Raw genomic sequence first — 57671 nt, 5'->3', positions numbered from 1 at the left:
TCGACACCGCCAGATCGTTTCAGGTAGAGCCCACCGTTTTTTGGAACGCCCGTGAGCGCGTCACGGCGCGGGGTGACGCGCTCACGGGCCGGGGCCGCTTCGGGGGAGCGGCCCCTGGGTTCGCGCAGGTCGCGAGTCGACTCCTCTGCAAGCCACCGGCGCGAACCGCCGGGGTGGTCAGTCCCAGATCTTGAGGGCGCGGATCACGAACGGTCCCTGGGGTACGTAGGTGCCGCCACCCGGATAGGTGATGAAATCTCCTTCGGTCGTGCACTCTTCGCTCTGGTAAATGGTCACGTCGCGGCTCAGGCGGTTGACGAACGAATGCCCGTCGAAGCCCGCGGGCAAGGGAATGCATTCCTCGGGATTGGAAGTGCGCAGGTCGAATTTCTGTACCGTGCCGCCGAAGGATTCTTCGCCCCATACGCAGAACTCGCCCTTCTGACAGGAGGGTTCAGGCGGCGCGGTGGTGGCGCTCGCGACTCCGGTGCTGGTCAGCAGGCCGAACATGGCCAGCAGGAGCACGTGCGGGAGGCGTGCGCGCAGGTTCGTCAAACGTCGTCGCATGGCTGGGTTCTCCCCCGTGAATCGGCGGCTCGATCGTCGCCGGTGGATGTGTGATTCCACGATGACCCGAGGGGAAGGGTTTGTCTGCCCGCATTTCTACTGCTGTGGATAAGTAGATGTGCGCCGCTCGATCGGGGTGAGTTGTCCACAGATCGCCGGACGGTCTTGTGTTCGCCGGAAATCGCCGTTACGCGGGCCCGGTGGACTCCCGGACGACCAGTTCGGCGGGGACCTCGGCGGGTGCGGGCGCCTTCTCCCCGCGCAGCAGGCGCAGCACCAGATCGCCGGCCGCCCGGCCCTTCGCGGCGAGATCCTGCCGGACCGTCGTCAGTGGTGGTTCGGACCACTGGGCAGGCGGGACGTCGTCGAAACCCACGACGGAAAGATCACCCGGGACCGACAGCCCGAGGTGTCTCGCCGCCGAGATCGCCGCCAGCGCCAGCAGATCCGACATGCACAGCAGCGCTGTCGGCCGTGGATGCCGGTCGAGCAGGCCGAACGCGCTCGGCAGGGCACCCTCGACCGAAAGCCCGGACGCCTCCCAGATCGGCACGTCCTCCAGGGCGATACCCGCCCCGGCCAGCGTCTCCAGGTAACCGGCCATCCGCTCGCGGTTGTCGTGGAACCGGCTCTGCCCGGCCTCCGCCGCGCTCAGTTCGCCACCGCGCGGCGCCGAAAGGCACTGCGCCGAGAAGATCCCGATCCGCCGGTGCCCGAGTTCGAGCAGATGCCGGGCCGCCGCGGCCGCGCCTGCCCGGTCCGCCACCCCGATCCTGGCCGAACCGCGGAGATGCGGCTGGTCGATCACCACCAGCGGCATGCCCCGGTCGCGGACCGCGTTCAGCGCGGGCGCGCCGTCCGCCAGCGAATACGCCACCGCGATGTCGGCTTGGGCGGTCAGGATCCGTTCCGCGCGCGGGCCGCCGCTCTCGCCGTCGCCGGGGAGCAGCAGCAGGGCGTGGCCCTCGGGGTCGACGACGGTCGAAAGCGCGTCGAGGGTGAGCGAAAGCGCGGGATCCGAGAACGCCGTCGAAAGATTCGTGTCGAGCAGCACGGCGATCGCGCCGGTGCGGCTGGTGGCGAGGCTGCGCGCGGTCGGGTTCGGCCCCGCGTACCCGATCTTCTTGGCCGCGCGCAACACCTCTTCGCGCAGCTGGACGGACAGCTGATCGGGCCGGTTGTAGGCGTTGGAAACGGTCGCCCGCGACACCCCGACGGCGTCGGCGACATCGTCCAACGTCGGCCTTCGCCGTCGCGTGCTGGTCACCGCCGCAGTCTAGACCGAGCGTCGGCGCCTAGACTTTCTGAAGCGCTTAAGTCATTCTGGGGAAACAGGAATCGGAAGGAGACTGGGGTCTATGCGTGACCGTACGGCCGTTTTCGTCGTGTTCGCGCTCAACGGGGTCGCGCTCGGCTCTTGGGCGCCGCGGACACCGGCGCTGTCGGAAAGGGTGAGCGCCTCACCCGGTGTTCTCGGCCTCGCGCTGCTGGGGGCCAGCGTCGGCATGCTGCTCGCGGCGTCGGTGTCGGGGCGGCTGATCGAGCGGCACGGCGCCCGTGCGGTGGTCGCCGGCAGCGCCATCATCGCCTGCGCTTCGTTGCCGATGATCGGCTTCTCGACGTCGGTGCCCTTGCTGGCCGGGGCGCTGTTCGTGCTCGGGGTGAGCAATGGCGCGCTGGACGTCGCGATGAACGTCGCGGGCGTCGAGGTGGAGCGTCGCACCGGGCGCGCCATCATGCCCACTCTGCACGCCGGGTTCAGTTTCGGCGCGCTGGCGGGCTCCGTCGCCGCCGGCCTCGCCGCTTCACATCAGTGGTCGCCGGGAAGGCATCTGACCGTCGCCGCCCTGGTGGCGCTGGTCGTGCTCGCCTTCGTCATCGCGGCCGTGCCCGGCGCCCGGCCCGTGCGCGCCGAGATCGTCGAGAAGCCGCGGGTGGCGCCGGTCAAACGTCCCGTGCTCTGGCTGCTGGCCGCCATCGCGCTGTTCTCGGCGATCGCGGAAGGCGCGAGTTCGGACTGGTCCGCGTTGCTGATGACGTCCGTGCACGGCGTCGGCGAAGGCGCCGCCGCCTTCGCGTACGCCGGGTTCGCCCTGGCCATGGCGCTCGCCAGGCTCGCGGGTGCCTGGCTTCAGAACCGTTTCGGCCCGACCCGCGCACTGGCGGTGGGGGCCGGGTTCGCCGCGGCCGGGCTCGTGCTCGCCGCGCTGGCCCCGCTGCCGGTGTACGGATTCGTCGGCTTCGCGCTGGCGGGTGCCGGGCTGGCCGCCGCCTTCCCGATCGCGCTGAGCCTCGCGGGGGCGGCGGGCAAACGCGCCGACGGCACCGGAGGCGAGCGGGAACTGGCGTTCGTCACCGCGATCGCCTACACCGGTTTCCTCGCCGGACCGCCGCTGGTGGGCGGAATCGCGCAGGTGACGTCGCTTTCGGTGTCGTTCCTGTTCGTCGGCCTGACCGCCGCGCTGATCGTCCCCTCCGCGCTGGCCGCGGCGCGGGCCCGGAAACGCGAGGAGGTCTCGGAACCCGTCGCCCGTTGACATCCTCGCCACGCCGCGGGCAAGCTGACTGCTCGTAAACTGAAATGAATGCGACTCGCTCGCTGTTTCAGGAAGGCTGATCCGGGGAGGAGCGGCGTGAGGATGCTGATGCTCGGAGGCGTGGGGCTCCTGACCGGTCGTCACCAGGTCCCCGGGATCCCGGCCCGGCTGGTGCAGACCACCTTGCCCCGGCTCGTGCTGGTCCCGGTGGTGTTCCGGCTGGCGATGCTGGTGCAGGCGCTCTGGTCGGCCGGGCTCGGCGAGCCGTCGGTGCTGTGGACGATCGCGGTGCTGCATCTGGTGCCGAACGTCGCCGAAGCCGTCTGGATCTTCCGCTGGTCCGCTCGCGATGCCGCCGTCACGCGGCTCGTCCCGGTCGCCGACGCCGGATTCGCGGTGCTCCTGACGCTGGTGACCGCGCTCCTCGTGGCACCGGCGCAGGACAGCGCGATCGCGTCGATCACCTGGACCCATCTGATGGGCACGGTGATGATCTGGACCCTGCTGCGTGGCGCGGTGGCCGGCACGCTGGTCATCGGGGGCGCGGTGGTGCTGCACTTCACGCTGGACCCGGTCTCCCCGCTCGGTCTCTTCCTCACGCTCGGAACGGCGCTGGTGGCCTCGCTCGTGGTCGTCGGCCTGGTCGGCGCTTCGATGCGGTTCGCGCTCGGCTTCGGGGAACAGCAGGGCAGGGCGGCGGAACGCGAACGGCACCGCCGCGACGTCCACGACACCGTCCTGCAGGTGATGGAGTCGTTCGCGATCCCCGCGCCCGCCGACGAACTCGACCCGGCCGCCAGCCTCGACCGGGTCCGCCGCACCGCCCGTGCCCAGGCGATGCGCATCAGGATCAGCCTCGAACACGAACCCTCGGGTCCGGTCGGACTGCATCAGCGGCTCCGGCTGCTCGCCGCCGAGATGGCCGCGGAAGGACTGCGGGCCGAGGTCGTCATCCAGGACGACTGTGGTTCGGACCTCTCGGAGGAGGCGGCCGTCGCCCTGCACGACGCGACGCGGGAAGCCCTGCGCAACACCCTGAAACACTCCGGGACCAGGCGGGCCGTCGTCAGCGTCGAGGAGATCGGTGGCGGGATCTCCTTGACCGTGCGGGATCACGGCGCCGGTTTCGACGTCGGCGACCGGCGGCGTGGCTTCGGTCTCGAGAACTCGATCGTCGCGCGGATGGCGGAGGTCGGCGGCTTCGCCCGGATCGAATCCAGCCCCGGGCTGGGGACGCGGGTGGTGCTCCTCGCGCCTTCAGTCCTGAGTCTCCCCGTCGGGTGAGGCCCGCCACTGGCGGAACGGGCGGTCCAGCTTCCACTTGTCGCCTTCGCGCTCGACGACGCGGTATTCACAGGTCGTCGGATTGGACAGGGACTCGAACAGCTCGATGCTCCAGCTGAAGAGACGGCGGCACAGCAACCGGATGGTGAGGCCGTGTGAGACGACCAGCACGGTTTCGGGGTGATCTTCGCCGCAGGCCGCCAGCTCGCTGAGGAACGCCGCGACCCTGTCGTCGACGTCCGCCCCGGACTCGCCGAAGGGAAGCCGGTAGAAGAAGTGCCCGAACTCGTGACGGCGCTGCTTCTGGACCTCCTGCTCCAGCGGATCCTGGAGGTTGCCCCAGTCCTGTTCCCGCAGTCTCGGCTCCGGCACGACCCGCTCGCACGCGTCCTGGATGTCCAGTAGCCGCAACGTTTCCCGCGTCCGCAGATACGGGCTGACGTAGACCGCCGCCCGTTGGCCGCCGAGGAGTTCCCGGATACCCGGGCCCGCCAGCTTCGCCTGCTCACGGCCGCTATCGGTGAGGGGGAGGGCGTGGTCGGGAATCCGTGTGTAGGCGAGTTCGTCGACGTTGCCGAGCGACTCGGCGTGCCTCAGCAGGATGATCCGCACGCCGCCATCTTGCCCCTTGCGCGCCCGGCATACCCTCGTGACGTGCCTTCAGACCCCGAGACGAAACCGGCCCCGTCCGCGCGGAAGGCCGGTGTCCTGCCGCTGGTGTCGATCGGTGCGCTGCTGGCCGCGGTGGTGGCCGTCGGCCTGGTCGCGCTGACCGGTGGCGCCGGTTACGTCATCGCGGGATTGCCGGATCCGGGGCTGGTGACGCGCTACGGCATCACCGTCGTCCGGGTGCTGGCCGAGGCGGCTTCGGTGCTGTGCGTGGGTTCGCTGCTGCTCGCCGCGTTCCTCGTCCCGCCGCAGAAGTCCGGCACGCTCGCGGCGGACGGCTACGCCGCCATCCGGGTCGCGGGCGTCGCCGCGTGGGTGTGGTTCTTCGCCGCCGCCGCGTCGATCTTCTTCTCCGCGGCCGACGGCGCGGGGCGCCCGTTCACCGAGGTGCTCTCGCCGCAGGTGCTGATCGACCTCGTGGACGCCATCGAGCAGCCCAAGGCCTGGTTGTTCACCGCGTTGATCGCGCTGCTGGTCGCGCTCGGCTGCCGTCTCGCGCTGACCTGGGGCTGGACGACGGTGGTCTTCTTCCTGTCCGTCGGCGGCCTGATCCCGGTGGCGGTCACCGGGCATTCCGCGAGCGGCGGCTCGCACGACATGGCGACCAACAGCCTGCTGTTCCACCTGGTCGCCGCCGCGCTGTGGGTCGGCGGGCTGGTGGCGCTGCTCGCGCTCGGCTGGCGCCGCGGCGAGAACCTGACGCTCGCCGCGACCCGGTTCTCCAAGCTGGCGCTGGTCTGCTGGATCGTGATGGCGGTCTCCGGCATCGTCAACGCGCTGGTGCGGATCAGGATCGCCGACCTGTTCACCACCGACTACGGCCTGCTCGTGCTCGCGAAGATCGTCGCGTTGCTGCTGCTCGGTGTCTTCGGGCACCAGCAACGGCAAAGGGGTGTCGCCGGGCTGGTGAACGGCGCGGGCGGCGGGCAGTTGCTGCGGCTCGCCGCGGTGGAAGTGCTGATCATGTTCGTCACGATCGGCATCGCCACCGGACTCGCGAAGACCCCGCCGCCGCAGGAATCGTTCACCCAGCCGTCCACGACGGAACTGTTGATCGGCTACGACCTTTCCGGTCCGCCGACCGTTTTCCGGCTGCTCACGGACTGGCGGTTCGACCTCGTCTACGGCACCCTCGCGCTCGTGCTCGCCGGGCTGTACCTCGCCGGTGTACGGCGGCTGCGGCGCCGCGGCGACACCTGGGCCACCGGCCGGATCGTCGCCTGGCTCGCGGGCTGTTTCGTGCTGCTGATCGCGACGTCGTCCGGTATCGGGCGGTACGCGCCCGCGATGTTCAGCGTGCACATGGGCAACCACATGCTGCTGTCCATGGTGGCGCCGGTGCTGTTCGTCCTCGGCGGGCCCGTGACGCTCGCCCTGCGCGCGCTGCCCGTGGCGGGCAAGGACGCCCCGCCCGGACCGCGCGAATGGGTCCTCGCCTTCGTGCATTCGCCGGTTTCGCGGTTCCTGACGCATCCGATCGTGGCGCTGTTGCTGTTCGTCGGTTCCTTCTACGGCCTGTACTTCTCGGGCCTGTTCGACGCCGCGCTGAACTACCACTGGGCGCATCTGGCGATGAACGCGCACTTCCTGCTCGCCGGGTACGTCTTCTACTGGCCGGTGATCGGCGTCGACCCGGCGCCGCGCCGGATCCCGCATCTGGGACGGCTGGGGATGATGTTCGCCGCCATGCCGTTCCACGCGTTCTTCGGGATCGCGCTGATGAGCATGCAGACCGTGCTCGGCCAGGACTTCTACCGTTCGCTGAAGCTGCCGTGGGTCACCGACCTGCTGACCGACCAGCGGCTCGGCGGCGGGATCGCGTGGGCGTCCGGGGAACTGCCGGTCCTGCTGGTGCTGGTCGCGCTGCTGGTGCAGTGGGCGCGTCAGGACGAGCGGGAGGCCCGCCGCCGGGACCGGCGCGAGGACGCTTCGGGCGACGCGGATTTGAACGCCTACAACGCGATGCTGAAGAAACTCGCCGATCAGGGCCGGGGCCCGGGCTCCGGTTCTTGACCGCGCTCTTTACCACATCCTCGTGTCCGCGCGGCTCTTCCGCGCCGAGTTGTCCACAGGTAGCCCCCATCGCCGGGAGTTGTCCACAGATCCGGTTCCCGCCCGTTTCCGGCCCTTGCCCCGAGGCAGTCTGGTGATCGAGGGAAACACCGGGAACGGCCCGGATCGAGGAGAAAGGCGAGTGTGATGGCGATGGGCGAGACGTGGGTGACCATGATCGGCAATCTGACCAGCGAACCGGTCCACCATCCGGAGCGGGTGCACGGGCACGACGTCGTGTCGTTCGGCTTGCGGAGTGTCGAACGCCGGTACGACAAGGAAAGAGGGGAGTGGGGCGAGGGGCGGCAGCTGGCGGTCAAGGTCACCTGCTGGCGGAAGCTGGCGATGGCGGCCTTTTCCTGCCTCAGCAAAGGGGATCCGGTGATCGTGGCCGGGCGGCTGCGGGGCGCCGAGACCGCGGAGGAGATCCCGGCACCTCTCGGTCTACCTGAGCTTGAGGCCTTCTCGATCGGTCCCAACCTCGCACGCTGCTCGGTCGAGATCCGGCGGCTCGGGCGTGACCGGCCCAGGGCGATCCCGCTGGCGCCGCCGCCCGCGGGGAATCCCATGGTCACCGCGCTGGAGGAGGCGTCCGTGGGCTGAGGATCCCGATGCTCCTCAGTGATGTGAGGCTGACTGTCGGTAGTTCGGTGGTGACCGCCGTCAAGGTCGCGATCGGCTCGCTCTACGATCGCTTGTATGGCCGAGTTCATCTACACCATGAAGAAGGTGCGCAAGACCGTCGGGGACAAGGTCATCCTCGACGACGTCAGCACCGCGTTCTACCCCGGCGCCAAGATCGGCGTGGTGGGGCCGAACGGCGCGGGTAAGTCCACCGTTCTGAAGATCATGGCGGGGATCGAGCAGGCCAGCAACGGCGAAGCCTTCCTCCAGCCTGGCGCCAGCGTCGGCATCCTCATGCAGGAGCCGGAGCTCAACGAGGAAAAGACCGTCCGCGAGAACGTCGAGGAGGGGTTGGGCGACATCAAGGTCAAGCTCAACCGCTTCAACGAGGTCGCCGAGCTCATGGCGACCGACTACAGCGACGAGCTGATGGAGGAGATGGGCAAGCTCCAGGAGGACCTCGACCACGCCGACGCGTGGGAGATCGACTCCGCGGTGGAGCAGGCGATGGACGCCCTGCGCTGCCCGCCGCCGGAAGAGCCGGTCACCCACCTCTCCGGTGGTGAGCGCCGCCGGGTCGCGCTGTGCAAGCTGCTCCTGTCCGCGCCCGACCTGCTGCTGCTCGACGAGCCCACCAACCATCTGGACGCCGAAAGCGTGCTGTGGCTGGAGCAGTTCCTCGCGAACTACGCCGGCGCCGTCCTCGCCGTCACCCACGACCGGTACTTCCTCGACAACGTCGCCGAGTGGATCATGGAGCTCGACCGCGGCCGCGTCGTCGGCTACGAGGGCAACTACTCGACGTACCTGGAGAAGAAGCGCGAGCGCCTCGAAGTCCAGGGCAAGAAGGACGCCAAGCTCGCCAAGCGGCTCAAGTCCGAACTCGAATGGGTCCGGTCCAACGCCAAGGCGCGCCAGACCAAGTCGCGGTCCCGGCTCGACCGTTACGAGGAGATGGCCGCGGAGGCGGACAAGCACCGCAAGCTCGACTTCGAAGAGATCCAGATCCCGCCGGGGCCCCGGCTGGGCAGCGTGGTCGTCGAGGTCGAGAAGCTGCGCAAGGGCTTCGACGACCGGGTGCTGATCGACGGGCTGTCGTTCGACCTGCCGCGCAACGGCATCGTCGGCGTGATCGGGCCGAACGGTGTCGGTAAGACGACCCTGTTCAAGACGATCGTCGGGCTCGAAGAGCCGGACGCGGGCCAGGTCAAGATCGGCGAGACGGTCAAACTGTCCTATGTGGACCAGAACCGCGGCGGGATCGACCCGAAGAAGACGGTATGGGAGGTGGTTTCGGACAAGCTGGACTACATCCACGTCGGGCAGACCGAAATGCCCTCGCGTGCCTACGTCAGCGCGTTCGGTTTCAAGGGCCCGGACCAGCAGAAGCCGGCGGGCGTGCTCTCCGGTGGTGAGCGCAACCGGCTGAACCTGGCGCTGACCCTCAAACAGGGCGGGAACCTGATCCTGCTCGACGAGCCGACGAACGACCTGGACGTCGAGACCCTGGGCTCGCTGGAGAACGCCCTCGAGCAGTTCCCCGGCTGCGCCGTGGTCATCTCGCACGACCGGTGGTTCCTCGACCGGGTCGCGACGCACATCCTCGCCTGGGAGGGCACCGACGAGAACCCCTCGCAATGGTTCTGGTTCGAAGGTAACTTCGAGGGCTACGAGAAGAACAAGGTCGAGCGTCTCGGTGCCGAGGCGGCTCGTCCGCACCGCGTCACCCATCGCAAGCTGACCCGCGACTGAGGGCCGGGGGTTCCCCGTGGAAGCCAGCAAGCGCCAACGGCCGGGCCCGCCCACCACCATGGTGGGTGGGCGGACGGCTGCCACCGGGGGAACCTTGTCCGCTGTCGGCAGGCTGATCGAACGAGCGGACGCCCTGCACCTGAGGGCGCCCGAACTCGCGCTGGTCCTCGGGGAGCGCGCGGCCGCGCTCGCCGAGGCGGCCGGTGCCGACGAGCAGTGGATCCGCGCGGAGAGCCTGGTGGTGACCGCCCGGGTCCGGCTCGGTGGCCGTCCCCGGACGGTCGGCCGGGCGGTGGCCGCCCTGCGCGCCGCCGAACACGCGGGCTACGGCGACATCGCCGCCCGGTTGAGGATCGACCTCGCGGTCTGCGCGCGCAGTGTCGGCATCCCGTTGACGGGGCTGGCCGCGCTGCGTCCGCTGCTGGCGGATCCGGCGGTCTCGCCGGTGCACCGGGCCGAGGCGCTGTGCCATCTCGTGGGCTGCCTGGCGCAGTTCGGCCGGAAGGCGGAACTGGACAGGGTGCTCGCCGAGGCGGACAAGCTCGTACTCGGTGACAGCTCGATGGCGGCGGATTCCCAGCTGCTGATCCGCGCGTTGCTGCGGGTCGGGGTGTCGGCGCACCGTCGACGGCACGGCGATCTGACGGCGGCGGCCGACGCCGCGCGGACCGGGCTGGGCATGCTCGAAAAGCTCGGGAACCCCGAAGACGACGGCGGTCTCGTCCGGATCCGGCTGATCCTGCAACTCGTCTGCACGTTGCTCGACCGCGGTGCCACGGAGATGGCGCTGGAGGTCGCGCAGCCGGTCCTCGATGCGCCCGTCCGGGCCGCCGGGATCTCGCCGGCCGCGTGGCTGCGGCTGGCGGTGGCCACCCGGGTCCTGCTGCCCGCGGGATCCGGGGAAGCCGCGGGCATGCTCGTGCGCGAAGCGGTCGCCGGGACCGAAGACCACGGCCTGCACGCCGTCACGGCACGGTTGTGGCTGGAACTCGCGCAGATCGAGGAAAGGCTCGGCCGTCCCGAGGAGGCCATCGGCTGCCTGCACCGTTCGCGGGCCGCCGAGCATCTGCACGCCCGTGCGCGACGGCAGGCGTGCAATGTCCTGCTCGGCGAGTTCGGCGCGGCCGAGAACACCGCGGTCGACCTCGACGACGTCCTGCGGGCCGTCGCCACGCGATCGGCCGCCACCGTGCCCACGCCGGCTCCGGCCGAAGTGACCGCGGTGATGGCGCCGATCGACGTGACGCCGCCGAAGCGGGCGGCCGCCGAGCCGCCGGTTCGGCGGGAACCGCCGCGGCCCGCACGGCAGAGCAGGGAGGCGGAGCCCGCGCCGGTGCGGGACATGCCCGCCGAGCCGCCGCGTCCCGTCGTGCCCGAGCCACCGGCGGAGCCTCCTGTCATGGAGACGAAGACCGAAGCGCCGGTGCTGAAGCCGCCGTCCCGTCCGGACCCCGCTCGGGAAGCCGCGGCGGCCGACAGCGACTGGCGCCGCCGGGTACCGAAGAAATCCCCGGAGCCCAAGCCGTCGATCAGGTTCGAACCCAAAGCCGAACCCGCCGCGCCGAAGCTGATGCCGCCGCCGAAACCGGCACCGCGACCGGGGCCCGAGCCCTCCCGGCGTGCTCGTCCGGAGGCGCCCGCGGCACGCGAGCGTGCCGTCCCGTCCTCTCCCGACTCGACTTCCGGTTCGACGGCCGGGCGGCACGAAACCCCGGCCCCGGCCGCACGGCGCCGCGCCGAGGAACCCGTCCGGTACGAGGAACCGGTGCCGCCGCCCGTCCAGGAACCCCTGGTCCCGGAACTGCTTCTCGCTCCTGAACCCGCCGCCGAACCCCGGCCGCGGATCGCGGCGGAGACGGAAACGCCGCGTCCGCCGGGGACCGCCGCCCCGTTGTGGGAGAGCGACGAATGGGCGGCCGAGGAACGCGCCCGCCGATCCACCGCCCCCGTCTCCCGCACCACCAGGCACGACGCCGAACACGGTTCCGTGGCGGCGAAGTCGGTGCTGGACCGGCTCGGGATCTCGAGCACCGGCGGGCACGGCGGTGGCCGCCGCCGCGCGGACGCCGGGCATCCCGATCCGGCCGCCGAGCACCACACCGAAGCCCCGTACTCCCGTCGGGAGCAGGCGCCGGTGGAGTACTCCGAGCCCGCCGTCCCGCTGGCGCCGCCGCCCCGGGAAGACCCGGCGCCGTCGTACGACACCGATTTCCAGGACAAGCCCCAGCAGAGCGCCACGGACGAGGTCGTGGATCCGTGGCTGCCGCGGTTGCGGATGCCGCCCGCGCTAGACCCGCTGACCGACACCGGTTCCTGGCGGCCGATCACGCCGTTCCCGGAGAGCTACGCCCGCGCGATCGCGGAGGACGAGCCGCCGCCGGACGCCGGTCTCGCCGACCTGCTCGCCCGTGCCCTCGCCGAGCACCAGGCGGGCACCGCGAGCGCCGCCGCGCTCGTGAAACAACTCGGTTCCCAGGACTCGGGAAAGCGTCCGGTCAACGGCCGCGACCGCCACCGCGCCAACGGGAGCGACTGACCCGGCGAGAGCAAAGGTCCCTTGCTCCACCTCGGTCGGAGCGGCGGCGGACTGGAACGATTCAGTCGACCGGGTGAGGCTCGCCGTCATCCCTCTGAACGGGAATGGGCGCTGGTCACCCCCGGTGCGGCGGGGTGCGCGAAGGTCCGGACAGACCGCCTATGTGACCGGCCGGTAGCTGAACCGATCACGGCGATTCCGCTATCTGAGCAGGGAAATCTTCGACGGACGGGAATGACCCGGCCTTGTGGGGGCGTCAGTCCGGAGCTGTAGGTTGGGGTCTGGGCCGGGACAATGTCGTGCCGGTCGCGGTGTCAATCTCGCACAGTGGAGAGTTGCCTCAAATGAGCTCGACGGGAGTCTCGTCCCCGCCCGGAAAAGATGTCGGCACCGAAGACGGCGCCCGGCGCCGGTCGGTGAACCCGGAGCAGATCCGGGACGACCTGATCGACGCCGCCGCGGCGTACGCCCCGGAGATCGGCGACCTGATCCGCCTGTACTACCGGCACATCCCGGCCGAAGAGATTCTCGGTGACGACCCGGTCGACCTCGTCGGCGCCGTCCGCTCGCATCTCCAGCTGGCGAAGGACCGGATGCCCGGCCGTCCCGCGGTGCGCCTGCTGAACCCCACCGGTCCCGAAGACGGCTGGACGCGGGAAGCCACCGTCGTGCAGGTCGTCACGGACGACATGCCCTATCTCGTGGATTCCGTCGCGGCCGAGTTCGCCCGTGACGGCGTGCAGGTGCAGCGCATCGTGCACCCGATCGTGGTGGTCAGCCGGGATCTGACCGGTGAGCTGCTGGCGGTCCACCCGGACGCCGACCCGGCCGAACCGCCGTCGAACTCGGCCGCCGAGTCGTGGATGTACATCGAGATCGATCTGGTGACGGATCCGAACCGCGCCCGTGAGCTGGACAACCGGCTCTCGTCGGTGCTGGGCGACGTGCGCGAGGTCGTCGAGGACACCGACAAGATGGCGGAGACCGCGCGCCGTCTCGCCGACGAGCTGGACGAGAACCCGCCGCGACTTTCCGAGCACGAGGTCGCCGAAGGTGCCCGGTTGTTGCGCTGGCTCGCCGACGGCCACTTCACCTTCCTCGGTTACCGCCGCTACGAGCTGATCGACAATCCGCACCCCGAGAGCGACGAGCCCGCCTTGCGCGCGGTGCTCGCGACCGGGCTGGGCGTGCTGCGCCAGGACAGCCTCGCCGCGCGCAGCCTCACCGCCGGGCCCGACACGGCGGTGTCCGCGCTCGCGCCGACGCTGCTGGTGCTGACCCAGGCGAGCGCGCCGTCCACGGTGCACCGCCCGGTCTATCCGTACTACGTCGGCGTGAAAACGTTCGACGACAACGGAAAAGTCACCGGCGAACACCGCTTCCTCGGCATGTTCACCACCACGGCGCTGCACGAGAACGTGCTGGACATCCCCGTGGTGTGCAACAGGGTTCGTGAGGTCATCCACCGCGCGGGCTTCCCGATGGAGTCCTTCTCCGGTCAGCGGATGCTCGAAGTGCTGCAGAACTGGCCGCGCGCGGACCTGTTCTCGGCCGACACCGATTCGCTGTACTCCACGACGACCGGCGCGATCACGTTGTCGGATCGCCGCCGGCTGCGGCTGTTCCTGCGCCGCGACCCGTACGGCCGCTTCTACTCCTGCCTCGTGTACCTCCCGCGCGACCGCTACACGACCCGTTCGCGGCTCGCGATGCAGGAGGTCCTGCTCGAAGAACTCGAAGGCACGCAACTGGAGTACAGCGCGCGCATCGGGGAGACCGTCCTCGCGCAGGTGCACTTCATCGTGCACACCGATCCCTCGCAGCGGTCCGAGCCGGACACCCTGCGCATCCAGGAACGGCTCAACGAAGCCGTCCGCAGCTGGGACGACCGGATGGTCGAGGCGATCCTCGCCGAGCGCCGCGAGCGCGCCGGGGACAGTGGCGTCGCGATCGGCCTGCTGGGCGAGGAGTCCGCCGGCGAGCAGGGGCAGCGGTTCGCCGCGGTGTTCCCCGAGGGCTACAAGGAGGACTTCACCGCGCTCGAAGCGCTCGCGGACCTCCGCGCCCTGGAGTCGCTGACCGACGAGGGCGACCTGTCGATGTCGTTCTACCTGCCCGCCGACGCCGAGGCGGGGGAGCGGCGCTTCAAGCTGTACCTGCGCGGCGAGGGCGTCACCCTTTCGCAGGTGCTGCCGGTCCTGCAGCGGATGGGCGTGGAGGTCGTCGACGAGCGGCCCTACGAACTGCGCCGCGAGGACGGTGGCCGCTCGTGGATCTACGACTTCGGCCTGCGGATCGACCCGCAGGTCCTCGACCACGCCGACCTGGACCTGCGTGTCCGCTTCCAGGACGCCTTCCACGCCGCCTGGCGCGGCGACTGCGAGGTCGACGGTTTCAACGGACTCGTCCTGCGCGCCGGGCTCACCTGGCGCCAGGCGGCCATCCTGCGGGCCTACTCGCGGTACCTGCGCCAGACGAAGATCCCGTTCTCGCAGGAGTACATCGAGAACACCGTCCTCGCGCACACCGACATCGCCACCGCGCTGGTGCGGTTGTTCGAGACCCGGTTCGACCTCTCGATCGGCGACGAGGCCCGCGCTTCGCAGGCCGAACAGCTCACCGCCGAGATCGGCAAGCTGGTCGACGAGGTGACCAGCCTCGACGAGGACCGGATCCTGCGGCGGCTGATGGCGGTCATCCTCGCCACGCTGCGCACGAACTACCACGTCACCGACGAGGACGGGAAGCCCCGGCAGTACCTGGCGCTCAAGCTCGACCCGAGCGCGGTGCCGGAACTGCCCGAGCCGCGGCCGAAGTACGAGATCTTCGTGTACTCGCCCCGGGTCGAGGGTGTGCACCTGCGCTTCGGCGACGTCGCCCGCGGTGGTCTGCGCTGGTCCGACCGCCGGGAGGACTTCCGCACCGAGATCCTCGGCCTGGTCAAGGCGCAGGCGGTCAAGAACGCCGTCATCGTGCCTGTCGGCGCGAAGGGCGGCTTCGTCGTGAAGCGGCCGCCGTCGCCGACCGGTGACCCCGGCCTGGACCGCGACGCCCAGACCAACGAGGGCATCGCCTGCTACCGGATGTTCATCTCCGGGCTGCTGGACATCACCGACAACCGTGTCGAGGGCAAGACCGTCCCGGCGCCGAACGTGGTCCGCCACGACGGTGACGACAGCTACCTCGTGGTCGCGGCGGACAAGGGCACCGCGAAGTTCTCCGACATCGCGAACGAGGTCTCGGCGAACTACGGGTTCTGGCTGGGCGACGCGTTCGCCTCCGGCGGCTCGGTCGGCTACGACCACAAGGCCATGGGCATCACCGCGAAGGGTGCCTGGGAGAGCGTCAAACGCCACTTCCGCGAGCTGGGCAAGGACACCCAGACCGAGGACTTCACCGTCGTCGGCATCGGCGACATGATGGGCGACGTCTTCGGAAACGGGATGCTGCTCTCGGAGCACATCCGGCTGGTGGCCGCCTTCAACCACCTGCACATCTTCCTCGACCCGAACCCCGACTCGGCGACCTCGTTCGCCGAGCGCCGCAGGCTGTTCGACCTGCCGCGTTCGTCGTGGGAGGACTACGACCGCTCGCTGATCAGCGAGGGCGGCGGCATCTATTCGCGGTCGGCGAAGACGATCCCGATCAGCCCGCAGGTCCGCGAGGCGCTCGGCCTCGGCGAGGACGTCACGAAGCTGGCGCCGAACGACCTCATGCAGGCGATCCTGCTCGCGCCGGTCGAGTTGCTGTGGAACGGCGGCATCGGCACCTACGTCAAGGCCGAGACCGAGACCCACGCCGACGCGGGCGACAAGGCCAACGACGCCTTGCGCGTCAACGGGAACCAGCTTCGCGTCAAGGTCGTCGGCGAGGGCGGGAACCTGGGCCTGACCCAGCTGGGCCGGATCGAGTTCTCCCGCGCGGGCGGCAAGATCAACACCGACGCGCTCGACAACTCCGCGGGCGTCGACTGCTCCGACCACGAGGTCAACATCAAGATCCTGCTGGACCACCTGGTCTCGACCGGATCGCTGGGCGCGGAGCAGCGCAACGAGCTGCTGGAGCAGATGACCGACGAGGTCGGCGAGCTGGTGCTGGCCGACAACTACCGACAGAACGCCGTGCTCGGCGTCAGCCGGGCCCACGCCGGGCCGATGGTCTCGGTGCACCAGCGGCTAGTCGCGGCGCTGGTCGCGAAGGGCGCCTTCGACCGCAAGCTCGAAGCCCTGCCGAGTTCGGCGGAGTTCCGCGCGCTGGAGAAGGCCGGCCACGGCCTGACGTCGCCGGAGCTGGCGACACTGCTCGCGCACGTCAAGCTCGACCTCAAGGACGAGTTGCTGGCGAGCGAGCTGCCGGACTCCGAGGTGTTCTCGCGCCGTCTGCCCGAGTACTTCCCGAAGCCGCTTCGCGAGCAGTTCGGTGAAGCGATCTTCCAGCACCCCCTGAAGCGCGAGATCATCACCACGATGGTGGCCAACGAGGTCGTCGACGGTGCCGGGATCTCTTACGTCTTCCGGCTGATGGAAGAGATGAACGCGACCGCGACCGACGCCGTCCGCGCGTACGCCGTGGTCACCCACGTGTACGACCTGCCCTCGCTGTGGGCCCAGATCGACGCGCTGGACAACGTCGTGCCCACCGAGGTCGCGGACGAGATGATGCTGGAGACCCGCAGGCTGCTCGACCGGGCCGCCCGCTGGTTCCTCACCAACCGGCCGCAGCCGCTGGCCCCGCTCGCCGAGATCAACCGGTTCGGCCGGGTCGTCGGCGAACTGGCCCCGCGGGCGCACGAGCTGCTCCGCGGCGTCGAGTGCGCGTCGGTCGACGCGAACACCGAGCGGCTGATCGACAAGGGCGTCCCGGCGGAGCTGGCCCAGCGCGTGGCGCTCCTGCTGCACACCTTCGGCCTCCTCGACATCACCGACGTTGCGGAGATGGCCGAACAGCAGGCCGGCATCGACGCGGTGCACACGCCGGCGGAGACCGCGGGCCTCTACTACGCGCTCTCCGATCACCTCGGCATCGACAAGATGCTGACGTCGATCAGCGGTCTCGAACGCGGCAACCGCTGGCACGCGCTCGCGCGGCTGGCCCTGCGGGACGACGTGTACGGTTCCCTGCGGACGATCACGCTGGACGCCTTGCGGCACAGCGATTCCGGTACCGATCCGGATGAGAAGATCGCCCACTGGGAGAAGACGAACGCCTCGCGGCTGCAGCGGGCCCGCGTCGCGCTGGACGAGATCAGCCAGTTCGGCAAGCTCGACCTGGCGACGCTGTCGGTCGCGGCGAGGCAGATCCGGAGCACGGTGAGGTAGTGAGCTACATTTCCCTGATCCGGCCGCGCTGGTCGGATATGGATGTCTACGGGCATGTCAACCACGCGAACCTGGTGACCCTGCTCGAAGAAGCCCGGATCCCGCTGCTGTTCGGGGACGCCGTCCGGGCCGGGCTCACCGAACTGCCCAAGGGCATCGTGGTGGTGAAGCTGGCCGTCCATTACCGTTCGCCGATCGTGGTGTCCGACCAGGACATCCGGGTGGAGATCTCGTTGAAGGACTTGAAGCACGCCAGCTTCACCCTCGGCTACAAGGTGCACAACGGGCCGGCCGAGGCCGACAAGGTCGCGGTCACCGCGGAGACCGTGCTCGCGCCGTTCGACACGGCGTCGGAGCGGCCGCGGCGGCTGACCGAGGACGAACGCGCCTTCCTGGAGAAGGGGTTCGCGGATGCCTGAGCTCTTCATCCCGGACGCGGGCGACCGCGAAACGCTCGGCGCGTTCGTGGCCAGGGCGGTCCGGCTCGACCAGAACACGCTGGTGCGGCTGCGTCAGCGCGGTGACGGCGTCGTGGAGGCGTGGAGCGCGACCCCGTTCGACGTCCTCGCCACCAGGGCCGTCGCGGGCGACATCACGCCTTCCGACATCACGGTGTCCGGGAACGAGTTGCTCGCCGCGCTGACCGTCGCCGGTGGCGAGCGCATGGATCCGGGCCCGGCCCGGGATCTGATGTGGCATTCGGAGCTGCCCGCCCCGGGGCGCTGGCAGCTGGTGGACGAACTCCCGGCGACGGTGATCTCGGAGCTGGCCGATCGCGGGGTGGCGCTCGCCCGCGACAACGTCGGCCCGCACGGCAACCCGCCCGCGTCGCTGATGGACCAGGCGGTGCTCACCGTCACCGGCGGTGAACTGGAGATCAAGGTCCAGATGCGGTGCCTGTTCGCGTTGTCCGGGATGGGGTTCCTGGACTCGTCGATCGCCGACGACGTCGTCCGCGTGACCGCGACGGAGTCGTGGATGCGTATCGACGCCCGCTACGGCGCCGTCCTCAAGCGCCGTCACGCGCTCCTGCCCCTGCTGTTCTGACGGGGTTCTTACCGCTGCGCACCGCGGGTGGCTTCCGGCCGCCCGCGGTGTCAGGCTGTCCCCATGAGTGACAGGGACCCTGGTGACACCGCCAAGGACGGGGAGGACCCGACCGCGGACTTCCTCGCCGAGGTCCGGCCGGAGGAGACCCCCTGGCGGACCGAGCGGCCGCCGGGTGAGCAGGCGCCGGAACGCGCCGAACGCCCGGAGAAGTGGGGCCGGGCCAAATCGGCCGGACGGGCCGCGGCGAAGGCGGCGCCCTATGTCCAGGCCGCGGCACTGGCCACCTGGATCGTCTCGGGCACCCTCGACGACTCCGGCGACTCCGGCTCGGACTCCGGCTTCGGCGACATGGGCTCCTCCGGCGACGCCTGACCCCCCGGGAAAAGGGGCGGGGAGTGGGGGGTCAGAGTTTCGCGCGCATGGTCTTCATGCGTTCGATCTCGGCGGACTGGCCGGTGATGACCTCCTGCGCCATCTCCTGCGCCTTGATCTCCACGCCCTTGCCGAGCTGGGCTTCGGCCATGGTGAGCGCGCCCTGATGATGCGCGATCATCAGGTCGAGGAACAGCTTCTCGAACGCCGTGCCGGAGGCCGCGCGCAGATCAGCCAGCTGGGCCTCCGTCGCCATCCCCGGCATGAGCGTGTGGTCGTGGTGACCCCCGTGCCCGTCGTGCCCCTGGCCCGGCACCGGCTTGCCCCGGTCGGCGAGCCACGTCTTCATCATCGTGATCTCGCCGTCCTGGGCGACCGAGATCCGGCCGGCGATCGCCCGGATCTGCTCGTTCGCCGTCTTGCCCGGCACCAGGTCGGTCATCACCTTCGCCTGCTCGTGATGGGGGATCATCATGGTGATGTACTCGACGTCCGCGTCGTTGGGCTGATCGCGGTTCACCGGACCGGGGGCGCTGGTGCCCGCCTGCTCACCCGGCTTCCCGGGGACGATCAGCGGGGCGCTGGACGCGGGCGCGGCGGGGGCTTCGTCGCCGGTGCAGCCCGAGACGAGGAACGCGGCGACGCAGAGCGTCGCTGTCAAACTCTTTTTCATCCCGGGAGATCCTCCATTGGTCGGTATCTGCTGAGCCTAAATAAGGAATAAGGTGCGCGTAAAGCTGGGTGGAAGGAGAGCCATATCGTGCTGCAGCCTGGGCTGAAACGCCGCTTGACCAGGGTCTTCGTGTCGGCGGCCGCAGTCGCCGCCCTCGGGGCCTCCAGCGCGTTCGCCGCGCCGGCCGTCATCGCCGAGCCGTCGGCGACCACGATCCCGGGTGTGGACGAGATCGTCCACAGCCCGAACCTCCGGTCGATCGCGAACGTCCCGCAGCAGGGACCGTTCACGAAGGACTCGACCGGAACGGACATCGCGTTCACCAAGGGACACGCGATCATCGGCACGTACGACGGCTTCAACGTCTTCGACGTCCGCAACCCGTACCGTCCGAAGATCGTCAGCCAGGTCCTCTGCCCCGGTGGACAGAACGACGTGTCGATCTCCGGTGACCTGCTCTTCCTGTCGACGGACTCCTCGCGCAGCGACAACTCGTGCTCGAGTGTCTCGAAGCCCGCGTCGGACAAGACGGCGTGGGAAGGCATCAAGATCTTCGACATCTCGAACCTCGCGGCGCCGAAGTACGTCGCGGCGATCGAGACCGACTGCGGTTCGCACACCAACACGATGGTGCCGGACAAGGACGGCAAGAACGTCTACGTGTACGTCTCGTCGTACGCGCCGGCGGCCAACCTGCCCGACTGCCAGCCGCCGCACGACAAGATCTCCATCGTCAAGGTCCCGGTCAAGGACCCGGCGAAGGCCGCGCTCGTCGCGACCCCGGTGCTGTTCCCGGACGGCGGCAACGTCGGCGGCGACAACCCCGACGGCACCCGCCGCTCGGCGACCACCGGCTGCCACGACCTGACGGCGCTCCCGGAGAAGGACCTGATGGCCGGTGCCTGCATGGGTGACGGCGTCCTGTTCGACATCTCCGACCGCCTCAAGCCGCGGGTCCTCAGCCGTGTGCAGGACAACGTGAACTTCGCGTTCTGGCACAGCGCCACCTTCAACAACGAAGCCAACAAGATCGTCTTCACCGACGAACTCGGCGGCGGTGGCATGGCGACCTGCCTGGAGAAGTTCGGCTCCACCCGCGGTGCCAACGGCATCTACGAGATCACCGGCCGCGGCGACAACCGCAAGCTGGAGTTCCGCAGCTACTACAAGATCCCGCGTCTCCAGTCCGAGACCGAGAACTGCGTGGCGCACAACGGTTCGCTCATCCCGGTGCCGGGCAAGGACATCATGGTCCAGTCCTGGTACCAGGGCGGCGTCTCGGTGTGGGACTTCACCGACTCGGCGAAGCCGAAGGAGATCGCGTACTGGGAGCGGGGCCCGCTCTCGAACGAGAAGCTCGTCGGCGGTGGCACGTGGTCGGCGTACTGGTACAACGGCCACATCTTCTCGTCCGACATCGTGAAGGGCCTGGACGTCCTGGAACTGAACGACTGGCGGACCTTCCCGGCGAAGCTCGTCCGGCAGAACCAGTTCAACGCCCAGACGCAGTACAAGCTGCACCCGGGCTTCAACAACTGATCTCCTAGCGCGCCATGAAAGGTCCTTTCCTTGCAAATTTTGCAAGGAAAGGACCTTTCATGGCGCCTTTCCCGCCCTTGGGGTTCAGAGGTGGGGTCGTGAGTGTTGAGTGTCGTTAGAACGACACTCAACACTCACGACCAGGTCTGACCTCGCAAGTAGTCGACTTCTTGCGACAGCACACGCCCAAGCGTGGAGGATCAGGGACGTTCAATGTCCTCAATCCTCCACGCTCGCGCATGCCACGTCGCCGGTCAGAGCCGTTGCCCGCACGACCCGCTCCCCTCGCGACCTGATCAAGGCCTGTCCGCCTTGCCGAAGGGCGCAACCTCGCGTCGGGTGGTGGGGGCCTGAAAGCGCCCTTCAGCCCGGCGACGCTCAGACGAGCCAGGCGGCCGCGTCCGGCGGCAGTTTCCCGTTCACCAGCGGCACGCTGGAGAGCAGCACCTCACCCGGCGGCAGCGCGATCGGGCTCGCCGACGTGTTCAGCGCGCAGATCAGCCCGCCGCGGCGCCGGAACGCGAAACAGCCTGCCGGGGCGCCGTACCATTCGAGGTCGTCACCGCGGAAGGCCTGGTGCGACTTCCGGAGCTCGATCGCCCGCCGGTACAGCGAAAGCGTCGACGCGGGATCCTCCAACTGGGCTTCCACGGTCACCGACGCCCACGAAGCGGGCATCGGCAGCCAGGTGCGCGGATTGCGCGAGAAACCGAACGGCGGACGGTCGCCTTCCCACGGCAGCGGCACCCGCGCCGCGTCCCGGCCGAATTCGGCGCCGGAGGTCTTGGCGCGCGGGTCGGCGAGTGCCTCGGGCGGGAGGTCGACGTTGCCGAGGCCCAGTTCTTCGCCGTTGTACAGGTAGATCGTCCCGGGCAGCGCGAGTTCGACGAGCGCCATCGCCCGTGCCCGCCGCACGCCCCGTTCGCCCCCGCCGTACCGGCTGACCTGCCGCCAGACGTCGTGGTTGCTCAACGTCCAGGTGGCCGACGCCCCGGCGGACTTCGGCACCGCCAGGGACCGCTCGATGGCCGTCCGCAGCGCGTCCGCGTCGAAATGCGTGAGGACGAGCCGGAAGTTGAACGCCAGATGCAGTTCGTCCGGCCGCAGATACCGGGCGAGGCGTTCCTCGTCGGTCACCCAGATCTCGCCGACGGCCATGGTGCCCGGGTACTCGTCGAGGACCTTGCGGATCAGCTGGTGGATCTCGTGGACCCCGTCGTTGTCGAACCGCGGATCGTAGAACTCGCTCGGCGCGAGCGGGTTCACCCTCGGGTCCATGTCCGGCAGGCCCGGCGGTTTCGCCATGCCGTGCGCGACGTCGACGCGGAAGCCGTCCACCCCGTGGTCCAGCCAGAAGCGCAGGGTCCGCTCCAGATCGGCGGCGACCTCGTGGTTGGTCCAGTTCAGGTCGGGTTGCTGCGGCGAGAACAGGTGCAGGTACCACTGGCCGTCCGGGACCCGGGTCCACGCCGGGCCGCCGAACGCGCTGAGCCAGTTGTTCGGCGGCTGGTCGCCGCGCGGGCCGAGCCCGTCACGGAAGATGTAGCGATCCCGTTCCGGGCTGCCCGGCGGCGCCGCCATCGCCGATTTGAACCAGGCGTGGGTGTTGCTGGTGTGGTTGGGGACGACGTCGACGGTGACCTTGATGCCGCGTTTGTGCGCCTCGGTCAGCAGGACGTCGAAGTCGCCGAGGGTGCCGAACATCGGGTCGACGTCGCGCGGGTCTGCGATGTCGTACCCGTGGTCGGCCATGGGGGAGCGGTAGAACGGCGTCAGCCACAGCGCGTCGACCCCGAGCAGCTCCAGATAGCCGAGCTTGCCGCGGATGCCTTCGAGGTCACCGACGCCGTCCCCGTCGGAATCGGCGAACGAGCGCACGTAGACCTGGTAGAAGACCGCCTGGTCCCACCAAGCCGCGCCCCCTGCCATCACACGAAGCTGTTCATCATGCTGTGGGCGGCCATTTCGAGATACGCCCACAGCTGCGAGCGGTAGGGCTCCTCGATGTTCTCCTCGTCGACGGCGATCTTGATGCAGCGCAGCCAGGCGTCGCGTTCGATCGGGCCGATCTTGAACGGCGCGTGCCGCATCCGCAGCCGCGGGTGGCCGCGCTGATCCGAGTAGGTGTGCGGGCCGCCCCAGTACTGCATGAGGAACAGCCGGAACCGCTCCTCGGCCGGGCCGAGGTCCTCCTCGGGGTACAGCGGGCGAAGCACCTCGTCGACCGCCACTTCGGCGTAGAACCGCGCGACGATCCGGGTGAACACCGGTTCACCGCCGATCGCCTCGTACAAGGTCGTGGGGTCTGGTTCGCTCACGGACACACTTCCATTCTGCCCTTGTCTCACTGGGGGGCGGGGCCGGTGGACATAAAGCGCCCCAGAGGTGGTTCGAAGCCCGCCTCGTCGAGCGCGGCGAGCAGGTGCGCCCGCAGCGCGCGCTGCACGGCCCACTGCTTGCCGGGCCGGACCTTCACCGTCAGCCGGACCTTGATGCCTTCCGGCGTCACGGACTCCACGCCGAGCATCTCGGGCGGCTCCAGCACGTTGGGTGCCAGCGCCTCGTTCTCCAGGAGGGTCTTCGACTTCTCGGCCATCAGCTCGGTGGCCTTTTCGACGTCGACGGAGTAGCTGAGGGGGACGTCGACGACGGCCACCGCGAAGCCCTGGCTCGAGTTGCCGACCCGCAGCACCTCGCCGTTGCGGACGTACCAGACGGTGCCGTTGATGTCACGCAGGGTGGTGATCCGGAGGCCGACGGCCTCGACGGTGCCGGACGCCTCACCGACGTCGACGACGTCACCGACGCCGTATTGGTCCTCGATCATCATGAAGATGCCCGAGAGGAAGTCCTTGACCAAGTTCTGCGCGCCGAAACCGAGCGCGACACCGACGATGCCCGCGGAGGCGATGATCGGCGCCAGGTCGATGCCCAGTTCGCCCAGCACGAGGATGAACGCGAGGCCGTAAATGAAGAACGTCGCCATCGACTTGAGCACCGAGCCGATCGTGGCGGCGCGCTGACGACGTCGTTCCATGACGGCCGACCCGAGCACTTCGGGGGCCTTCTCCCGCAGCGGTCTCAACAGGGCAGGCAGTTTCTTGGAGCCGCTCGGCATCCGCGTCACGCGGTTGATCAGGCGCCGGATCAAGTACCGCAGCAGGAACGCCATGGCCATGATCAGCAGGATCTTGATCGGCTTCGTCAGCAGCCAGCCAGCCGACGCGGAGAGCCATTCGTTGTGTGTGACCTGGAACACCTGGCCGCAGAAGGTGCTGGCGTCCTTGACGCAGGCCGGAGGTTCGGTGGGCAGCAGGTTCACGGAGAAGAAATGTCCTTTCCAGCTCGGCGGGGACCGTTCGCGCTGCTGGCGCGGTAGGAGCCCCGCGGATTCGAAACACCCAACTTCATGTGGACGCGGGGTCGCGCGCATGTGACACGTCTTGTAACACACGTGCACTTTGGGGCTGATCTGTGGTCGACTATGCCTGCACCGGTGGAGGTGGTCGAGTGCCAGACCGACAACCCATCCCCCTCGGCGTCCCGAGCCAAGCCTTGGCCGGACAGGCGCCGGAGGTCGTGTTGCGCGCTCATCCGGGAGGTGCCCCCTCGCACGGGGCTCCACTCGGCGGGCCGGGAACGCGGCCAGGGGGTGTTGCCCGCCCGCCCGGACAGCGTAGAGGGCGGGACCCGTCGACTTCGGCGGTACCCACGACGACTTCGTGGGGCCGCAGGCGGGTATTGCTGTTGAACGCCACGTTCGAGCCGCTCACGGCGCTGCCGCTGCGGCGCGCGGTGGTCCTGGTGATGTGCGGCAAGGCCGAGGTGGTGCACGGCGACCCCGGAGGGCTCGAACTGCACGCCGCCACGGTCTCGCTGCCCGTGCCCTCGGTGATCCGGCTGAGCACCTACGTGCGCGTGCCCTACCGCGCGCAGGTGCCGCTGACCCGGGCCGGGCTGATGCACCGCGACCGGTACCGCTGCGCCTACTGCGGGGGGCGGGCCGAGACGATCGACCACGTCGTCCCGCGCAGCCGTGGTGGTCCCCACAGCTGGACGAACTGCGTGGCGTGTTGCGCCAAGTGCAACCATCGGAAGGCGGACAAACTGCTGTCCGAGATCGGCTGGCGCCTGCGCGTCGTGCCGAGGGCCCCGCACGGCCCGCACTGGCGGCTGCTCGCCCATTCCAAGGAGGCCGACCCGTTGTGGCGGCCGTACCTGGGAACCGCGGCCTGACGGGGCTCTGAAAGCCGGGTTTCCCGCAAGCACGTCGGCGCCCCGGCTGCCTTTCGGCGGCCGGGGCGGGCCGATGATGCCGTGGTGCTGCTCGGTACCGCTACCAGTACGCAATCCCCTACTGCCGTGTCACTCGCCGTCCAGCCGGTAACGCCCGGGCTCAGGCGGCCAGCGAGAAGTCGTTCTGGCAGGTGACGCGGGTGCCCCGGGTGACGCGCGTGCCGCGGGTGACACGAGTGCCGCAGGTGACGCGGGTTCCGGCCGTCACGCGAGTGCCGCGCGTGACGCGCGTGCCACGGGTGACACGAGTGCCGGCGGTGACGCGGGTGCCCCGGGTCACCCGGGTGCCACGCGTGACGCGGGTGCCGGCGGTGACGCGGGTACCGCGAGTGACACGAGTACCGCGAGTAACCCGTGTGCCCGCCGTCACACGCGTACCGGGGACGAATTCAGTTTCGAAGAGTGACGAAATGTCGTCGATGATCGCCTGGCCGGGTGTCTGGGTGCTCTGCATGACATATCCTCCTGCGACCGGTGCGTTACCTGCTGGGGTGGGGGAGCTGGGCGCAAGGCCCGTACAGGTGAAAAAGCTACGAGGATTTCAAGGCGGCGACAAGACGACAGCGCCGGGTGCGGCCGCCCGTACGTTGAGTTGCAACCTTTCGGCCTTGCGGGCTTCGGCCCAACGTGGGAGCGCTTTCGCGGCAAGCGGCGGACGGCCCCCTCCGGACGGCGAGCGGTCGGTGGCGCGGACCACGTCACGCGACCGGGTGCGGCACGGCGTTCCGGACCCGGGTCGGATACGCTCACGCGCGTGAACCTTGTCGAGACGATCCTGGTCTTCGCGGTGATCCCCTTGGTCATCTACGCGCTTTGCGGGGTGGCCACGCTGCGGTCGAAGGGCGCGGGCGTCGCCCGGTACCGGCCGGGGCAGCCGTGGGAGTACCCGGCCATGTGGTGGAGCGCCAACCCCGACGGTGTCGGCGCCAGGCATTCGCACGCGAACGTGGGCGGCGCGACCGCCGTCGGTGCGACGGATGGAGCTTCGGTGACGGGAGGCGCTCGTGGCAACTGGTGAACTGACCCACGCGTCCGCAACTGTTGACGAAGAGCCCGGTTACGGCGCCGTCGTTACCTCCAGCGGCCGGATTTCCGCCGCCAAGATGTACGAACCGGCTGGGCCGATCAGCCCATTCTCGACCCAGCAGCTTGCCCGGCTGGACGAGGCGCTGACGCTGGCCAGCCGCGAGACGGGCCTCGACTTCAGTGTGTATCTCGGTGAGCTCGGCGACGACAGCCGCGCGGCCGCCGAGGGCCTGCTGAACTCGACCGACAACCCGGCCGACTCCGTGGTCGTCGCCGTGTCGCCCGGCCAGCGCGTCATCGAGATCGTGACGGGCTCGCAGGCCCGGTACCGCCTGCCCGACCGCGGCGCGAAGCTCGCCGTGGCCAGCATGGTGGCCTCCTTCAAGGAAGGCGACCTCGTCGGCGGCCTCGTGAACGCCCTGCGGATGCTCAGCGACCAGGCGGGCTCGCCCCAGCACTGACGCTCGCTTCAGCACTTCCGAATGCAATGAAAGGTCCTTTCCTCGCAAAATTTGCGAGGAAAGGACCTTTCATTGCGTTACTGGACTGATCGCCTCACCGGCCTAGGCGTCGGCCTGCGAGTCGAACTCACGGGCGGCCAGCGCCCGCACGATCCCGGCCCGGCCTTCGGAAACGAGACGGCGCAGCGCCGCCGGGTGCTCCCCGGCCAGCCACGCGTCCGACGCCTCCACGGTCGACGGCTCGACCGCCCACGACGGGTACAGCCCGACCACGGTCGGCTGCGCCCGCTCGCTGGAGCGCCGCTGCCACACCTCGTCGATGACGTCGAAGTAGCGCGTCACGTAGTCACCGAGCAGGTGCTTCTGGCCGGGGTGGGAGAACCCGGTGATCAGCGAGTCGCTGACCGCGTTGGGCAGCTCGTCGTCGTACACCGCCCGCTGCCACGCGTCGGCCTTCGCCTCGTCGGTCGGCCGCAGCGCCCGCGAGCGCTCCGCCTGGCGCCGTCCGGCGGCGGTGTCGTCCTTGGCGAGTTCCGCGTCGATCTCGGGGTGCTCCGCCTTGCCGTGCGCGACCAGCGCCTGCAGCAGCCGCCAGCGCAGGTCGGTGTCGACGGTCAGGCCCTCCAGCGGCGCCGTCCCGTCGAGCCAGCCCGCGATGATCCGCAGCGTCTTGTCGTCGAGCACAGAGTGCGACAGCGAGTTCACGAAGGCGAGCTGGTGGTCCGAACCGGCCTCCGCGCTCTGCGCCAGCTCCAGCAGCCGTCCGGAGAACTCCGGCCAGCCCTTGTCCGCCGCCCAGGCCTTGTTCGCGTACGAGTTCAGCGCCGTCTGCGCCTGCAGCAGCAGCCGCTGCACCACGCCGACCTCGGTCTCGGTGTGCACGCCACGCTGGACCAGCGTCACGAAGTCGCGCGCCTTGAGTTCGGCCTCACGCGTCATCTCCCACGCCGCCGACCAGCACAGTGTGCGGGGCAGCGGGTCGGTGATGTCGGCGATGCGGTCGATCAGCGTCGTCAGCGACGTCGGGTCGAGCCGCATCGTGCAGTAGGTCAGGTCGTCGTCGTTGACCAGCACGAGCTTGCCCGCCGGGAGCCCGACCAGATCCGGCACCTCGGTGCGTTCGCCGTCGACGTCGAGTTCGACGCGGTGCTTGCGGACGATCTTGCCGTCGCCGTCCTCGTCGTAGACGCCGACCGCGACGCGGTGCGTCCGCAGCTCACCGGCACCCGGCTTGGCGCCGGTCTGCGTGACGGCGAACGCCGTGTACGTGCCGTCGGCGCCGACCTCGTAGCGCGGGCTCAGCGAGTTGAGACCGGTGGTCTCCAGCCACTGCGCGCTCCACCACGACAGATCCCGTCCGGAGGCCTTTTCCAGCGCGCCCAGCAGGTCCGCCAGGGTCGCGTTGCCCCAGGCGTGCTTGCCGAAGTAGACCTTCAGGCCTTCGAGGAAGTGGTCGAGCCCGACGTAGGCGACGAGCTGCTTGAGCACGCTCGCGCCCTTGGCGTAGGTGATGCCGTCGAAGTTCACCTCGACCGCGTGCAGGTCGACGATGTCCGCGGCGATCGGATGCGTCGAGGGCAGCTGGTCCTGCCGGTACGCCCACGACTTCTCGATGTTCGCGAAGCTGGTCCACGCGTTCTTGTACTCGGTCGCCTCGGCCTGCGCGAGCACGCTGGCGAAGGTCGCGAACGACTCGTTCAGCCACAGGTCGTCCCACCAGCGCATGGTGACCAGGTCGCCGAACCACATGTGCGCCATCTCGTGCAGCAGCGTCTCGGCGCGGCGCTCGTAGGCGTAGCGCGTGACACGGCTGCGGAAGACGTAGTCCTCCAGGAAGGTGACCGCGCCGGCGTTCTCCATCGCGCCCGCGTTGAACTCCGGCACGAACAGCTGGTCGTACTTGGAGAACGGGTACGGGGTGGCGAACTTCTCGTGGTAGAAGGCGAAACCCTGCTTGGTCTCGGTGAAGAGCCGGTCCGCGTCCATATGCTCGGCGAGCGACGCGCGGCAGTAGATGCCGAGCGGGATCGTGCGGTGGGAGTCGGAGTACTCGTCGCGCCACTCGCTGTACGGGCCCGCGATCAGCGCGACCAGATAGGTCGAAATCCGCTCGGACACGGCGAAGACGGTGCGGACGGCACCTTCCGGGGTCTCTTCGGCCGACTCGACCAGCGCGTTCGAAATGACCTTCCAGTCCTTCGGCGCGAGCACGGTGAGCCGGTAGACCGACTTGAGGTCGGGCTGGTCGAAGCAGGCGAACATGCGCTTCGCGTCGGCGGTCTCGAACTGCGTGTAGAGGTAGACGCCGTCGTCGACCGGGTCGACGAACCGGTGCAGGCCTTCGCCGGTGTTCATGTACCGGCAGACCGCGTCCACGACGAGTTCGTTCGACCCCGCGAGGCCGGGCAGCTCGATGCCCTTGTCCTCGACGTACCCGCTGACGTCGAGCTCCGTCCCGTTGAGGACGGCCGACTCGATCCCCTCGGCGACGATGTCGACCCACGACGCCTCGCCGCTTCTGGCGCTGGCGAACTTGATCGTCGTCTTCGACGTGAAGGTCTTCTCACCGGGACCGCCGCGGCCGTCGGTCAGGTCCAGCTCGATGTCGTAGGACTCGACATCGAGCAGGTCCGCGCGCAGCTTGGCTTGGTCTCGGGTCAGGTTGGGGGCGGGCACTGGCACCTCTGGTCATCGGTATCGGTTTTGGTTTCCAACTACAGGCATCCAATCATGTCGGGCCCGGTGCTGACGACGGGAACAACACCGACGGCCGCGATGTTGGCTCGCTGTGTAGCACTCCGTAGGCACCCGCTCCACCAGACGATGGCATTGGGAGAACTTGATGACCGCCCCGTCCGAGACGACCAAGGTCGACTTCTACTTCGATCCGATCTGTCCCTTCGCCTGGATCAGCTCGCGCTGGATCCTCGAAGTGGAGAAGCAGCGTTCGCTCGACCTGAGCTTCAGGATCATGAGCCTGTCCGAACTCAACAGCGGCCGTGAGGACCTGCCTGAGCAGTACAAGGAGCTGTTGAGCCAGGGCTGGGGCCCCGTCCGTGTCGCGACCGCGCTGGCGCAGAAGAACGGCGAGGAGGCCCTGCGCGACTTCTACACGGAGTTCGGCACGCGCCACCACAACCAGGGCAACAAGGACATCCCGCAGGTCATCAAGGAGACCCTCGAGGCCATCGGCGCCCCGGCCGAACTTGCCGAGGCCGCGGAGTCGACCGAGTACGACGAGGCGCTCAAGAAGAGTCACTACGAAGGTATGAATCCGGTCGGAATGGACGTCGGCACCCCGACCATCCACATCGACGGCGTCGCCTTCTTCGGCCCGGTGCTCAGCTCGATCCCGCGCGGCGAGGACGCCGTCAAGATCTTCGACGGCGCCCGCGCGCTGGCGAGCTACCCGGACTTCTTCGAGCTGAAGCGCACCCGGACCGGGGACCTGAACTTCGACTGAATCGTCGAAAGCTAGGGGGTCTCCAGGGCCGCCCTGGTGACATCGTCGGGGTAGGGGGACGTCGCGACGGCTTCGTCCGTCGTGAGGTCCCCTGCCTCGATCCGCGTTTTGAGCGCGACGAGTTCGCGCAACCCATCGCGGTGCTTCGCGATGAACGCGGTGTCGACCGGGTCTCCGTGCCCGGCGACGATGATCTTCGGTTCCAGCGTGAGGATCGCGTCCATCACGGCCGTCCAACCGGGCAGCGAGCTGCCGTCGTTGAAGGAGAACGCGCTGAAGCCTGCTTCGGCGTTCTCGACGGCGTCGCCCGCGTAGAGGACCCCGGCGTCGGGCACGTGCACGAACAGGTCGTGGTCGGTGTGGGCGTGGCCGAGGAACCGCAGCACGACCTCGCGACCGCCCAGGTCGATCTCGGCGGTATCGGTGACCAGCCGGTCCGGCATGGTGATTTCGGTGTGTTCCAGCGCCTTCGCCATTTCGGGCCGGTTCTCTTCGAGGTAGTGCGCGATCCACTTTTCACGGGCACCCTCGCCGTACGTGGTCAGCTCGGTCAGGCACGCTTCGTGCGCCCAGACGTCGCACGGCAGGAACGCCGTCGTGCCGAAGGCGTGGTCGAAATGCGCGTGGGTGTAGACGACCGACCACGGCAGCGGGGTGATCTCCCGTACCGCCGCGGCGAGTTCGGCGCCCTGCTCGACGTCGCCGCGGACGTCGACGACCAGGCAGCGCTCACCGCCGACGACCAGGCCGACGGTCAGGTCCAGCTCCTCGTAGCGGCGGGCGTACACACCGTCCGCGAGTTCGAGCCAAGTCACGAGTCCTCCAGAATTCCCTTGCGCAGCATCGGAACCGTGCTGCTCGTATCGAGCCGTGCGGCGAGCGTCACGTCGTTCGCGTGCCCGGCCGCGGCCAGCTCCCGCCCTGAGGAACACTCTGCCAGCGCTTCGGGGATGTCGGTCGCTTCGGCCGCGATGGCCGCGAGGCGGGCTTCGGCGGACATGCGGCCGTAATGGCTTAGCGCGGCGACGATCGCGCCGGCGCCGAGTTGGTCTTCCACGCAGGGCCGCAGCGGCCCGAACGTGCCTTCGGCGCCGAGTATGTCGATGCCCCAGCGTTCCCCGGCCGGGACGACGCCGATCGGGCGGCCGTCCGCGAGTCCGGCCGCGCGTGCGGCGACGGCGGAGGCGTTGCGCAGGCAGCCTGCCAACACGTGGGCCCCGGTAGTGGCCGCGGCGTCGCAGAGCGTGGCGCCGTTGGGGGAGGGGAGGGCGAGGAGGGTGCCGGAAGGGATTTCCGTCACAGACGAAGGTCGCAGGGACCATTCGCCTTCACCCGCGAGGATGGCTCCGGCGGCTTTCGCTTCTTCCTCGCCGCGACGATCGCGCCAGCGGACGGGCAGGACACGGCCGCCGTTGCCGAGGACGAGATCCGTTGTGGTGCAGAAGGAAAGCACGTCGACGACGATCAGAACGGCGCAGCCGGCCTTGAGCGCTTCGATGCCCTCGGGTCCCCATTCGAGTCTGATGTCGGATTCGTGCTGCCCCCAGATGTCCACCCCCAGAGCATGCCCGAGACGCGCGGTGATGGCAGACTCCGCGCTGTGCGTGTTTACCTTGGCTCTGACCATGCCGGTTTCGAACTGAAGAACCACCTCGTGGCCCACCTCAAGGAGCAGGGTCACGACGTCGAGGACGTCGGTCCCTTCGTCTACGACGCGGCCGACGACTACCCGGCCTTCTGCATCGAGGCGGCCCGCCGGGTCGTCGCCGACGAGGGCAGCCTCGGCATCGTCGTCGGCGGATCCGGCAACGGCGAGCAGATCGCGGCCAACAAGGTGAAGGGCGCCCGCGCCGGCCTCGCGTGGAGCGTCGAGACCGCGAAGCTCACCCGCGAGCACAACCACGCCCAGCTGATCGGCGTCGGCGCGCGGATGCACACGGCCGAGGAAGCGACCGAGATCGTCGACGCGTTCCTCGCGACCCCGCCGAGCCCGGACGAGCGGCACGGACGCCGGGTCCAGCAGATCCTCGACTACGAGAACACCGGCTGGCCGCCGCCGCTGCCCGAGCACTGACATGCCCGAGGGGCACACGCTCCATCGCCTGGCACGTCTGCACAAACGCCGTTTCGCCGGTCACCCGGTCGCAGTGAGCAGCCCGCAGGGACGGTTCGCCACCGAAGCGTCCCGTTTGGACGGCCGGGTGCTGGTGAAGGCCGAGGCGTACGGGAAGCACCTGTTCCACGACTACGGTCCACACGGGACGGTGCACGTCCACCTCGGCCTCTACGGCACGTTCTCCGACGACGCCTTGCCGGTTTCGGAGCCGGTGGGACAGGTGCGGATGCGGCTGGTCGGTCCGACGCATTCCGCAGACCTGCGCGGCCCGACCCGGTGCGAACTGCTCGACACGCCCCAGGTCGACGCGATCAAGGCCCGGCTGGGCCCGGATCCGCTGCGCCGGGACGCGAAACCGGACAAGGCGTGGGAGCGGATCTCGCGATCCAAGACGTCCATCGCGGCGCTGCTGATGGACCAGTCGGTGCTGGCGGGTGTCGGCAACGTGTATCGCGCCGAGGTGCTGTTCCGGCACGGTGTCGCCCCGCTCGTCCCGGGTCGCGCGCTCGATCGCGGGCTGTGGGACGACCTGTGGGCGGATCTCGTGACGCTCATGCGGCACGGTGTCCGGGTGGGGCGGATCGACACGGTCGCGCCGGAGCATCTGCCCGAGGTCACCGGCCGCGCGCCGCGGCAGGACCGGCACGGGGGCGAGGTCTACGTCTACCGCCGCGAAGGGCTGCCGTGTCTCGTCTGCGGGACGGCGGTGCTGCGCAGCGACCTGGCCGCGCGGAACCTCTTCTGGTGCCCCACCTGCCAGCCCGCCTGACGGCCGCGCACCTCGGTCCCGGATGCCACGTGGTCTCGTGAGTGGTAAGTGTCGTTAGAACGACACTCAACACTCACGACCGGCTGCACCGACGAATCACCGCGGCCCTGGGTCCCGAACGCTATGAAAGGTCCTTTCCTCGCAAATTTTGCAAGGAAAGGACCTTTCATAGCGCTTGAAAAGACCGAAGCGGGCTAGAAGTCGAACCCGCCGCCGTCGAAGCCCCCGCCGTCAAAACCGCCACCGTCGAAGCCGCCGGCGTCCCCGCCCATGTCACCACCACCGGCGTCGCCGCCCGCGTCCGCGGCCGCGTCCTCCTGGCCCGCGTCGTATCCCGACTCCCAGGCCGACGCGCTCGCGACGCCCGCCATGCCGGAGAACATCGCGCTGAACAGCAGCATCGAACCGAGACCCCAGGCACCGGCGACGAGCGCGGGCTTCCACCACGGCTCGCTGTACCAGCCCTGCGGCACCGGACGGCCCGCCACGCGCCCACCGGGGTAGTAGTGCGGCGTCCGCTGGCTCGGGTCCGGCGAAGCCTCGTAGTGCTCGCCCTCGACGTCGACCGAGCGGTACTCGGTGACCTTGCCGGCCCGGTCGCGCTCTTCGCTGCCGGGCAACTCCGGACCGGGGTCCATGCCCATCGCGATGCGGGCCGCGCGGACGTAGTAGAGGCCCTCGATGGCGGTCTCACGCACCAGACGAGCCTGTTCGACGGTCTGCGCCTGCTCCATCTGGGAGCCCGCCGCGGTGAAGCGTTCGGACGCGTCGGCCATCGCCTGCTGGGAGGCGGTGTCCGTGCCGGTGATGTTCATGACCTGACCGCCGAGTCGCTCGACGAGGCGCCGTGCGTCCGCCTTCGCGTCGTCCAGCTGGCGCTTCTTGGCCGCCGCCTGGGATTTCGCGAAGTAGATGCCGCCGCCGACCACGACGGCGAGGAGCACGATCAGGAAGATCGCGGTGCCCATGGGTTCACTCCAGGAATCGTTCGGCCCTTTGCCCGGACAACGCGGCCGGTGCGCCGGGGGTTCCCGCCAGTGCTCCCGGTCACCGCGGGCACTGGCGGGGGAAACTAGAACACGTTATAGTTCGGCTCCATGAAGTTCACCCTGTCGATCGCGATGAATCCGCTCGATCAGCTGGGCGAGCTCGCCCGCGCCGCCGAAGAGGCGGGGTTCTCCTCGATCGCGCTCCCGGATTCCCTGTTCTATTCCGAAACCGTCTCGGCCGACTATCCGTACACGCCCGACGGCAGTCGCTTCTGGACCGAGGAGACGCCCTGGGCAGATCCGCTGATCGCGGCCGCCTCGATGGGCGCGGTCACCGAACGGCTCACGTTCTACACCTCCGTGCTCAAACTCGGCTCCCGCAACCCGGTCCTGCTGGCGCGTCAGGTCAACTCGGTCGCGGCGCTGACCGGCGGCCGGTTCGGGCTCGGGCTCGGCGTCGGCTGGTCGCCGGAGGAGTTCCGCTGGTGCGGCGCGCCGTACGAGAGGCGCGGCAAACGCGTGGACGAGGCGATCGACGTCCTGCGGCTGATCCTCGACGGCGGGATGGTCGAGTTCCACGGCGAGTTCTTCGACTTCGACAAGCTCCGGATGAGCCCGACGCCGCCGTCGCGGGTGCCGTTCTACATCGGCGGCCACACCGAGGTCGCGCTGCGCCGGGCCGCCCGCGTGGGGGACGGCTGGTCCTCGGCGATGATGAAGTTCGACGACCTGCGCGACACCATCACCCGGCTGCGCGCCCTGCTGGCCGAACAGGGCCGCGCCGACGTCCCGTTCGAGTATCAGGCCGTCTGCATCGACAAGTTCGGCCTCGACGGCTACCGCGAGCAGGGCGACATCGGCGTCACCGACATCATCACCATGCCGTGGGTGTTCGACGGTCTCGGCTTCGACGCCGAAGTCGGCCCGAAGCTCGATTCCATCAAGAAGTTCGGCGACGAGATCATCGCGAAGATCGGAGACTGAGCATGGGTGTCGACGTCTGCTGGGATCCGGCCGTCACGCAGCCCCCCGCGCGCCAGGCCGCGTACCGCTCGATGACCGCCGTGACCGCCGGGGACAAGACCGCGTGGCTGGAACTCTTCGCCGGGGACGCCGTCGTCGAGGACCCCGTCGGCCGGTCGATGTTCGACGAAGAAGGCAAAGGGCACCACGGGCACGACGGGATCAGTGCCTTCTGGGACAAGACGATCGGATGCGTCGAACGCTTCCAATTCACCATCCGCGACTCCCACGCGGCCGGTGACGAGGTCGCGAACGTCGGGACGATCACCACGGACCTCCCCGGCGGCTATCGCGTCGACACCGACGGCGTGTTCGTCTACCGGGTGCGCGAGGACGGGCTGATCGTGTCGATGCGCGCGTTCTGGGAAACCGAACGCGCGATGGCCACCGCTCGCAAGGTCGAGGAGTGATCACCGTTCGTTTCCGGGGGACACTGGTGCACGGTGACCGGGAAACCGCGCACGCCCGGGCTTGACCCCGCTTCGTAAGCACTCTTTACTCAAGATTCGTTCTACGAGTGCTCCTCCGCCGCGTACTCGTCGGATGCCTTCCCCGAGCGCGTCCAAGGAGAGAGCATGTCGGCATCCACCTTCGCGCGGCGGTGCGCCGCCCTCGCCGTCGCGGCCTTCGCACTGGCCCCGGTCCTGTCGGTCCCCGAACCCGCGCTGGCGCTGGAAAACGGCCTCGCCAGAACCCCGCCGATGGGGTTCAACAACTGGAACACCACGCAGTGCCGCGCGGAGTTCGACGAGGCGATGATCAAGGGCATCGCGGACATCTTCGTCTCGCAGGGCTTGAAGGACGCCGGTTACACCTACGTCAACATCGACGACTGCTGGGCGCTGCCCACCCGCAACGCGCGAGGGGACCTGCAACCGGATCCGAAGCGCTTTCCGGGCGGTATCAAGGCACTCGCCGACTATGTGCACTCGAAAGGACTCAAGTTCGGCATCTACACCAGTGCCGGAACCAAGACCTGCAACACCGCGGGCTTCCCCGGCGGGCTCGGGCACGAGCAGCAGGACGCGAATCTGTTCGCCTCGTGGGGCGTCGACTACCTGAAATACGACAACTGCAACAACCAGGGTGTCGACGCGCGGAAACGGTACACGGCGATGCGTGACGCGCTCGCGAAGACCGGCCGCCCGATCGTCTATTCGATCTGCGAATGGGGGCGGACCGACCCCAAGGTGTGGACCTGGGGTGAGCCGGTCGGGAACCTGTGGCGCACCACCGGCGACATCTCCGACAACTGGACGAGCATGATCGGCAAGGCCAAGGCCAACCGGGTGCTCGCACGGTACGCCGGCCCCGGCCACTGGAACGACCCGGACATGCTCGAAGTCGGCAACGGCGGCATGACCGCCACCGAGTACCGCACCCATTTCAGCCTGTGGGCGATGATGGCCGCGCCGCTGCTCATCGGCGCGGATCTGCGCAAGGCCGGTGCGGAGACGCTCGCCATCCTCAAGAACACCGACGTCATCGCCCTGGACCAGGACCCGCTGGGCAAGCAGGCGACCGTCGTGAGTTCCGACGGCGGTCTGGTCGTCTACAACAAGGTGCTGGCCAATGGCGACCGCGCGGTCGCACTGTCCAATGAGAACACTTCCACCGCCACGATCGCCACCACCGCGTCGGCGCTCGGCATCGGCGGTGCGCCCTCGTACGAGCTGAAGGACCTTTGGTCGAAGGTGACGCGGACGACCACCGGGGCGATCAGCGCTTCCGTCCCCGCGCACGGGACCGTGGTCTACCGCGTCTCCAAACGAGCAGGCGGACCGGTGACGCGGTTCGAGGCCGAGGCGGGCACGATGTCCGGCGGCGGGACGATCGACACGAACCACGCGGGCTACTCCGGGACCGGATTCGTCAACGGTGCCAACGCCGTCGGCAGCCATGTCGAGTGGAAGGTCGACGCCGCGGGTGGTCCGGTGCGGGTGAGCTTCGGCTATGCCAACGGTTCCACCGCGAGCCGCCCCGTCGACCTCTCGGTGAACGGCACGGTCGTGGCCACCGGCGTCCTGTTCCCCGGAACGGGGGCGTGGACGAACTGGAGCACGGTCACGCAGGCGCTGACCCTGACGGCGGGCACGAACACGATCCGGCTGACCGCGACGTCGGCCGACGGTCCGGCCAATCTGGACTACCTGGACGTCGTAACCGGGTAGGTTCTCCGCCATGCGAGGGTGGCTTCGCGCGGCCAAGGTCGTGCTCCTGGTGTCGGGGTTCTACGTCTTGGCCGCGCTGGTCTTCGTCCTGCTGGCCTTCGGTGGCGGCCTCCTGCTGGGCACGATCGACAACGGCCTGGTGTTCCTCGTCGCCGCGCTCGGGCTGGGACTGCTGCTCGGCGCCGGAGTCGCGGCCCTGCTGCCGTTCCGGGAGAAACCCTTCGTGCCGAACGGGATTCCGCTCTACCGCGACGACGCCCCGGAGCTGTGGGCCACGCTCACCGAACTGGCGGAGACGATCGGGACCCGGCCTCCGGACCAGGTGTGGCTCACGGCGGCACCGGGGGCGTCGGTCGTCGAGCAGGCGGGCCTGTTCGGCCTGAAGCCCGGCCGCCGGTTCCTCCTGATCGGCTACCCGGTACTCCAGGCGTTCACCCGCGCGCAGGTACGCGCGGTGCTGGCGCACGAGTTCGGCCACTACGGGCAACTGGACGGGGAGACCAGCGTGCCGGGCTACCGGGCCCACGTCGCCGTGGCGCGGATGCTCGAACGCTTCCCACGCCGCACGATCAACCCGCTGTCCTGGCTGTTCCGCGGTTACGCGCGGCTGTTCATCCTGACCCAGCGGGTCGGGAGCCGACGGCGTGAATACGGCGCGGACCAGGTCATGGGCCGGATCGCCGGACGGGTTCCGGCGCAGTCGGCGTTGCGGCTGCTTCCGTTGCTCGGTGGCGAATGGGTCCACTACTTGCATCACCACGTCGGGGCGGGGGCGGAGGTCGGACTGGCCCCCGCCGACGTCTACGGCGGCTTCGCACGGATGCTCGAAGCACGCCGCGACTGGCTCTCCACCGCCGACGCGCCCATCCGGTCACCGTCGCGCTGGGACACCCACCCGCCGACCGTGGAACGCCTGTGGGCGTTGGAATACGCGCCGGACAGGTCCGATGTGGACGAACGCCCGGCGCTGGGCCTGCTCGCCGATTCCGCGCATACCGAGGCCCGGCTCGAAGAGGCTGTCTTCGATTTCAGCGGCCGGCGCCGCCTTCCCTGGGAGGATTACCCGCGGGAGTCGGCGCTGACGCGACTGAAGGAGGAGGCCGAGGCCGCGTACCGCGCGATCGCACGGGCTTCAGGACAGCCTGTGGGAACCCTCGAAGCGCTTCTCTCGCTTCCAGGAGCGGACATCCCCGAGGAGGGGCTGGCGGCCGCCATCCTGCTGGCCGCCTGCGACGCGGGCTCGGTCCGGTTCGCGCACCGCTGGGATGACGAACCGGATTTCACCCACCCCGACGGGTCCGCCGTGGATCTTTCCGAACTCGTCGAGGATCTGCTGATCGGCGGGCCGGAAGAGATCGCGCGGGCCCGCGCGACCTTGGCGGGATTGGGGATCGACCCCGCGGCCACGGCCGGCGGCTCGGAGCGGGTCACCCCGCGCGGCTCGGCGGTGCTGGGCGGGCTGGCGAACGTGCGCTTCGACGACCGGCCGGGACATCTGCTGATCACCGAACGAGGCCTGATCTTCGTGCCCGTCGCGGGAAAGGTGCCCGACAACGGGAAACAGGGGCTGCTCGACCTGATGGCCGAAGAGCCGTTCGCGGTCGCCGCCAGGGCGGGGTCGGTCTGGCTGCCGTACGAGGAGTTGTCGCGGGTGGAAAGGCGGCGCGACATCCCGATCAAGGCGACGGTGACCCGGTACGACGGCACGGAGCACCGGATCCACGCCGTCTACACGGGCTACGTCCACGGCGAATCGCACGACACGATCCTTCGTGTGCTCAGGTGAGCCGCTCCGCACGCCGGGTCAGATACCGCTTTTCGGGTTCGCTCGCGGTCTTCCCGGCGGCCCGGAGGTAGGCCTCGCGCGCCGCGCCGGTGTCCCCGGCCAGTTCGAGCAGGTGCCCGCGCACGGAGTCGAGCCGGTGGGTCTGGTTCATCCGGCTGTCGTCGTCGAGGGTGCCGAGCAGGTCGAGACCCGCTTCCGGGCCGTGGACCTCGGCGACCGCGACGGCGCGGTTGAGCGTGACGACCGGGCCGGGCGAGACCTTCTCGAGGACGTCGTAGAGCGCGAGGATCTGGGTCCAGTCGGTGTCGGCCGCGGTGGGCGCCTCGTCGTGGACGGCGGCGATCGCGGCCTGCACCTGGTACGGCCCGACCGGCCCGGCTTCGAGGACCCCGCTCACCAGTGAAACGCCCTCGGCGATCATCTCCGCGTCCCACCGGGACCGGTCCTGGTCGGCGAGCGGGATGAGGGAGCCGTCCCCGGCCGCACGGGCGGCGCGGCGGGCGTCGGTCAGCAGCATGAGCGCGAGCAGGCCGGTGACCTCGTCCTCGCCGGGCATCAGCCGGTGCAGCAGGCGGGTCAGCCGGATCGCCTCGGCGGTGAGGTCGGCACGGTGCAGCTCGGGGCCGCCGCTGGTCGTGTAGCCCTCGTTGAAGATCAGGTACAGCACCTGGAGGACGACGCGGAGCCGGTCGGCGAGTTCGGCGGGCGGCGGGAGGACGAACTCCGCGCCCGCCTTCTTGATGGTCTGTTTCGCGCGGCTGATCCGCTGGGCCAGCGTCGATTCCGGGACCAGGAACGCGGTCGCGATCTCACCCGTGGTCAGGCCGCCGACCGCGCGCAAGGTGAGCGCGAGCTGCGACGGCGCCGAAAGGGACGGGTGACAGCACAGGAAGAGCACGGTGAGTGTGTCGTCCGAATCGGACACAGTGGACGCTTCTGCCGGTCCGGCCAGATCCATCAGCGCCGAGTTCTCCTCGCGCCGCCGCCGCGCGCTCTCGCTGCGCCATTCGTCCACCAGCCGCCGTGACGCCACGGTCGCCAGCCAGGATTTCGGGCTGTCCGGGATCCCCTGCTCCGGCCATTGCTGCGCGGCCGAGAGCAGGGCTTCCTGCACGGCGTCCTCGCAGGCGTCGAACTGGCCGTGCCTGCGCACCAGCAACCCGATGACCTGCGGGGCGAGTTCCCTGAGCAGCGCTTCCACCTGGCGTTCGTCAGTCACGACGCCAGTCTTACCGCATTTCGTCCTCTGGATGCGGTGGGTAGGCATCCAGAGGACGAAATGCGGGGTGTCAGGCGACGGGGGAGTAGTGCGAAGCGTCGCCTTCGAGGGATTCGCTCGGCACGCCGTCGATCCCCACCGGGACGTCGCCCGCCACGGTCACCCGGTTCAGGCGCCGGGGCAGGTCGTCGTAGTTGTCGACGGCGTAGTGCTGGGTGATGCGGTTGTCGAACAGCACCAGCTGGTTCGGGGCCCAGCTCACCCGGACGACGTTCTCCGGCCGCGTCACATACGACTGCAGCAGCCGGAGGATGTCCCGCGACTCGCCCTTCGACAGCCCGATGATCCGTTGCGCGAAGCCGCCGATGTACAGCCCGCGCTCGCCGGTCACCGGATGGACCCGCACCACGGGGTGCACCGTGCGGTACTTCCGCGAGATGAACACCTGACGGCGTTCCTGCTCCGCCTCGTCGATCGTCTCCGGCGCCTTCGCGTAGTCGTAGTCGTTGGTGTGCTCGGCGCGCAGCGTGTCCGCGAACGCGCGGAGCGGCTCCGGCAGGTCACGGTAGGCGGCGGCCGAGTTGGCGATCAGCGTTTCGCCCCCGTACGGCGGCACGACCAGGCTCCGCAGCGTGCTGGCCTTCGGCGGGTTGTGCACGAAGGTGACGTCGGTGTGCCACTGGTTCGCGCGGCCCCGTTCGCTGTCGACCGGCAGGATCGCGGGCTCGCCCTCGACCGACGGGACGGTCGGGTGCGCCTTCGTCAACTCCCCGAAGTACGCGGCGAAGCGCTGCTGGCCGGCGTCGTCGAGGTCGACGTCCCGGAAGACGAGCGCCTTGTGCTCGTGCAGGGCGTCGGTGAGGAAAGCGACGGTCGTGGTGTCCAGCTCGGCGGCGGGATCGACGCCGATCACCTCGGCGCCGATGCGGCCGGTGATCTTGCGGACCTCGACCTGGGTGTTGAGGGCGGTCATGCGGCGTGCTCCTTCACTGTGGTGACGGTGGTGCGGTTGACGGGCCGGGCGAGGCCGTAGTGGCCGCGCAGGGTCGTGGCGGTGTACTCGGTGCGGAACAGGCCGCGCCTGCGCAGTTCCGGCACCACGAGGTCGACGAAATCCTCGAGACCGCCGGGCAGGGTGGGCGGCATGATGTTGAAGCCGTCGGCGGCGCCTTCGGTGAACCAGTGCTCCAGCTGGTCGGCGACCTGTGCCGCGGTGCCGGCGAAGACGCGATGGCCGCGGCCGCCCGCCAGCCGTTCGATGAGCTGGCGGATGGTCAGGTTCTCGCGTCTGGCCAGGCCGGTGACCAGCTCGAACCGGCTCTGGGCACCCTCGGTGAACGTGCCGACGTCGGGCAGCGGCCCGTCGAGCGGGTACGGCGTGAGGTCGTGGTCGAGCATCGTCGACAGTTGCCGCACGCCGTACGCGGGCGTGATGAGGGCGTTGAGTTCGGCCTCGCGTTCCTTCGCCTCGGCCTCGGTGCGGCCGAGGATCGGGCTGATCCCGGGCAGGATCTTGATCTCCTCGGGCGAACGCCCGTAGTTCGCGAGCCTTCCCTTGACGTCGTCGTAGAAAGCCTTGCCCTCGGCGAAAGTCTGCTGCGCGGTGAACACCGCTTCGGCGAAGCGGGCCGCGTACTCCTTGCCGGTCTCCGACGAACCGGCTTGGACCAGCAAGGGGTGTCCCTGCACCGGACGCGGGATGTTCAGCGGGCCGCGCACCTGGAAATGCGGGCCGTCGTGGTCGATCGGGTGGATGAGGTCGGTGTCGGCGTAGACGCCGCTCGCCTTGTCGATCACGGCCGCGTCGTCGGCCCAGCTGTCCCAGAGTTTCTTGGCCACCTCGACGAATTCGGTGGCGCGTTCGTAGCGCAGCGCGTGCGACGGCCGGGCGTCGCGGTTGAAGTTGCGTGCCTCGTCCTCGCCCGCCGAAGTCACGATGTTCCAGCCCGCGCGGCCGCCGCTGAGATGGTCGAGCGACGCGAACTTGCGGGCCAGGTGGTACGGCTCGTTGTAGGTCGTCGACGCGGTGGCGATCAGGCCGATGCGCTCGGTGGCCCCGGCCAGCGCCGAAAGCAGCGTCAGCGGCTCGAACAGGGTGTGCGAGTTGTAACGGACGTTGCCCCACAACGCGACGCCGTCGGCGAGGAACAGCGAATCCAGCTTGCCGCGCTCCGCCGTGCGTGCGATGTCGACATAGTGCTTCAGGGTCGCGGCCCGGTGCGGATCCGTGCTCGGATGCCGCCAGGCCGCCTCGTGATGCCCGTTCGGCATCACGAACGCGTTGAGGTGCAACTGTTTCCTGTTCGACGTCATGCCTTCTCCTTGACACGCCAGGTGGAGAACCGCCGCTCCAGCGCGACGAAGCCCGCGTTGATGGCCAGGCCGAGCACCGACACCGTGATGATCGCGGCGTACATCTGCTGGATCTGGAAGTTGACCTGGGAGTTGTTGATCAGATAGCCGAGCCCGGCCTTGGCACCGACCATCTCGGCGGCGATCAGGATGAGGATCGAGTACGCCGCCGCCATCCGGATGCCGGTGAAGATGGTCGGCACCGCCGACGGCAGGATCACCTTCCGGAACAGGTTCGGACTGGACAGCCCGAGTGACCGCGCGGCCTTGACCAGCAAGGGATCCACGGTGTTGACCCCGGCGATCGTGTTGAGCAGCACCGGCCAGACGCAGGCGTAGACGATCAGCGCGATCTTGGACACCTCACCGATGCCGAGCAGCAGCGTGAACACCGGCAGCAGGGCCAGCGCGGCGGTGTTGCGGGCCAGTTCCAGCAAGGGGTTCAGGAACTCCGCGAGCGGCCGGTACCAGGCGATCAGCAGACCGAGCGGCACCGAGACGGCCACGGCGAGCACGAAGCCGGCGGCGGACCGGCCGAGACTCGCCAGCAGATGGTCGGCCAGCTGCCCGTTGAGGATCAGCTCCCCGAGCGCGGCGAGATCTTCCGACAGCGGCGGAAGGAAGGTCCGCGTGCCTTCGTCGAGCACGAAGCGGGGCGCGAGTTCCCAGACGGCGAGGAAGAGCAGGATCGCGGCCGAACTCCGGAAGACCTTGCCCAGCCAGGTGTTCTTCCGCCGCGGCTTCCCGATCGATTTCGCTCCGGTGTGGACAGTGGGTGCTTCGAGTGTGGCGGTCATCAGGCTGCCCTCCGGATCTCGTCGTGCAGGAGTTCCCACAGCCGGTGCCGGTGGGCCACGAACGCGGGCGCCGAACGCAGATCGTCGTTCGCGCGGTCACCGAGATCGATGTCGACGACGTCCTTGAGCCTGCCCGGCCGCGAGGTCAGCACGGCGACCTTCTGTCCCAGGTAGACGGCTTCTTCGATGCTGTGGGTGATGAACACGATGGTCTTGCCGGTGCGTCCCCAGATCCGCCGCAGTTCTTCTTGCAGCAGTTCGCGGGTCTGCGAGTCCAGTGCGGCGAACGGCTCGTCCATCAGCAGCACGTCCGGGTCGTAGGCGAGGCTCCTGGCGATCGCGACGCGCTGCTTCATGCCACCGGAAAGCTGATGCGGGAGGTGGTCTTCGAACCCGGAAAGCCCGACCAGATCGAGGAATTCCCGTGCCCGTTCCGCACGCTGCCGTTTGCCGAGCGTGCCGCCTTCGAGGCCGAATTCGACGTTGGCGCGGGCGGTGCGCCAAGGGAACAGCGCGTACTGCTGGAACACGACCCCGCGATCCAACCCCGGTCCGTTGACGGGTTTCCCGTCGATCAGCACCTCGCCGGAGGTGGGGTCCGCGAGCCCGCCGAGCAGGTCGAGCAGGGTCGACTTCCCGGATCCGCTCGGCCCGACGAGGGACAGGAACGTGCCGTCCTCGATGTCCAGTGAGACGTCGTCCAGTGCGGTCAGGTCGCCGAAGGTCTTGGTGACCGAGCGCAGGCTGATCTTGGCGGTCATGCGCCACCGCCGTCGCGGTAGGGGTTGAACTCGTTGGTGTAAAGCTTCTTCAGGTCGATCTGGTCGTTCTTGATGAACCCGGACTGTTTGAGCCAGCCCGCCCAGAGCGTGTAGTCGTTGTCCGAGATCAGGCCGCCCTTGGTGATGCCGACGCTCTTCCAGTACTTGAGCGTTTCGGTGTTCTCGTTGCGGCCGCGGTTCTGGATGATCTTGGTGAACCTCGCGATGACCTCTTCGCGGGGCGTCGTGCGTTCCCATTCGATCGCCCTGGCCACCCCGGTGACGAAGACCTTCGTGGTTTCCGGGTACTTCTTGATGAAATCGGTCCTCAGCACGTACGGGCCGCCGTTGTACGGCCCGAACGCCTCGACGTCCTTGACGATGGGCCGCACTCCGCCGGCGGCGACGGCGCGGTCCTGCAGGACGCCGTTGAGCGCGGCGACGTCGATCTGCCCGTTGCGCAGGGCCTGTTCGGTGTTGATCGGCGGGAGGACGACCAGTTGCACCTGGTCGATCTCCGCGTCGGAGAGGCCGCTCCGCTTGAGCCAGGTGTCGAGCGCGGCTTCGAGGTTCGCGCCGACGGTGTTGACGCCGACCTTCTTGCCGATCAGGTCCCGCGGCGTGCGGATCGGGCTGTCGTCCTTGACGTAGAAGCCGAGGAAGGACTTCTCGTCGGAGCCGTAGTAGTTGACGACCGCCTTGATCGGCGCGCCCGCTTCGACGAGTTTCACCACCGCGCCGGTGAAGGCGCCGCCGAAGTCGGTCTGGTCGGTCGCGGCGGACTGGATGTCCTGCGGGCCACTGATCGTGTTGCCGACCCATTTCAGTTTCACGGGGCCGAAGTAGCCGAGATCCTCGGCGAGTTCGGGCAGGGTGACGGCGTTCGCCGAACCCTGGTAACGGAGTTCGAGTTTCTCCGGCTGCCCGGCGGTGCCCGCCGGGCTCGCGGAGGCGCCGCAGCCCGACAGCACCAATCCGGCGAGGAGCGCGGTGAGCAAGGGTACTGGTTTCTTCACGGTGGGCTCTTTCGTTCGGGTTCGCGTCGTCGAAGATGATTCTTCGCAGGCCCGCACGTGAGCGTCAATTTTGCGATTTAGTGAAGTAACTCCGGCGTCAGGAGGCGTTGGCGAGCTTCGCGAAAAGCGGATCTTCGTAGCAGGCGTTCAACATGACCGCGGCACCCGCTGTCGCCAACTCGGTTCCCGGAAAGCTCGACGCCACAACGTTTTCAGTCGGGTTCTGGCAGATCCAGGAGCGCCGTCCGACCTCGTCCCGGATCGTGGAAAGGCAGCCTTCGACGTCGCGTACACTCTGGTCGAGCACGATGAGGATTTCCGGATTGAGGACGTCGAAGAGCAATGCGGCGGCCTGTCCGATAATTCTCGCGCGCTCATGGAAAAGGGCTATGGCGCCTTTGTTCCCGGATGCCGCCGAATGGAGTACATCGGTGAAAACCGGTTCTTCGACCAGTCCCGCTTCGAACGCCTTACGGGCGACCGTGCGCTCGGAAACCGTGGCTTCGAGACAGCCGGACCGCCCGCAGCGGCAGGGCTCGTCACTGTCGTCGACCCGCAAATGCGCGACGGCGCCCGCCGCCGACCTCGGTCCATGATGGACGGTGCCGCCGGTGGCGAAGGCGGCGTCGACGACGTTGCCGGTGAACAACTGCACCACACTGCTGCGCGTCCTCGGCTGCCCCAGCAGGCGTTCGGCGTGGATCAGCGCCCGCGAATGCCCGTCGACCCGGACGTCGAGACCGGTGACCTCCGTGAGCAGATCGCGCAACGGGACCCCGCGCCAGCCGAGCAATCCGTGCTCCACCACCGTCCCCGACGCCCCGTCGACCCACCCACCGGTCGCGACCCCCAGCCCGAGCGGCGCGCGCTCCGGCGCGTGTCCGATGAGGAGGTCGTCGAGCAGCTCCGCGATCTGCGCGGCCTGCACCGCGGGCTCGGCGCCGTGATGCGGCACTTCCTGCTGTACCAGCACTTTCCCGCGCAGATCAAGAAGCCCGACGGTGAGATTGTCGACCGCGATATGCGCTCCGCACACCACGAACCGTCCTGTGTCGAGATCGACCGGTACATGCGGCCTGCCGACCGCGCCCGCGACCTCGGGCAGCTCGCGAAGGAAGCCGCGGTGCATCAGCTCCGCCACATGCCCGGTGACGGCCGCCGCGCTCAGCCCGGTGCGGCGCGCGATGGTGCTGCGCGCTATCGCCCCTTCGTCCAGCACCACGCGGAGCACCGCGCTGGCACTGGCGCTCCGCCTGCCGGTCACGGTGCCGATGTTCGCAAGCCGGTGCGGGTGGGCCCAGTGCTCTCAAGATGCGGGAGCTGGTCAGGCGGTCAGCGCGCGGTAGAACTTGGCGCTGCGCTCACAGCGGTCCTCGTACCCTCGCGCCCGGTAGAAGGCGTGAGCGCCGGTCCGGTGGCGGGAACTGCTGACCTCCATGGCGATACAGCCCCACCGCAGCGCCTCCGCTTCGGCGACGGCGACCAGTTCGCGGCCGACCCCGGTACCGCGCTGGGACTCGTCCACCACCAGGGCCACGATCCGCCCCACCGAGCCTTCCCGCTCGAAAAGCGGGATCGCGACGACCGCGACGACACCGACCACCGTGCCGTCCGACTCGGCGACGAAGGCGGCGCCTTCGGGATGACGCTCCCAGCGTTCGAGCCGGCGGCGCACGTCATCCACGTCGTTGTCCGGGTAGCCCAGCTGGACGAGCAAGGGGGTCACGGCGGGGGCGTCGGTGGTGAGTGCCTGGCGGATCTCCATGATCGCCATTAAAGCGGAGGGTCACTGGACGCCGCGCCAGATCACGGATCGGGCCCACCGAGCCCAACGAGGGCGAAATCCGCAGGTCAAAGACCTTGAGTCGGGATGACAGGATTTGAACCTGCGACCCTCCGCTCCCAAAGCGGATGCGCTACCAAGCTGCGCCACATCCCGGGTCACACTCCCCGCGGCCGGATCTCCCGGGGGGTGTGCGCACAGCCTAGCGGGTGACGCTAAACTACTTTCGCACCCGGTACTCCGGGGCATGCGGGTGTAGCTCAATGGTAGAGCCCTAGTCTTCCAAACTAGCTACGCGGGTTCGATTCCCGTCACCCGCTCCATCGCTTCACAGCAGAACCCGCAGGCCACTGACCTGCGGGTTCTTTCGTTCCGGCACAGGTCAGGTGGCGGCCGGAGGCTTGTTCTGCAAGCGGGTCCAGAGGTCGTTGAGCGGCTTGGTTCCGGCGCCCACGACCAGACCGGTCACCAAGAGGTCGAGCCAAAAGGCGACCTGGCGCCCTTGGCGGTCGGTGATGGCGTGGAGCAAGGTGATGTTCGTGCCGGCGGCCAGCAGGCAGGCGAGTCCGGTGGCGAGGCCCCAGGTCACGATGGCGGTCCTGTTCCTCGCCTTGTTCAGGGCGACCGACGCGGCGTTTGCCCCTGTCTGGTCTCCCGCGGCCTGAGCGTTCTGGAGAGCGGCTGCGGGGACGGCGGAGTCCGGCCCGAGAGCCGGGGCGAAGGGCTGGATGAACCGCTCGATGGCGAGTGCCATGACGAAGAGCAAGGCGAAGGCGTTGAAGCTGGTCGCGATCTGCGGCTGGGCGGCGTCGCCCCAAGCCTGATGGACCACGAGCACCGCGAGAAGGTAGCCGCTGAGCAGGAAAGCGAACCCGGCGGCGATGGTGGAGAAGTTCGGCATGGCGACTCCTTTCGAGAAGTTAGGGAGGAGTCGCGACCGGAGCTCAGGTGTTACGGAGCGTGTAACAATCGGGGATGATTCGTTACTCGGCGTACGGATCTGGGTTTGGTCGCGGTGTGTGGAGGATTTGGGACGTTCAACGTCCCAAATCCTCCACGCTCGGATCACGCCATCGCTTGACCCGGTGCCATGAGTCCACGCGTACCTAAACAGGGGCTGATTTGAGTACTTTGCGCGTTCTCGCGCTGGGATCGAGAATGCCCCCGCGCAAAGCGCTCAAATCGGACACGTAGCGGAGCAAAGCGTCCTTTGTGGACGATTGGCGCCGTGATCGGCTTACGCCACGAAGCGCCTGCCTCGGCAGGCGGAACAGCCTCGCCTTACCCCTCAATAACCCGAAGCGTCAGTCCGCGTCCGAGTCCACCACGACCTGGGAGAGGCCGCTGGAGGCCGCGTCCGCCTCCAGGTGCACCGCGATCAGGTCCAGCAGCTTGTCCGTGTCCACCGGCTTGGTCACGTAGTCGTCCGCTCCCGAGGCGAGGGTCCGTGCTTTGTCCTCCGGGGTCGCCTTCGCGGTGACGGCGATCACGGGCAGGTCCTCATGGGCGGCTTCGGCGCGGATCGCGGTGATCGTGGCGTTGCCGTCCAGTTCGGGCATCATCACGTCCATCAGGACGAGGGCGGTGTCCTCGTGCCGTTCCAGGGCCCGGATGCCCGCGACGCCGGTCTCGGCGTAGATGACCTCCAGCCCGTTGCGTTCCAGCACGGCGGCCAGCGCGAAGACGTTCCGCAGGTCGTCGTCGACGATGAGGATCTTCTCGCCGTGGAACCGCAGCGACGGCTTCGCCGGGGTCACCTGCGGGACGGCCATGATCAGCGGGACCCCGCCCGCCTGCGTGGTCGGGACGACCAGGTTCGACGCGCTCACCGGCAGGTACAGGGTGAACGTGCTGCCCTTGCCGGGTTCGCTGCGGACGCGGAGTTCGCCGCCGAGCAGTTCCGTCAGCTGCTGGCTGATCGACAGGCCCAGCCCGGTGCCGCCGTACTTGCGGCTGGTGGTGCCGTCGGCCTGGCGGAACGCGTCGAAGATGATCGCGAGCTTGTCCGGCGCGATGCCGATCCCGGTGTCCTCGACGGCGAACGCGAGGACGCCGGGGGCCTGGCGGAGCGAGTCGGCTTCGACCTCGCCCGGGTCGGCCATCCGGATGTGCAGGCGCACGCCGCCCTCGTCGGTGAACTTCGCCGCGTTGGACAGCAGGTTCCGCAGCACCTGCTGCACGCGGTGTTCGTCGGTGTGGATCGACGAAGGCACCGGCGGGTCGATCAGGACGGCGAACTCCAGGCCCTTGTCCGAGGTGAGCGGACGGCAGATCGATTCGACGTACTCGACCAGTTCGGGCAGCGTGACGTCGGACATCTGGAGGTCCAGGTGACCGGCCTCGACCTTGGCCATGTCGAGGATGTCGTTGATCAGCTGCTGCAGGTCGCTGCCCGCCGAGTAGATCGTCCGCGCGAACTGGACCTGCTTCTCCGTCAGGTTCCCGTCCGGGTTCTCCGAGAGGAGTTTCGCCAGGATCAGCGCGCTGTTGAGCGGAGTCCGCAGCTCATGCGACATGTTCGCCATGAACTCGGATTTGTACTGCGACGCCATGGTCAGCTGCCCGGCGCGCTCTTCGAGTTCCTGCCGCGCCTGCTCGATCTCGCTGTTCTTGACCTCGATGTCGCGGTTCTGCTGGGCCAGCAGTGCCGCCTTCTCCGCCAGATCGGTGTTGGAGCGGCGCAGTTCCCGTTGCTGTGCCTGCAACTGCTCGGACCGCGCGCGCAGTTCCTGTGCCAGGCGCTGGGATTCGGTCAGCAGCGCCTCGGTGCGCGAGTTGGACTGGATGGTGCTGACGTTGACCGCGATGGTCTCTTTCAGCTGCTCCAGCAGGTCGATGTGGACGGTGCTGAAGGCGTTGATCGTCGCCAGTTCCAGCACGCCGAGCACCTCGCCCTGGAACAGCACCGGCAGCACGATCACGTTGACCGGGGCGGCCGAACCCAGCCCCGAGGAGATGAGCGCGTACTCCGGCGGCGCCTCGTGGACCAGGATCGTGCGACGGTCGACCGCGGCCTGTCCGATGAGCGATTCGCCGGGGGCGAACCGCAGACCGGCCTGGGACTTCGCCAGCCCGTAGGTGGCGATGCTCTCCAGAACCGTCTCCTCCTGCTCGTCCTCGCGGGCGAGGAAGAACGCGCCCTGCTGCGCGGACACCAGCGGGGTCAGCTCACTGAGGATCAGCGACGCCACGGACGCCAGATCGCGGTGGCCCTGCATGAGCGCGGACAGCCGGGCGAGGTTGGTCTTGAGCCAGTCCTGTTCGCGGTTCGCGCGGGTGGTCTCCTTCAGGTTCGCGATCATCTGGTTGATGTTGTCCTTGAGTTCGGCCACCTCCCCGGACGCGTCGACGGTGATGTGCCGAGTCAGATCGCCGGCGGTCACCGCGGTGGCCACCTGCGCGATCGCCCGCACCTGCGTGGTCAGGTTCCCGGCCAGTTGGTTCACGCTCTCGGTCAGCCGCGACCACGTGCCCGCGACACCGGGCACCTCCGCCTGACCGCCGAGCGTGCCGTCCGTGCCGACCTCGCGGGCGACACGGGTGACTTCGGAGGCGAAGGACGACAGCTGGTCGACCATCGTGTTGATGGTCGTCTTGAGTTCGAGGATCTCGCCGCGCGCGTCGATGTCGATCTTCTTCGACAGATCGCCCTGCGCCACCGCGGTGGTCACGGTCGCGATGCTGCGGACCTGGCCGGTCAGGTTGTCGGCCATGACGTTCACGTTGTCCGTCAGCGCCTTCCACGTGCCCGCCACGTTCGGCACGCGGGCCTGGCCGCCGAGGATGCCTTCGGTACCCACCTCGCGCGCGACCCGGGTGACCTCGTCGGCGAACGCGCGCAGCGTCTCGACCATGCTGTTGATCGTCTCGGCGAGCACGGCGACCTCGCCCTGCGCGTCGATCGAGATCTTCTTCGACAGGTCGCCGTTCGCCACCGCCGTCGTCACCGTGGCGATGCTCCGCACCTGGTCGGTGAGGTTGTCGGCCATGACGTTGACGTTGTCGGTGAGGTCCTTCCAGGTCCCGGCGACGCCGCGCACCTGCGCCTGGCCGCCGAGTTTCCCTTCCGTACCGACCTCGCGCGAGACTCGCGTGACCTCGTCGGCGAAGGCCGAGAGCTGGTCGACCATCGTGTTGACGGTGTTCTTGAGTTCGAGGATCTCGCCGCGCGCGTCGACGATGATCTTCTGCGTCAGGTCGCCCTTCGCGACGGCGGTGGTGACCTGGGCGATGTTGCGGACCTGGTCGGTCAGGTTCTTCGCCATGAAGTTGACGTTGTCGGTCAGGTCCTTCCACGTCCCGGCCACGCCGGGCACCTGTGCCTGGCCGCCGAGGCGCCCGTCACTGCCGACCTCGCGCGCGACCCGGGTGACCTCGTCGGCGAACGAGGACAGCTGGTCGACCATGGTGTTCAGGGTGTTCTTGAGTTCGAGGATCTCGCCCTTGGCGTCGACGGCGATCTTCTGCGAGAGGTCGCCCTTCGCCACCGCCGTGGCCACCTGGGCGATGTTGCGGACCTGCGCGGTGAGGTTGTTCGCCATGAAGTTGACCGAGCCGGTGAGGTCGCGCCACGTCCCGGCCACGCCGGGGACCTGCGCCTGCCCGCCGAGCTGACCTTCCGTGCCGACCTCGCGCGCCACCCGCGTGACCTCGTCGGCGAACGAGGACAGCTGGTCGACCATCGTGTTGACGGTCGTCTTCAGTTCGAGGATCTCGCCGCGCGCGTCGACCGTGATCTTCTGCGTCAGGTCGCCCTTCGCGACGGCGGTGGTGACCTGGGCGATGTTGCGGACCTGGTCGGTCAGGTTGTCCGCCATCTGGTTCACCGAGTCGGTGAGCCCGCGCCAAGTACCCGCCACGCCCGGGACCTCGGCCTGGCCGCCGAGACGGCCTTCGCTGCCGACCTCGCGCGCCACTCGCGTGACCTCGTCGGCGAACGAGGACAGCTGGTCGACCATGGTGTTGAGGGTGTTCTTGAGTTCGAGGATCTCGCCCTTGGCGTCGACGTTGATCTTCTGCGAGAGGTCGCCCTTGGCCACCGCGGTGGCCACCTGGGCGATGTTGCGGACCTGGTCGGTCAGGTTGTCCGCCATCAGGTTGACCGAGTCGGTGAGGTCGCGCCAGGTGCCCGCCGCGCCGGGGACCTGCGCCTGGCCGCCGAGACGGCCTTCGCTGCCGACCTCCCGGGAGACGCGGGTGACTTCGTCGGCGAAGGCCGAGAGCTGGTCGACCATGATGTTGACGGTGTTCTTGAGCTCCAGGATCTCGCCGCGCGCGTCGACGTTGATCTTCTGGGTCAGATCGCCTCGCGCCACCGCGGTGGTGACCTGGGCGATGTTGCGGACCTGGTCGGTCAGGTTGCTGGCCATGACGTTGACGTTGTCGGTCAGGTCACGCCAGGTACCCGCCACGCCCGGGACCTCGGCCTGGCCGCCGAGACGGCCTTCCGTGGCGATCTCGCGGGCCACTCTGGTGACTTCGGTCGCGAACCGCGAAAGCTGCTTGATCAGGCCGTTCAGCGTCTTCGCGACCTCGGCGAACTGACCCTGCAGCGGCCGCCCGCCGACCTCCAGCGGCATCGTCTCGGACAGATCGCCCTCGGCGACCGCCCCGAGGACCCGGTTGAGTTCGGCCGTGGGCCTGCTCACGTCCTCGATCAGCCCGTTCACGACGTCGACCGCGGTCGCCCAGCCGCCGGGGCCGATCTCGGCCGCGACGCGCTCGGTCAGCCTGCCTTCCTTGCCGACCGCCTCGCGGACCCGCAGCAGCTCGGTCACCAGCCGCTGGTTGCGTTCGGCGATGTCGTTGAAGGCGACGGCGAGCTGGGCCGTGATCCCGTCGCCATGCGCCACGAACCGCCGCCGGAAGTTGCCGTCCCCGAGGTCGCGGGCCGCCGCGAGCAGGCGTTCCAGGGTCGCTTCGTCCACCTGGCCGCCACCACCTTCCGCGCGGGTCCGGTCCCTTTGGGAGTGCTGTGTCATCTGTGTCGACCCTCTCCGCCACGCATGCCAAGCCATGGTCGTCGCATCAGCGTGCCATGATTCGACCTACACTTCGAGCCAGTCCGCCCGCTCACACTGCGCTACCCGCAAGGCAGGAGGAGGTCCGGGAATGGTGTCACGGCCGGCCCCGGCCTCGACGTCGCTCCCCTCGGAGCCGTCGCCCACGGCAAGTGAGGGCGCGCTGCCCGAATCCGGGAGGTTCTGGCGCGAGCTGCTCGAAGACGTGCGTGACGCCGTGCTCGTCCAGGACGTCGGCGGCGCGTTGCGCTGGTCGAACCCCGCCGCCAGGGAGCTGTTCGGCGGCGGCCGCCCGGTGCTGACCGCCGAAGGCCCGGACGTCGGGCATGTCGAGCACACCGGCCGCCGGTTCCCCGCGCGCATCCGGACGCTGCCCGGCGGCTGGCACGCGTGGACGGTCACCTCCGCGGTCGCCGCCGACGGCCCCCGGGTCGACGGCTTCCTCGCCGCCTCGGCGCCCCGGCTGGCCTCCGCACGGGGACGGCACGGGACGGCGAAGGTGATCGCCGAGGTCGCCGCGGCGGAACTCGCCGACTGCGTCTTCGTCCTGTTGCCGACCACCCGCGGCCGCTGGGAGTGGTGGAGCTGCGACCACCGCACCAACCACGGGCACGGCCGGATCCGCCGCGTCCCGGCCCAGCTGGCCCCGGTACTCGCCGGCACCTTCGCCTCCACCGACGAACCCGAGGCCAAGGCCGTCCCGGAGGAAGAGGTCGCGACGCTGCCCGCGGTCGTCGCGGAGCGGCTCGCCGTCCATTCGTCGGTCACCGTGGTCTCGCTGGGCCTCGACGGCGGCGCCGGGGTCACCGGCGCGGTCGTGCTGGGCAGGCGCGGCCCGCCCGCGTTCGGCGACGACCATCCGCGCGCGGTCGCCGAGTTCGCCCGCGCGGCCGGGACCGCGCTGGCCAACGCGCACCGCTACGCCCGCCAGGAAGAGGCCACCCGCGGTCTGGAGACCACGCTGCGCCCGACGCCGCCGCCGGAGGTGCCCGGCGTCAAGTTCGACGTCTGGTACGAGCCGTCGGGCGGGCTGCTCGACGTCGGCGGCGACTTCTACGACGTGCTGCCGCGTGAGGACGGCGGGGCGATGTTCGTCCTCGGCGACGTCTGCGGCAAGGGCGCCGAGGCGGCCGCGCTCACCGGCCGGGTCCGGCAGACCCTCGCCGCGCTCAACCTCGTCGAGCAGGACGGCATCACGCTGCTGAGCCTGCTCAACGCCCTGCTGATCAGCGGTGGCAGCGGCCGGTTCGCGACGCTGGTGCTCGGCTCGGTGGGAGACGGGGACGACGGCCCGTCGCTCACCCTGGCCTCGGGCGGGCATCCCGCGCCGCTGGTGATCCGCCGCCGTGGCGGGGTCGACGAGATCACCCTGCCCGGCACGCTGGTCGGGATCTCCCCGCAGGCGCGGTTCGCCGAGACCACCATCAAGCTGGCCGAGGGCGACGTCTGCCTGCTCTACACCGACGGGATCACCGAGGCACGCCACCACGAGCGGCCGTCGGACCTGTTCGGGGACGAGCGGCTGCGTGAGCTGCTGACCCGCTGCGGAGGGCTCTCCGGCCGCGAAGTGGTCGGGCGGGTGCGCTCGGCGGTGCGCGAATGGCTCGGCAGCGGAACCCACGACGACATCGCCGTCCTCGCCATCGAGGCCAGGTCACGCCCCGCCCAGTAACCGCACCACCGCCCGTTCGATGATCGTCCGCGCCTCGTCGCGGTCCGCCGCCTTCCCCGCCCGCCGCACCGCGCGTTCGATGGTCCGGTCCTTCTCGTAGGCCTCGATCACCCGAGGGTCCACATAGGACTGTCTCGCGACGGTGGGTGTGTTCCCGAGCCCCTCGGCGACCTCCGTCATCACCGCCTTTTCGACCCGCTTCACCCCGCGCTGGCTCGACGGCTTTTCCTTGTCCGCGAAGGCGGAGGCCGCGAGCACGGTGGCGTTCCAGGTCCGCAGGTCCTTCGCGGTGAAGTCCTCGCCCACGAGTTCCTTGAGCCGTTCGTTGATGTCTTCGGCCCGCACTTCGTGCCACTCGCGGCCCTGCCGGTAGGCGAGCAGGCGCGATTCCCCGCCGCGGGCGCGCCGGAGCGAGCGGATCAGCCGCAAGAGGCTGTCGTCGCGGAGCCGGACCTTCCGCTGGATCCCGCCTTTCGCGGGGTAGTCGCAGAGCAGGCAGCCTTCGCTGACCGTCACGTGCTCGCACAGCAGCGTCGCCAGCCCGTGCGTCCCGTTCTCGTCGGCGTAGTCCTCGCCGCCGGTCCGGAAGACGCCGAGGTCGAGCATGCGCAGCGCCCCGGCGAGTACGCGTTCGCGGGTGAGGCCACGGGAATCGAGGTCCTTCTGGACGGCTTCGCGGAGCTTGGGGAGCCGCCGGGCCAGTGCGAGCACCCGTTCGTGCTTCTCCTCGTCCCTGGCCCGCCGCCACTCGGGGTGGTAGAGGTACTGGCGCCGTCCGGCGTCGTCCACGCCGACGGCCTGGATGTGCGCGTTGTCCGACGGCGAGATCCAGACGCGCCGCCACGCGGGCGGGATCGCGAGCTTGGTGATCCGTTCGATCGTGTCCTCGTCCTTCAGGGGTTCGCCGTCCGGGGTCAGGTAGCCGAAGCCGCGACCCCTGCGCCGCCTCCGGATACCGGGGGAGCCGAGGTCCGCTCGCCGAAGTCGCATGCGCCGCGAATACCCGCGGTCACCCCGATCCATACCCATGGTTCGGCGAGCCCGGCCCGGGGTAGTCGGGGGACGGAGAACGACCCAAGGAGGGAAAACCATGGCGACATCGCTGAACGGGCGCCGCGTGGCCATCCTGGCCACGGACGGGGTGGAACAGGTCGAACTGGTCGAACCGCGGAAGGCGGTCACCGACGCGGGGGCCACGGCCGAGGTCGTCTCGCTGGAACCCGGCGAGATCCAGGCCATGAACGGCGACATCGACAAGGCGGACCGGTTCACCGTGGACCGGGTCGTCAAGGACGTCACGGTCGACGATTTCGACGCGCTGGTCCTCCCCGGCGGCACGATGAACCCGGACAATCTGCGCGCCGACGAGAACGCGGTCCGGTTCGTCCGTGACTTCGTCAACAGCGGCAAACCGGTCGGCGTCATCTGCCACGGACCGTGGACGCTGGTCGAGGCCGACGTCGTCCGCGGCCGCACGCTCACGTCCTATCCCAGCGTGCGCACCGACATCCGCAACGCCGGCGGCACCGTCGTCGACCAGGAGGTCGTCAACGACAACGGCCTGATCTCCAGCCGGAACCCCGATGACCTGCCCGCCTTCTGCGCCACGATCGTGGCGGAATTCGCGAAATGAGCGGGCCGGTACCGGCCAAATGAGTGGCGCCGGTCACAGTCTTGGGGGATTCTGGTGGCAGAGAAGGAGGTGCCGCGATGACCGTGCATGCCAGACGCTACGGCCGTTGGTGCCGTGAGCATTTCGACACCGGGCATTTCGACACCGAGGCCGAATCGGGCTCCCGCCTGCCCGCCGAGCAGGCCATGGAGACTTCCGCCACCGCGAACGTCACCGACGCCCGGGCCGAGCAGGCCCAGGCCGGTGACGTCCCCCAGGGGGAGCCGGGCTCGCTCAGCTGAGGGTCCGCCGGTACCAGACCCGTTTCGGGCCCGGCAGGCCGATCCGCGTGACCAGATCGGTCACCACGCCGCCGATGATCAGCCACAGCAGGGCGGCCAGGCCGTCGTTGAGCAGGGTTCGCAGTTTGACGCCGTCCGGGGTGAACAGGTTGCGCAGGCCGAGCGAGACCCCGCGTGACCACCCGTCGATCAGCTGCGCGAACCCGTTGCCGGGATTGGCCTCGCCGAACACGAGCAGGATGTGCACGATCAGCACCAGCGCGAAGACCCAGCACACGGCGTGGACGAGGGCGTTGACGACGCGCACGACGCGGATCCGGGCAGGCGTCTGCTCGACGATCTCCTCCTGCGGCTCTCGCGGGTCGTTGATGTAGGTCATCGCCGTCTCCCATCATTCGTCCACAGTGGACAGCCCGGCCGGGCGGACGCTCAGCCGGGGCCCGGGGTGCTCGGTCTCGTCCTGGTGGTGGGCCGGGGCTTCGACTTGCTCGGCCGGTCCGACGTGCTCTGCCCGCCACTGTTCGCGGCCGAGCGTTCCGGTGTCGAGGTGGCACCGGCGTTTTCGCCGCTCCCCGGCGGATTCGTGGTCGCCGGGCCGTGGTCCTGGGTCACCACAACGGTGCCGCCGGAGCCTTCCGCCCCGCGTGTGGGCACCTCGACGACCTCCGTCGAGGGAGCGTCGCTGCTCGTCGTCTGGCCAGGCGCCCCGGTCGCCGCGGGCGGGACCATCCCGTCCGGCCGGAGCGGTGGATTCGCGTCGGTCTGGTTGATCGCCAGCAGCACGCCGACGGTGATCGCGGCGGCGGGCGCGCTGATGGCGGCGACCACGGCCGCGCGTTTGCGGGTGGCGGGCGCGAGGTGGACGACCTTCGTCCCGGTGGAGTCCTCCAGCAGGATCCGCGCGATCGCCGCGGCCGTCGGGCGCTGCGACGGTTTCCGCGCGGTCATCCCGCGCAGCAGCGTCGTCATGGTGGTGGACAACCCGGCGGGGATCCGGGGCTGGCGGTGCAACCGCCCGACGGCGGCCTCCACCGGCGTCCCGGTGTACTCCCGCTCGCCGGACA

The 57671-nt window shown here is 69.2% G+C and carries 49 protein-coding genes and 2 tRNA genes (1 of these 51 only partly in view); 25 read left to right on the top strand and 26 right to left on the bottom strand.

From position 1 onward, the window contains the following. Positions 1–177: 177 nt before the first annotated feature. Both SD37_RS31655 and SD37_RS31650 read right to left on the bottom strand, forming a co-directional pair. Entirely contained in the window at positions 178–567 is a 390-nt protein-coding gene (locus SD37_RS31655) for a peptidase inhibitor family I36 protein (protein WP_044855902.1), read from the bottom strand. A 187-nt stretch (positions 568–754) separates the two neighbouring features. Then, positions 755–1804: a LacI family DNA-binding transcriptional regulator gene (locus SD37_RS31650; RefSeq protein ID WP_044855903.1), complete on the bottom strand. Its 1050-nt coding sequence runs from the start codon at positions 1802–1804 to the stop codon at positions 755–757. 121 nt (positions 1805–1925) lie between these two features. Here SD37_RS31650 and SD37_RS31645 point away from each other — a divergent pair, with 121 nt between their 5' ends. After that, positions 1926–3104: an MFS transporter gene (locus SD37_RS31645; RefSeq protein ID WP_044855904.1), complete on the top strand. Its 1179-nt coding sequence runs from the start codon at positions 1926–1928 to the stop codon at positions 3102–3104. A gap of 102 nt (positions 3105–3206) precedes the next feature. Further along, the gene (locus SD37_RS31640) at positions 3207–4388 is read left to right on the top strand and encodes a sensor histidine kinase (protein ID WP_044855905.1); all 1182 of its coding nucleotides are present in this window, start codon (positions 3207–3209) and stop codon (positions 4386–4388) included. Here the strand turns inward: SD37_RS31640 and SD37_RS31635 are convergent. Next, entirely contained in the window at positions 4362–5000 is a 639-nt protein-coding gene (locus SD37_RS31635) for a histidine phosphatase family protein (RefSeq protein WP_044855906.1), read from the bottom strand. The genes SD37_RS31640 and SD37_RS31635 overlap by 27 nt on opposite strands. A 42-nt stretch (positions 5001–5042) precedes the next feature. Here SD37_RS31635 and SD37_RS31630 point away from each other — a divergent pair, with 42 nt between their 5' ends. From SD37_RS31630 to SD37_RS31595, 8 genes are all read left to right on the top strand, one after another. Continuing rightward, entirely contained in the window at positions 5043–7070 is a 2028-nt protein-coding gene (locus SD37_RS31630) for a bifunctional copper resistance protein CopD/cytochrome c oxidase assembly protein (protein WP_044855907.1), read from the top strand. A 192-nt stretch (positions 7071–7262) separates the two neighbouring features. Beyond that, positions 7263–7712: a single-stranded DNA-binding protein gene (locus SD37_RS31625; RefSeq protein ID WP_235783745.1), complete on the top strand. Its 450-nt coding sequence runs from the start codon at positions 7263–7265 to the stop codon at positions 7710–7712. A 96-nt stretch (positions 7713–7808) separates the two neighbouring features. Beyond that, positions 7809–9485 (top strand): energy-dependent translational throttle protein EttA, encoded by a 1677-nt coding sequence (gene ettA / locus SD37_RS31620; protein WP_044855908.1) that lies wholly within the window; start codon positions 7809–7811, stop codon positions 9483–9485. Between the two features lie 16 nt (positions 9486–9501). Next, positions 9502–12021, top strand: a complete 2520-nt coding sequence (locus SD37_RS31615; protein ID WP_044855909.1) for a hypothetical protein — start codon at positions 9502–9504, stop codon at positions 12019–12021. 344 nt (positions 12022–12365) lie between these two features. Beyond that, positions 12366–17339: an NAD-glutamate dehydrogenase gene (locus SD37_RS31610; RefSeq protein WP_044855910.1), complete on the top strand. Its 4974-nt coding sequence runs from the start codon at positions 12366–12368 to the stop codon at positions 17337–17339. Continuing rightward, entirely contained in the window at positions 17339–17758 is a 420-nt protein-coding gene (locus tag SD37_RS31605) for an acyl-CoA thioesterase (protein WP_044855911.1), read from the top strand. Before SD37_RS31610 ends, SD37_RS31605 begins: the two co-directional genes overlap by 1 nt. Next, on the top strand, positions 17751–18386 hold the full coding sequence (locus SD37_RS31600) for a DUF8010 domain-containing protein (RefSeq protein ID WP_044855912.1): 636 nt from the start codon (positions 17751–17753) through the stop codon (positions 18384–18386). The genes SD37_RS31605 and SD37_RS31600 overlap by 8 nt, the downstream gene beginning before the upstream one ends. Positions 18387–18449: 63 nt before the next feature. After that, positions 18450–18761 (top strand): hypothetical protein, encoded by a 312-nt coding sequence (locus tag SD37_RS31595; protein ID WP_044855913.1) that lies wholly within the window; start codon positions 18450–18452, stop codon positions 18759–18761. A gap of 31 nt (positions 18762–18792) precedes the next feature. Here the strand turns inward: SD37_RS31595 and SD37_RS31590 are convergent, their stop codons facing one another. Continuing rightward, complete coding sequence (locus tag SD37_RS31590) at positions 18793–19434, bottom strand: DUF305 domain-containing protein (protein WP_044855914.1); 642 nt, start codon at positions 19432–19434, stop codon at positions 18793–18795. 87 nt (positions 19435–19521) lie between these two features. Between SD37_RS31590 and SD37_RS31585 the strand changes: the two genes are divergently transcribed. Next, positions 19522–20973 carry an LVIVD repeat-containing protein gene (locus SD37_RS31585; RefSeq protein WP_044855915.1) on the top strand — a complete coding sequence of 484 codons (1452 nt, stop codon included), beginning with the start codon at positions 19522–19524 and terminating at the stop codon, positions 20971–20973. 378 nt (positions 20974–21351) lie between these two features. On the opposite strand, the gene SD37_RS31580 is transcribed toward SD37_RS31585, so the two are convergent. The 3 genes from SD37_RS31580 to SD37_RS31570 are packed head-to-tail and all read right to left on the bottom strand — an operon-like array spanning position 21352 to position 24295. Then, entirely contained in the window at positions 21352–22902 is a 1551-nt protein-coding gene (locus tag SD37_RS31580; protein ID WP_044855916.1) for a glycoside hydrolase family 13 protein, read from the bottom strand. After that, on the bottom strand, positions 22902–23297 hold the full coding sequence (locus SD37_RS31575; RefSeq protein ID WP_037319477.1) for a globin: 396 nt from the start codon (positions 23295–23297) through the stop codon (positions 22902–22904). Before SD37_RS31575 ends, SD37_RS31580 begins: the two co-directional genes overlap by 1 nt. Positions 23298–23317: 20 nt before the next feature. Then, the gene (locus SD37_RS31570; RefSeq protein WP_044855917.1) at positions 23318–24295 is read right to left on the bottom strand and encodes a mechanosensitive ion channel family protein; all 978 of its coding nucleotides are present in this window, start codon (positions 24293–24295) and stop codon (positions 23318–23320) included. 419 nt (positions 24296–24714) lie between these two features. Here SD37_RS31570 and SD37_RS31565 point away from each other — a divergent pair, with 419 nt between their 5' ends. Continuing rightward, the gene (locus SD37_RS31565; protein ID WP_037319481.1) at positions 24715–25209 is read left to right on the top strand and encodes an HNH endonuclease; all 495 of its coding nucleotides are present in this window, start codon (positions 24715–24717) and stop codon (positions 25207–25209) included. Positions 25210–25369: 160 nt separating this feature from the next. Here the strand turns inward: SD37_RS31565 and SD37_RS31560 are convergent, their stop codons facing one another. Further along, positions 25370–25723 carry a hypothetical protein gene (locus tag SD37_RS31560; RefSeq protein WP_044855918.1) on the bottom strand — a complete coding sequence of 118 codons (354 nt, stop codon included), beginning with the start codon at positions 25721–25723 and terminating at the stop codon, positions 25370–25372. A 300-nt stretch (positions 25724–26023) separates the two neighbouring features. Here SD37_RS31560 and ctaJ point away from each other — a divergent pair, with 300 nt between their 5' ends. Both ctaJ and SD37_RS31550 read left to right on the top strand, forming a co-directional pair. Next, on the top strand, positions 26024–26287 hold the full coding sequence (ctaJ, locus tag SD37_RS31555; protein ID WP_037319486.1) for an aa3-type cytochrome oxidase subunit CtaJ: 264 nt from the start codon (positions 26024–26026) through the stop codon (positions 26285–26287). Continuing rightward, positions 26274–26756 (top strand): DUF5130 family protein, encoded by a 483-nt coding sequence (locus tag SD37_RS31550; protein ID WP_044855919.1) that lies wholly within the window; start codon positions 26274–26276, stop codon positions 26754–26756. Before ctaJ ends, SD37_RS31550 begins: the two co-directional genes overlap by 14 nt. A 102-nt stretch (positions 26757–26858) precedes the next feature. On the opposite strand, the gene pepN is transcribed toward SD37_RS31550, so the two are convergent. Then, positions 26859–29432 carry an aminopeptidase N gene (gene pepN / locus SD37_RS31545; protein WP_044855920.1) on the bottom strand — a complete coding sequence of 858 codons (2574 nt, stop codon included), beginning with the start codon at positions 29430–29432 and terminating at the stop codon, positions 26859–26861. Positions 29433–29598: 166 nt separating this feature from the next. Between pepN and SD37_RS31540 the strand changes: the two genes are divergently transcribed. Next, positions 29599–30219, top strand: coding sequence for a mycothiol-dependent nitroreductase Rv2466c family protein (locus SD37_RS31540; protein ID WP_044855921.1), 621 nt, complete (start codon positions 29599–29601; stop codon positions 30217–30219). An 11-nt stretch (positions 30220–30230) separates the two neighbouring features. Here the strand turns inward: SD37_RS31540 and SD37_RS31535 are convergent, their stop codons facing one another. Continuing rightward, positions 30231–31034: an MBL fold metallo-hydrolase gene (locus SD37_RS31535; RefSeq protein WP_044855922.1), complete on the bottom strand. Its 804-nt coding sequence runs from the start codon at positions 31032–31034 to the stop codon at positions 30231–30233. Beyond that, positions 31031–31774 carry a 2-phosphosulfolactate phosphatase gene (locus SD37_RS31530; protein WP_044855923.1) on the bottom strand — a complete coding sequence of 248 codons (744 nt, stop codon included), beginning with the start codon at positions 31772–31774 and terminating at the stop codon, positions 31031–31033. The genes SD37_RS31535 and SD37_RS31530 overlap by 4 nt, the downstream gene beginning before the upstream one ends. 45 nt (positions 31775–31819) lie before the next feature. Here SD37_RS31530 and SD37_RS31525 point away from each other — a divergent pair, with 45 nt between their 5' ends. Continuing rightward, positions 31820–32293 (top strand): ribose-5-phosphate isomerase, encoded by a 474-nt coding sequence (locus SD37_RS31525; RefSeq protein ID WP_037319502.1) that lies wholly within the window; start codon positions 31820–31822, stop codon positions 32291–32293. A 1-nt stretch (position 32294) separates the two neighbouring features. Further along, positions 32295–33104: an Fpg/Nei family DNA glycosylase gene (locus SD37_RS31520; RefSeq protein ID WP_044855924.1), complete on the top strand. Its 810-nt coding sequence runs from the start codon at positions 32295–32297 to the stop codon at positions 33102–33104. 194 nt (positions 33105–33298) lie between these two features. On the opposite strand, the gene SD37_RS31515 is transcribed toward SD37_RS31520, so the two are convergent. Beyond that, complete coding sequence (locus tag SD37_RS31515; RefSeq protein ID WP_044855925.1) at positions 33299–34072, bottom strand: hypothetical protein; 774 nt, start codon at positions 34070–34072, stop codon at positions 33299–33301. A 129-nt stretch (positions 34073–34201) separates the two neighbouring features. Here SD37_RS31515 and SD37_RS31510 point away from each other — a divergent pair, with 129 nt between their 5' ends. From SD37_RS31510 to SD37_RS31495, 4 genes are all read left to right on the top strand, one after another. Then, positions 34202–35077: an LLM class F420-dependent oxidoreductase gene (locus SD37_RS31510; protein WP_044855926.1), complete on the top strand. Its 876-nt coding sequence runs from the start codon at positions 34202–34204 to the stop codon at positions 35075–35077. A gap of 2 nt (positions 35078–35079) precedes the next feature. After that, positions 35080–35526 (top strand): nuclear transport factor 2 family protein, encoded by a 447-nt coding sequence (locus SD37_RS31505; protein WP_044855927.1) that lies wholly within the window; start codon positions 35080–35082, stop codon positions 35524–35526. A 165-nt stretch (positions 35527–35691) separates the two neighbouring features. After that, the gene (locus tag SD37_RS31500; RefSeq protein ID WP_044855928.1) at positions 35692–37287 is read left to right on the top strand and encodes a carbohydrate-binding protein; all 1596 of its coding nucleotides are present in this window, start codon (positions 35692–35694) and stop codon (positions 37285–37287) included. Between the two features lie 10 nt (positions 37288–37297). After that, positions 37298–39073 carry a M48 family metalloprotease gene (locus SD37_RS31495; protein ID WP_044855929.1) on the top strand — a complete coding sequence of 592 codons (1776 nt, stop codon included), beginning with the start codon at positions 37298–37300 and terminating at the stop codon, positions 39071–39073. On the opposite strand, the gene SD37_RS31490 is transcribed toward SD37_RS31495, so the two are convergent. From SD37_RS31490 to SD37_RS31450, 9 genes are all read right to left on the bottom strand, one after another. Beyond that, on the bottom strand, positions 39066–40292 hold the full coding sequence (locus tag SD37_RS31490; protein ID WP_044855930.1) for an RNA polymerase sigma factor: 1227 nt from the start codon (positions 40290–40292) through the stop codon (positions 39066–39068). The two genes, SD37_RS31495 and SD37_RS31490, sit on opposite strands and share 8 nt — an antisense overlap. Before the next feature lie 70 nt (positions 40293–40362). Beyond that, positions 40363–41265 carry a TauD/TfdA dioxygenase family protein gene (locus tag SD37_RS31485; protein WP_044855931.1) on the bottom strand — a complete coding sequence of 301 codons (903 nt, stop codon included), beginning with the start codon at positions 41263–41265 and terminating at the stop codon, positions 40363–40365. Beyond that, positions 41262–42605: an LLM class flavin-dependent oxidoreductase gene (locus SD37_RS31480; RefSeq protein WP_044855932.1), complete on the bottom strand. Its 1344-nt coding sequence runs from the start codon at positions 42603–42605 to the stop codon at positions 41262–41264. Before SD37_RS31480 ends, SD37_RS31485 begins: the two co-directional genes overlap by 4 nt. After that, entirely contained in the window at positions 42602–43441 is an 840-nt protein-coding gene (locus SD37_RS31475) for an ABC transporter permease (RefSeq protein WP_044855933.1), read from the bottom strand. The genes SD37_RS31480 and SD37_RS31475 overlap by 4 nt, the downstream gene beginning before the upstream one ends. Further along, positions 43441–44202 (bottom strand): ABC transporter ATP-binding protein, encoded by a 762-nt coding sequence (locus tag SD37_RS31470; RefSeq protein WP_044855934.1) that lies wholly within the window; start codon positions 44200–44202, stop codon positions 43441–43443. The genes SD37_RS31475 and SD37_RS31470 overlap by 1 nt, the downstream gene beginning before the upstream one ends. Further along, positions 44199–45218, bottom strand: a complete 1020-nt coding sequence (locus SD37_RS31465) for an ABC transporter substrate-binding protein (protein WP_044855935.1) — start codon at positions 45216–45218, stop codon at positions 44199–44201. The genes SD37_RS31470 and SD37_RS31465 overlap by 4 nt, the downstream gene beginning before the upstream one ends. Before the next feature lie 97 nt (positions 45219–45315). Beyond that, positions 45316–46482: an ROK family protein gene (locus SD37_RS31460; RefSeq protein WP_044855936.1), complete on the bottom strand. Its 1167-nt coding sequence runs from the start codon at positions 46480–46482 to the stop codon at positions 45316–45318. A 60-nt stretch (positions 46483–46542) separates the two neighbouring features. Continuing rightward, positions 46543–46983: a GNAT family N-acetyltransferase gene (locus SD37_RS31455; RefSeq protein ID WP_044856045.1), complete on the bottom strand. Its 441-nt coding sequence runs from the start codon at positions 46981–46983 to the stop codon at positions 46543–46545. A 100-nt stretch (positions 46984–47083) separates the two neighbouring features. Beyond that, positions 47084–47157 (bottom strand) — tRNA-Pro (locus tag SD37_RS31450). Between the two features lie 93 nt (positions 47158–47250). Between SD37_RS31450 and SD37_RS31445 the strand changes: the two genes are divergently transcribed. Beyond that, positions 47251–47324, top strand: a tRNA-Gly gene (locus SD37_RS31445). Between the two features lie 59 nt (positions 47325–47383). Here the strand turns inward: SD37_RS31445 and SD37_RS31440 are convergent. Continuing rightward, positions 47384–47902: a hypothetical protein gene (locus SD37_RS31440; protein WP_044855937.1), complete on the bottom strand. Its 519-nt coding sequence runs from the start codon at positions 47900–47902 to the stop codon at positions 47384–47386. A 403-nt stretch (positions 47903–48305) separates the two neighbouring features. After that, entirely contained in the window at positions 48306–52928 is a 4623-nt protein-coding gene (locus tag SD37_RS31435; protein WP_145926774.1) for a HAMP domain-containing protein, read from the bottom strand. A gap of 184 nt (positions 52929–53112) precedes the next feature. Between SD37_RS31435 and SD37_RS31430 the strand changes: the two genes are divergently transcribed. Then, complete coding sequence (locus SD37_RS31430) at positions 53113–54693, top strand: SpoIIE family protein phosphatase (protein ID WP_044855939.1); 1581 nt, start codon at positions 53113–53115, stop codon at positions 54691–54693. On the opposite strand, the gene SD37_RS31425 is transcribed toward SD37_RS31430, so the two are convergent. After that, positions 54676–55683, bottom strand: coding sequence for a DNA topoisomerase IB (locus SD37_RS31425; protein WP_044855940.1), 1008 nt, complete (start codon positions 55681–55683; stop codon positions 54676–54678). The two genes, SD37_RS31430 and SD37_RS31425, sit on opposite strands and share 18 nt — an antisense overlap. Positions 55684–55783: 100 nt before the next feature. On the opposite strand from SD37_RS31425, the gene SD37_RS31420 reads away from it, so the two are divergent. Further along, positions 55784–56326, top strand: coding sequence for a type 1 glutamine amidotransferase domain-containing protein (locus tag SD37_RS31420; RefSeq protein ID WP_044855941.1), 543 nt, complete (start codon positions 55784–55786; stop codon positions 56324–56326). A gap of 77 nt (positions 56327–56403) precedes the next feature. Further along, positions 56404–56607, top strand: coding sequence for a hypothetical protein (locus SD37_RS31415; RefSeq protein WP_044855942.1), 204 nt, complete (start codon positions 56404–56406; stop codon positions 56605–56607). Here the strand turns inward: SD37_RS31415 and SD37_RS31410 are convergent. Continuing rightward, complete coding sequence (locus SD37_RS31410) at positions 56600–56986, bottom strand: hypothetical protein (RefSeq protein ID WP_044855943.1); 387 nt, start codon at positions 56984–56986, stop codon at positions 56600–56602. The two genes, SD37_RS31415 and SD37_RS31410, sit on opposite strands and share 8 nt — an antisense overlap. 50 nt (positions 56987–57036) lie before the next feature. After that, on the bottom strand, positions 57037–57671 hold the 3' end of the coding sequence (locus tag SD37_RS31405) for a serine/threonine-protein kinase (protein ID WP_052675146.1). Its footprint extends 676 nt past the window's final position; the window shows 635 of its 1311 coding nt (coding positions 677–1311); its start codon lies beyond the right edge, outside the window — the gene reads right to left on this strand; it ends in the stop codon at positions 57037–57039.

The organism is Amycolatopsis orientalis, assembly GCF_000943515.2.
Taxonomy (GTDB): domain Bacteria; phylum Actinomycetota; class Actinomycetes; order Mycobacteriales; family Pseudonocardiaceae; genus Amycolatopsis; species Amycolatopsis orientalis.
This window is presented reverse-complemented; position numbering and strand designations above follow the sequence as displayed.

Excerpts from the sequence above, each read along its gene's own strand:
- SD37_RS31655 (WP_044855902.1), bottom strand. The coding sequence starts at position 567 with ATGCGACGACGTTTGACGAACCTGCGCGCACGCCTCCCGCACGTGCTC.
- SD37_RS31645 (WP_044855904.1), top strand. The coding sequence starts at position 1,926 with ATGCGTGACCGTACGGCCGTTTTCGTCGTGTTCGCGCTCAACGGGGTC.
- SD37_RS31640 (WP_044855905.1), top strand. The coding sequence starts at position 3,207 with ATGCTGATGCTCGGAGGCGTGGGGCTCCTGACCGGTCGTCACCAGGTC.
- SD37_RS31625 (WP_235783745.1), top strand. The coding sequence starts at position 7,263 with ATGGGCGAGACGTGGGTGACCATGATCGGCAATCTGACCAGCGAACCG.
- ettA (WP_044855908.1), top strand. The coding sequence starts at position 7,809 with ATGGCCGAGTTCATCTACACCATGAAGAAGGTGCGCAAGACCGTCGGG.
- SD37_RS31610 (WP_044855910.1), top strand. The coding sequence starts at position 12,366 with ATGAGCTCGACGGGAGTCTCGTCCCCGCCCGGAAAAGATGTCGGCACC.
- SD37_RS31600 (WP_044855912.1), top strand. The coding sequence starts at position 17,751 with ATGCCTGAGCTCTTCATCCCGGACGCGGGCGACCGCGAAACGCTCGGC.
- SD37_RS31595 (WP_044855913.1), top strand. The coding sequence starts at position 18,450 with ATGAGTGACAGGGACCCTGGTGACACCGCCAAGGACGGGGAGGACCCG.
- SD37_RS31590 (WP_044855914.1), bottom strand. The coding sequence starts at position 19,434 with ATGAAAAAGAGTTTGACAGCGACGCTCTGCGTCGCCGCGTTCCTCGTC.
- SD37_RS31580 (WP_044855916.1), bottom strand. The coding sequence starts at position 22,902 with ATGGCAGGGGGCGCGGCTTGGTGGGACCAGGCGGTCTTCTACCAGGTC.
- SD37_RS31560 (WP_044855918.1), bottom strand. The coding sequence starts at position 25,723 with ATGCAGAGCACCCAGACACCCGGCCAGGCGATCATCGACGACATTTCG.
- SD37_RS31540 (WP_044855921.1), top strand. The coding sequence starts at position 29,599 with ATGACCGCCCCGTCCGAGACGACCAAGGTCGACTTCTACTTCGATCCG.
- SD37_RS31520 (WP_044855924.1), top strand. The coding sequence starts at position 32,295 with ATGCCCGAGGGGCACACGCTCCATCGCCTGGCACGTCTGCACAAACGC.
- SD37_RS31515 (WP_044855925.1), bottom strand. The coding sequence starts at position 34,072 with ATGGGCACCGCGATCTTCCTGATCGTGCTCCTCGCCGTCGTGGTCGGC.
- SD37_RS31510 (WP_044855926.1), top strand. The coding sequence starts at position 34,202 with ATGAAGTTCACCCTGTCGATCGCGATGAATCCGCTCGATCAGCTGGGC.
- SD37_RS31505 (WP_044855927.1), top strand. The coding sequence starts at position 35,080 with ATGGGTGTCGACGTCTGCTGGGATCCGGCCGTCACGCAGCCCCCCGCG.
- SD37_RS31500 (WP_044855928.1), top strand. The coding sequence starts at position 35,692 with ATGTCGGCATCCACCTTCGCGCGGCGGTGCGCCGCCCTCGCCGTCGCG.
- SD37_RS31495 (WP_044855929.1), top strand. The coding sequence starts at position 37,298 with ATGCGAGGGTGGCTTCGCGCGGCCAAGGTCGTGCTCCTGGTGTCGGGG.
- SD37_RS31485 (WP_044855931.1), bottom strand. The coding sequence starts at position 41,265 with ATGACCGCCCTCAACACCCAGGTCGAGGTCCGCAAGATCACCGGCCGC.
- SD37_RS31480 (WP_044855932.1), bottom strand. The coding sequence starts at position 42,605 with ATGACGTCGAACAGGAAACAGTTGCACCTCAACGCGTTCGTGATGCCG.
- SD37_RS31475 (WP_044855933.1), bottom strand. The coding sequence starts at position 43,441 with ATGACCGCCACACTCGAAGCACCCACTGTCCACACCGGAGCGAAATCG.
- SD37_RS31470 (WP_044855934.1), bottom strand. The coding sequence starts at position 44,202 with ATGACCGCCAAGATCAGCCTGCGCTCGGTCACCAAGACCTTCGGCGAC.
- SD37_RS31455 (WP_044856045.1), bottom strand. The coding sequence starts at position 46,983 with ATGGAGATCCGCCAGGCACTCACCACCGACGCCCCCGCCGTGACCCCC.
- SD37_RS31440 (WP_044855937.1), bottom strand. The coding sequence starts at position 47,902 with ATGCCGAACTTCTCCACCATCGCCGCCGGGTTCGCTTTCCTGCTCAGC.
- SD37_RS31430 (WP_044855939.1), top strand. The coding sequence starts at position 53,113 with ATGGTGTCACGGCCGGCCCCGGCCTCGACGTCGCTCCCCTCGGAGCCG.
- SD37_RS31425 (WP_044855940.1), bottom strand. The coding sequence starts at position 55,683 with ATGCGACTTCGGCGAGCGGACCTCGGCTCCCCCGGTATCCGGAGGCGG.
- SD37_RS31420 (WP_044855941.1), top strand. The coding sequence starts at position 55,784 with ATGGCGACATCGCTGAACGGGCGCCGCGTGGCCATCCTGGCCACGGAC.
- SD37_RS31415 (WP_044855942.1), top strand. The coding sequence starts at position 56,404 with ATGACCGTGCATGCCAGACGCTACGGCCGTTGGTGCCGTGAGCATTTC.
- SD37_RS31410 (WP_044855943.1), bottom strand. The coding sequence starts at position 56,986 with ATGACCTACATCAACGACCCGCGAGAGCCGCAGGAGGAGATCGTCGAG.